The following is a 57,671-nucleotide window of genomic DNA, read 5'->3' on the forward strand; positions in this document are numbered from 1 at the left end:
GTTAACGCCTGTGTTTACATAGATGTCATAACTACTTACATCGGAGAAGATCAATTCTTCTATAGCATTTCTCATAGTCATCACCTCAATAATTTACTCTTTCCTTACACTTCATATACTACATCATTTTAAGTAAATTAAAAGTATTTTGTGATAGATTTCACAAAAGTATCACTAATTTACTTTTAATCAAAAATCTATCCTTTGGGTTTAAAAATTATATAATATTTTCCTTTACTCAATCCAGAACCTCTTGAAATAGAATAATCAGTAAATAAATCATTAGTTAATTGGCCATTTTTAAAAATATAGTGCGCAGGATAGGGTTCTTCATATAAACTTATTCCATTAAAAATCGCTTTCTTAATATCCAAATTATTATCCACAATATTTCTAATAATATTTGTCAGACTTTTTTTAACACTCTTAATTTGGTCGTAATCTTTCAAATTTAATTTATTATCTATTATTTTATAGTCGTTTAAAATACTTTCTATTTGATCAACTGATAAATTCATACCTTTAATAATAGCACTATTTTTGTCTAAATCTTTTACAGATAAAAATACACCTAATGACAAAATTCTCACATTATCAAAGTCTTTTAAAAGGTTTTCAAAAGTATTTAAAGTGAACTTTGCAATTGTATATTTTTTAGAATCTGCCCTTTTAACAGATATACCTGTATTTTTAATTATATTATGATCTATAGTATTTAAATTATCTTCAGTAAGGTTGTACTCTCTTTGTAATAAATAATCCTTTGATAATTTGGTTTCAACAACATATGCATCAGCTTTTGGTAATACCTTTTTATTGCTCAATCTAGATTTCACTTTTTTCGAGACTTTTACAACATATAGATTTTCATTACATTCTTTTAAGTTCATAATACTCCAAAATTTGTGCTTCTTATTTTTATTAAATGTTTGAGAAATATTAAATTCTTCTTTATCACCTGCATATGTACCTTTATTTAAAGTATTAGCTATATGAATTTCATCAAAGTCTTTTTCCATTTTAGTGTATTTAACTTGAAGCTGCCCTCTTCTTCCTTCAAGCTTTGGATTTCCATTTAAAGCTGAATTCCATGGTTGAATACTCATTCTACCAATTGGTAAAGCAGGAGTTTTTTTATTATTCTTAATTGCATTTTTCATATTATATTCAATAAGTTGTTCAACTGAAATCCAAGCCCCATTTTCAATAGTACCATGATAAACATAGTCTACCTGACTATTATGTCTACCAGTTACAATAAAATGACTAATTAATTGCTTTTCATGTTGACTTAAAAAGTTGCGAATCAAATCGACTTCTTGAGGATATTTATTCTTTAATTGAGATATACTAAATCTATCTTTTGGATTTCCTTTACCGTCTAGTGAACCATCTACCCATATAGCTAATCTAAATGCATTTTTTAATTCGTTATTTACTACAAAATTTTCATCTAAAAAATTTATGAAATCATCTATTTTTTCTTGATGCACACTATTACCTTTTCCCATTTTTATACTTATAAAAAATTTGCGCTCACTAAATTCTATTATTATATCTTGTTTAACTTTACCATCTTTTACATAATAAGCTTTGATTTTTGAATTATTCGTGAGTTCCGTTTTACTATCTTCAGAAATAAACTTAATAAAATTTTTCATATTTATATTTAAATCTTTATAGTTTTTTTCATCTAAATATTTAACTATTAATTCCTCATTCTTATTACCATGTAAATTTGATCCTTTTATTCTTTCTTCCATAAAAAAACACCTCCTATGCAAATATAACATAGGAAGCAATTAGTTTTATTATTTAATATTATTTAAACGTTCAATTAAATTATTAGAAATTTTTTCAACAATTGGAACAACTATACTATTACCTATTTGTTTATAGCTTTGACTATAATTTTCTTTTATTATGAAATCATCGGGAAATCCCATTAATTTTAAACATTCTTTTTCAGTCAGCTTTCTCTTCCATTTCACTATTACTGGAACATTATTACCTCCTGTTCCCATTTTAGCTGTTAAACATGGACTAATTCCATTAGCGCTAAAACTAACTTTGGACGGTCTTATATTATTAGCTATTATAATGTGTTCATTATTTTTATTTTTTTTCTTAAAGGTATCTATATGTTTTTTTACATTTTTAATTGCAACTTCACTTATTTGGTAATGGTTACTTTTAATAGGTGATATGACCTCATCTAAATAATAGGATAATTTAGAACTTTTAGGAAAAACTTCCTCAATATCAATAATATTAAATTTTTTCAAAACGCCAACACAATACCACCTATTCCTATTTTGTGGTACACCATAATGCTTGGAATTAAGCACCTTCCAACTAATTTTATATCCGGCATCTTTCAATGAATTTACAATGACTTCTAAAGTTTTACCATTATCATGATTAACAATGCCTGACACATTCTCTAAAATAAAAGCCTTAGGCTGTTTATATTTTAAAATTTTTAAAACCTCAAAAAATAGTGTCCCCCGAGCATCATTGAATCCTAATCGCTTACCTGCTTGACTAAAAGGTTGACATGGAAATCCAGCACAGAGTATATCATGGTCAGGTATGTCATCATGATGTATTTTAGTTATATCACCATATGGGTAATCGTTAAAATTTAACTTATAGGTTTCTCTGGCATACTTATCAATTTCACTTGAAAATACACATTCACATTTATTTTTTTCAAGAGCTAATCGAAATCCTCCTATACCAGAAAACAAATCTATGAATTTCATTTTTATTCTCCTAATATTTTATATACTTCATTAGCTATTGAAGTAATAACATTTATAGTAACAGCATTCCCAGCTTGCTTATATAATTGACTATCACTTAAGCCAGCTTTTTTTAAATTATAAAAAAATGAGTCTTGAAATCCCTGTAATCTAAAGCACTCTAGAGGAGTTAATTTTCTTATTAAATAATGACTATTTTTTTCAACCAGTATTTTAGCAGAATCTGTTCTAGCTAAAACGGTAGGAGCTAAACCATTTATAGAATAAACTCTTCTTTGTCTTTCATTATCATTATGCATGGATTTTGGGATATCAAAAAGTTTTATAATACCTTTATCTTTAACAGCTTCTTTTGTATATATTTTTTTAATATCTGATGTAGAAATATTATTTAAATAATATTTTGAATCAACAGAGTTTTCATTTTCTTTTATATCTTTAATAACATGAGACAAATTTTCTTGAGTATTTATATCAAAATTAAATTTTTTTATATTATTACAACTATTCACCTCATTTTTTAATGCATTTAATTTTCTATTACATTGATGATCCAAAATATATTTCTCTTTTTTGTAATTTAAAATACCTATTATATATATTCTTTCTCTGCTTTGTGCTGTACCAAAATATTTAGAATTTAATATTTTAAAGTCAATAGAATAATTCATTTCTGAGAGAATTGTTAAAATACGCTTTATCGTTTTTCCTTTATCATGAGATATTAGATTCTTTACATTTTCTAAAATTATAAATTTAGGACGTTTCCAATCCAAAATACGTGCAATATCAAAAAAAAGAGTACCTCTTGTGTCTTCAAATCCTAATCTTTTTCCAGCTATACTAAAAGATTGACACGGAAATCCAGCTGTTAATAGCTGATGATCTGGTATCAAAAATTCATGAACTTTTTTTATATCACCTTCTGGATAAAGACCAAAATTAGTTTTGTAAGAAAGTTTAGCAAATTTATCAATTTCTGAAGCAAAAACTACATTAGTATCTAATTTAGAAGATTTGAACCCTTCTTCAAATCCTCCAATTCCTGAGAATAAAGAAACTACATCCATGAGTACACCTCCAACAACATGAAAAAATAAGAAAAGTAAAAGTGAAAGAAGAATAATGTAAGCGAGGACTAAAAAGAATAACATTAATATAATACAATATAAACGTGTAATTTGTACAGTATACAAAATTTCTAATAGACATATTAAGATTATCCTAATAAATTTTGGAATTAATCATTTTTATCAACTCAAAGTATTTTTGCCATGTGATTTTATAAATCTATAGATTAAAACACACTGATAATTTTATTAATCTGTACATGTTTTTCATTCATTTAATTATTTCTAATGTCAGGAACTCTTATTATTTATAATTTCATACTATAAATGTTTCTTTGTTTGAATGGGTTTTTTATTATTTTATCCATATGGACTGCGAATACTTCAATGTTATCTGGCTCAACAAGATAACCATTTTCACCGTGCTCTATGATTTCATCAGGACCGTATCTTACATCATAAGCAATGACTGGGCAACCTACTTCAATACTTTCCATAACGGTTAAACCAAAACCTTCGTATTCACTGGTTAATAGTGAGGTCTTAGATTTTTTGAATTCTTCAAATCGAATTTATTAGACAAATAATATCATTTTTAGTTGTTCCAAACATACTATTCCTTCTCTATTATTAGTGAATATATGAGAAAAGATTAGATAAATTATTAAATTAATTTATCTTAATAATCTAAAAATACACGCTGTTTTTGATTATTAACAGCGTGTAGTTCAAAATAAATTGTAATTTAGTCTTATTGTTATTAATATTTTCTTATCCTATGAACCTTATTTAAATTACTTTACTCTCTCAAACAACTTCTGATAGTTATTCTTTGCTTGTTCATACTTGAGTGCATTTTTTGTTTCAACTTTTGTTAGTGGATTTTTAATTATTTTATCCATATAGGCTGCGAATGCTTCAATGTTATCTGGCTCAACAAGATAACCATTTTCACCGTGCTCTATGATTTCATCAGGACCGTATCTTACATCATAAGCAATGACTGGGCAACCTACTTCAATACTTTCCATAACGGTTAAACCAAAACCTTCATATTCACTGGTTAATAGTGAGGCTTTAGATTTTTTGAATTCTTCAAGTGGATGCTTGGTAAAATCATTTAAATCAACTTTATCTTCAATTTGATATTCTTTAACTAAATCTAGTATGACTTGTTTTTGATTTTGTTCATCTGCACCATAAATCGCTAATTTCGTTTGATGTCCATATTTTAAGAATTGATTATAAGATTTGATTAAATGGTCCACTTGTTTTTGTTTGCCTAGTCTACCAATAAATACAAATCTATCCTCTTTGTCTTGAGTATCTTGTTGTCCATAGCTTTTAATAAAGTGAGGTACAATCGATATTTTTTCATCGCTGATACCATATGCATGTTGAATATCGTCTTTTTGCATATGTGTGAGCAAGAGGTATTGAGCTACTTTATCAGAATTTTCCAGTGCAATTTTGTATGAAGATTTAATATGATCTCCATCGATGTGGCTATTATGAAATACAAGCACATTTTTTGTGTTCATACAGTTATTTAAAAGTGGTTTATCTAGAAGTCTAGCATCATTAAAAACAATATCATTTTGCTTAAAGCGATGTTCGAAATAATATTTAAAGAGATCTTTTTCGTTTTTAAAAGCCTTCATGATACGTTGATTTTTAAAAATTTGAATGAAATCTAATTCATTTGCCTTTTGAGAATTGAAAAATTTTTTACAGTAAATACTTCCCTCTGTGTCAAAATATTCTTCCAAAATTTTGTGATATGTGCGACTTGAGAAGTAAATCTTTCTATGCAATTGACCGAAGTGATTATATTCTCTACGTTCAATTTTTTTCTTAGAAATTGGTGACATCACGTCTTCAAATTCTATGATATTTGTATCTTCATAAAATTTTCGATATAAAACATAAGTTTCTTGATCATAATATCTCTTCACATTGCCATCATTGAATACTTTAGAAGTTAAACCTTCTATGTCTCTATCTTTTTCAGAGTAAAGAGTTTTTTTCTTAAATCTTGTTTTAGGTATTGAAAGTAATTTGAAATCAGATAACCAATCATATATATTTTCGATTTGCGTATTTTTCGTTATGAGTTGATTCTCTTCGAACTTTTGATAAACTTCATTATAATTAGCGTTATAATTCGTTGTTAATATTTTATTGTGAATGCCCATTTCTTTATCAAGAAATCGAATTCTTGTTAATAATGATTTAGTTCTTCCTCCGTGCACTAGGGGTAATGTGCTTGTTACCGTATATATCATTGTTTTAATCCTCACCTTTTAAGATGTATGCTATTTTATAGTTAATTATAAAAATATTGATGCATTTTGAAGCTAGAAATTTTATAATGTGATTTAAGAAGTATTTTATATGTTGTTTTAAAATAAGTTAAGAACTTTTTATGTTTTCGAAAATAAACGTAAACTAAAAATATAGTATAATGTATATTTTAATTTTAATAAAGAGGAATTTGTAAATATGAAAAATAATTGGATAGATGTATTAGACGAAAGTTTAGTCAAAGATTTTTATAATAATCAAACTTCCGAAGAGCAACAAGAAGGACTTAATACTACACTGTCTTTTGGTACGGCTGGTATTAGAGGGAAATTCGGTTTAGGTGAAGGCCGATTAAATAAGTTCACAGTATCTAAAGTAGCGTTAGGCTTTGCCCATTATTTAACATCAAGTATCGCGCATCCTGTCGTCGTCATACATTATGACACAAGACACTTATCACCTGAATTTGCTCAAATTATCGCTAATATTCTAACAAGTCATGATATTAAAGTTTATCTTGCTGATACATACAGAACAACACCTGATTTATCATTTGCAGTCAGATACTTACAAGCTGATGCGGGTGTTATGATTACTGCTAGCCATAATCCTAAAGATTACAATGGAATCAAAGTATATGGAGAAGATGGTGCTCAATTATCAACCGACGCTTCCGCACAATTAAGCACATATATCGATAAATTAGGTCATCCACTTCATATTAATGTACCTAGTTTAACTACTGAACAACAATCATTAATTCATTCAGTCCCGAGTGAAGTCAGAGAAGATTATTTCAAAAACGTACAAGACTTAGTTGGAACGATTCCACAGTCCGATTTAAAAGTTGTCTTTACAAGCTTGCATGGTACGAGTGTGCCAATTGTACCTGACATTTTATCTTCTCTTAACTTTAATCAATTTGAGTTAGTTGCATCACAATGTGAACCTGATTCAGATTTCAGCTCTGTAGCCAGTGCAAATCCAGAGGATCATAAAGCGTTTGATCAATCGATAGAACTTGCTAATCATATTGATGCTGATTTACTTATTGGCACAGATCCCGATGCAGACCGCTTAGGAATAGTTGAACGTGATGCTGAAGGTAACATCTACTATTACAACGGAAATCAGATTGGTGCACTTTTGTTAAATTATCGCATCAAACAAACAGAAGGATTGCCTAACAGAATCATGTTCCAATCAATTGTAAGTGGTGGCTTAGCTAAATCTCTTGCTCAATATCATAATGTTAATTTCAAAGAAGTTTTGACAGGTTTTAAATATATCGCAGCTGAAATAAGACATCTGTCTCCTGAACAAAACTTTCTTTTTGGCTACGAGGAAAGCTATGGCTTCTTAGCTCGTCCTTTTGTAAGAGATAAAGATGCGATTCAAATCGTGCCATTAATGATTAAGTATGCAGCTGAATTAAAAAATGAAGGACGCATGCTTAAAGATGAATTAGAAGACATTACTCGAAATGTCGGTAACTTTAATGACAAGCTCTTCTCACATACATTTGAAGGTACTCAAGGCAAGGCAAAAATCGAAAATATTATGACTCAATTCAGAAGTGAAACACCTACGGAAATGTGCGGTCTTAAAGTCATTGCAATCGAAGATTTTGAAACAGGTAAAAAGACTGACTTACAAAATGATGAAGTCAGTGATATAACTTTACCTAAAGCGAATGTAATAAAGATATACTTTAATGAAGGATTTATTGCTTTGCGTCCTTCTGGTACAGAGCCTAAAATTAAACTTTATGTATCACTTTCTTGTGACCATTTTGACGTAGTTGCACAAAAAATGAACGATGCTATATTTAACTCTTAAGTAGAAAAAGGTAGAAATGTATTCTCTTTGAAATCTTAATATCGAAATAGAGTTAACATGGTTAGTAGAATCTCTAGGTTGAACTCTCGATATTGGGTACTATTCTTTCTAATAATCAAAATTTGATGACAGTGAATACTCAATCCAATCATCCACTATAAATACGTAAAATGCCTGGGACAACTATTTTGTCTCAGGCATTTTTGATTGAATTTAAATATCTAATTGCTTAATGAATGCTTTTAAGTCTTGACTCATTTCTGGATCTTTTAAAGCATATTCAATCGTTGTTTTAACAAATCCTAATTTTTCTCCAACATCATAACGATTACCCTCAAAATCATATGCATACACTTGTTGTTTGCTATTCATTCGTTCAATCGCATCAGTTAATTGAATTTCATTTCCAGCACCTTTTTCTTGTGTTTCAAGATAATCAAAAATTTCTGGTGTTAATACATAACGACCCATGATTGCTAAATTAGACGGGGCAGTACCTTGTTTCGGCTTTTCTACAAATTGACGTACTTCATATCGACTTCCCTCTTTAGCAGAAGGATCAATCACACCATAACGATGTGTATCAGATTCTGGCACTTCTTGAACACCTATCACTGAATGGCCTGTTTCTTCATAAACGTCCATTAATTGTTTAATAGCTGGTGTATCAGATTCTACAATGTCATCTCCTAATAACACTGCAAATGGTTCGTTACCGATAAACTGTTTTGCAGTATGAATTGCATGTCCTAGCCCTTTTTGTTCTTTTTGTCGTACGTAAAAAATATTAGCTAAATCTGTTGAATATTGTACTTTTTCAAGCAGGTCTGCTTTTCCTTTATTTTCAAGAACCATTTCTAATTCTTTTTGATTATCAAAGTGATCTTCAATTGCACGTTTATGCTTGCCAGTCACTATAATAATATCTTCAATCCCTGCTTTAGAGGCTTCTTCTACAATATATTGGATTGTTGGTTTATCTAATATTGGTAACATTTCTTTTGGCATCGCCTTAGTTGCTGGTAAAAAACGAGTACCTAAACCAGCGGCAGGAATTATTGCTTTTTTTATCTTTTTCAATCTATAAACTCCTTTACCTATTTACGTAATTAAACTCTTAATAAAGTGTATCACTATTTAAAATGCTTTCATAGTAGTGTTTTTTCACCACAATCTTTTTCAATATTAACATTAACTTAATCAAGAATTGAGTTAGAAATTAAAAATACTCGAAAAGAAATTAACTTTATTTTAAATATATCGGTGACAGACATCCACTGAAAAACACTCGCTATATTTTTAAAATGAGAGCGGCAGGAAATTTTTCTCTATACAAATAAACTGATAAATAAAATAAATAAAATACCTGATACTGAAATAATTGTCTCTAATAACGACCATGTTAAAAATGTTTCTTTAACTGTCAGCCCAAAATATTCTTTAAACATCCAGAATCCTGCATCATTGACGTGAGAGAGAATTACGCTACCTGCACCTATTGCAAGAACGACCAAAGCTACATTAACATCTGAATGTTCTAAAAGTGGTAACACAATGCCTGTTGTTGATACGGCAGCAACTGTAGCTGATCCTAATGAAACCCTTAAGACTGCAGCTACAATCCATGCTAATAAAATGGGTGACATGCTTGTTCCTTCAAACATCTTAGCGATTGTATCACCTACGCCACCATCGATGAATACTTGTTTAAATGTACCACCACCACCGATGATGAGTAACATCATGCCGATTGGATAAATAGCTTGCGTAACTGATTTCATAATGTCTTCCATTTTTCGTTGTTGCTTCGTTCCCATCGTAAAGATTGCAAATATCACTGCGATAAGCATTGCAGTACCAGCAGTTCCTATGAAATAAACAATTTGTTCGAATACATTTGTTGCTTCTTCGTGTCCTGTAATCAGTTGCACAATTGTAGAAATCAACATAAGAATAATAGGTAACATAGCAGTTAATAAACTTATTCCGAAACCTGGCATCTCTTCTTCTTTAAATTCCTTTTGAGTACCTAAAGAAGAAATATCCCCTTCTCTCGTATACGCTGTTGGAACCATCTTTTGCGCAAATCGATTAAAGAGTGGACCTGAAATAAGTGTTATAGGAATAGCAATAATCATACCATATAACAAAACTTCACCAATATTCGCTTTAAGCTCTTTAGCGATGACAACGGGTCCAGGATGCGGTGGTAAGAATCCGTGTGTAACGGATAACGCTGTGACCATTGGTAGTCCCAACTTTAATATTGATACATTTGCGCGTTTAGCTACTGTAAATACGAGTGGGATTAATAGTACAAGACCTACTTCAAAAAATAGCGCAATACCAACGATAAATGCTGCTATCAAGCCCATTGAACATGTTTCTGACCAAACTTTGCAATAAGTGTATCAGCAATACGTGTTGCGCCACCGCCATCGGCTAATAATTTACCTAATATCGCACCTAAGCCAAAGATTAAAGCAATGTGACCTAGCGTACTACCCATACCATTTTCAATGGTTTCCATAATTTTGTTAAGTGGCATACCTAATAATAACGCAGTTATCATTGAAGTAATGATTAATGAAATAAATGTATTAAGTTTCAATCCAATAATTAATGTTAATAAGATAATAATTCCTAATACAACACTGATGAGTGGCCAAATCTCTCCAAACATCGCATTCCCCTTCTTTCTCTTGTTTATTATTCATATAATATATAATCAATTAATCATTTAAATGTTCTCGTTGGAAATTCGCAATATCATTGTAGTTCTCAGTCATAGAACGACTAATGTTAATAAAAATGGTGACAAGTTGTTGGTAGATGGCAACTGTTTCTTGGTTAGGTTCATGGGCATGTGTTGTACCAACCATATCTTTAATGACTGAAAAATCATCTATTTCTCCTAGAGCTTTCATTCCAAGTACACATGCACCTAGACATGAACTTTCGTAGCTTTCAGGTACGATTAAGTCTGTATCAAAAATATCTGCCATCATTTGTCGCCAAATTTCACTTTTAGCAAAACCACCCGTCGCTTTAATTGTTGTCGGTGTTTCATTCATCACTTCAATTAATGCAAGATAAACCGTATATAAGTTATACAGTACACCTTCCAATGCTGCACGGATCATATGCTCTTTCTTGTGAGATAATGTCAATCCGAAGAATGAACCCCTTGCGTCAGCATTCCACAATGGTGCGCGCTCTCCAGCTAAATAGGGATGAAAAATCAATCCTTCTGCACCTGGTTTTACTCTGCTGGCAATCTGAGTTAACACATCATAAGGATCGACCCCCAACCTTTTAGCCGTTTCAACTTCACTCGCTAAAATTTCATCTCGTAACCATCTCAAAACGACACCACCATTATTGACGGGACCGCCAATCACATATTGATCTTTATCGAGAATATAACAGAAAATACGCCCCTTCTCGTCTGTTTTTGGCTGATTAATTACCGTACGAATTGCGCCCGATGTGCCAATAGTTACAGCAACTTCACCTTTTTGATAGCTATTTACACCTAAGTTAGATAATACGCCATCGCTCGCTCCGACAATCACAGGCGTTTGCTCATCAACACCCATCAACGTTGCGTAGCGTTTTTTCATTCCAGTTAAAATATGTGTGGTTGGAACAAGTTGTGGTAATTGATTTTTTTCAATACCTAACAATTCTAAAGCTTTATGATCCCAATCTAATTGTTCTAAGTTCATCATACCTGTAGCTGATCCTAAAGAATAATCAATGACGAATCGCTCATATAATTGAAACAGTACGTATGTTTTTAAATCTGCAAACATAGCTGTTTGTTTAAATATTTCCGGTTCCTCATGTCTCATCCAAAAGATTTTAGATAATGGTGACATAGGATGAATCGGTGTACCCGTTCGTTGATACAATTCAAAACCGCCATATGATTTTTCTATTAAATCAGCATAATCATTCGCTCGATTGTCAGCCCAAGTGATATTTTCAGTTAAACGTTGATTATCCGCGTTCATAGCAATCAAACTATGCATTTGCGTACTCAAGGAAATAAATTTAATATCTTCTTTTGCGATGCCAGATTCTCTTACAATATATTTAACCGTCATAAGCACAGCATCAAATATTTCATCAGGATTTTCTTCCGACACATCTACGTTTGGTGTATGTAAGTCATAGCCAATATTATGTTTCATTATAAACTTGCCTTTTTCATCATATAGCACAGCCTTCGTACTCGTTGTCCCCATATCTACACCAATCATATATTTCATATTCATCCCTCTTTTCTATAAATTAACGTAACCAGAAAGCTTCAATATTTTCTCCTACATCATCAAAATTTAAATGGAATGCTTTTCTCAATATGGAGGCATCATCGTTCTCAACAGCATCTATAAAAACTTGATGATTACTATGAATTCTATCGAAATCTTTAGGGTCATTTGCCATTCTTTGTCTCATTGAAATGAGTATGAGTGATTCCATAACAGGTTTAAGGTGATTCCAAAACACTTTAAGATACTGATGATTTGTTGCTTGAATCATCACCTCGTGAAACTCAAAATCATGTTGTGTAAATGCTTCAGCATCCTCAAATTGGACTGCAACCTTCATCATTTCTAATTGCTTTTTCATTTCCTTAACAATATATTGTGTATCTGTTCCACTTAATTTTGAAAAGGCGAATGATTCGAGCATCAAGCGCAAATCATACATTTCCTTTTTCTCTTGATCACCAAAAGGAAGAACCTGTGCGCCCATACGTTCTAATTGAATCAGTTGATCTGTTTGAAGTAACTTAAATGCATCTCTGACTGGTGAACGACTCACATTAAATTGTTGTGCAACTTGATTTTCACTTAGTTGTATATGGGATTCAATTTCGCCATTCACTATTCCTAAACGTAACTCAGCAGCTATTACTTGTCCTGAAGTCATGTTTTCCTTCCACTTTTTCGGATAACCATACGTCACGTTCTATCCACCTCAATTCAATGTCCCTCTACTTGTATACAAGTATGTTAATATTCAAATTTTTGTTTTGCAAGCGCTTTCTTTTAGGTGTTTTGACATTTTAAACACAATTCAACAAAATATTTCTTAGAATTATTTACATCCATCTTTGATTCGTTCACTTTCCTTCCTCTCAATACAATTTATAAAATAATGTAAAATACACTTAAACCATACTTACTTATTGCTTGTTTCTTATTATTCAATTATATATTTTATATTTCATAAAAAAATATAATTATATTGACAACGCTTACTTGGATACTTAAAATTTACTCGTAATTATTTTTCAGTTTTATACATCATCATACGATTAGGAGGTTATAACATGTTTAATTTCTTAAAACCAGCTAGACATATCAAATCATTGCCATCAGAAAAAATAGATGATACGTATAAAAGACTACGCTTTCAAGTCTTTTTAGGAATATTTATCGGTTATGCTGGTTACTATTTATTAAGAAAGAACTTCTCTTTAGCAATGCCTTCATTAATTGAGCAAGGCTTTAGTAAAGGGGAATTAGGTATTGCATTATCTGCAGTATCTATCGCATATGGCTTTAGTAAATTTGTAATGGGAACTGTCAGCGATCGAAGTAATGCTCGAATGTTCTTAACTTTAGGTTTAGTATTGACAGCAATTATTAACTTATTATTAGGATTTATTCCATTCTTTACTTCAAGCATAACTATAATGTTTATCATGCTGTTTTTAGTTGGTTGGTTCCAAGGAATGGGTTGGCCACCATCTTGACGTGTGTTAGTTCATTGGTTTAGTGTCAGCGAACGCGGAAGCAAAACGTCAATATGGAATGTAGCACATAATGTAGGCGGAGGTTTAATGGCACCTATTGCTACGTGGGGTATTTCCATGACTGCATTATACAACTTCGGTTATTTAAAAGGGTTTGAAGGCGTCTTTATATACCCTGCACTATTGGCTATCGTTATTGCCATCTTTTCTTACATACTTATTAGAGATACACCACAATCTCAGGGGTTACCACCAATTGAGCAGTATAAAAATGATTATGCCACTTCAACTAAACAAACAATTGAAACAGAATTAACTACGAAAGAAATATTGTTTAAATATGTACTTAATAACAAATGGGTATGGGCGATTGCTTTTACAAACATTTTCGTTTATTTTGTGCGTTATGGTGTTTTGGACTGGGCACCGACATACTTAAGTGAGGAAAAGCATTTTGATTTAAGTGCTTCTGGTTGGGCTTACTTCTTATACGAATGGGCAGGAATTCCTGGCACACTACTTTGTGGTTATCTATCTGACAAACTATTTAAAGGTCGTCGTGGTCCAGCAGGCTTCTTCTTTATGTTAGGCGTAACAATCTTTATCCTTATATATTGGTTAAATCCACCAGGTCACGCATGGTTAGATAATCTTTCATTAATTGGTATTGGTTTCCTAATTTATGGTCCAGTCATGTTAATTGGTTTACAAGCGTTAGATTATGTTCCTAAAAAAGCAGCTGGCACTGCGGCTGGTCTAACTGGTCTATTTGGATACTTGTTCGGTGCAGTTATGGCTAATATTGTATTAGGGTTTGTAGTTCAACATTTTGGATGGCATATTGGCTTTGTGTTATTAACAGTCATCAGCATACTCGCTATGTTATGTTTCATTTTAACTTGGAATAAACGTGGTCAAGAACAAATCGACTAATATCCTAAGTGTGCTCAATCATTGATTACGATGCGCATATGTCCTATTCAGTCGTGTGCTATATATAAAAATAGCCTAAGACTATTCGTCTCAGGCTATTTTTATGCTTTGCGTCATGTAGCATAAATGAATTTTTATTAATATATCCAAATTGCATTCATTGCTTAGCAATTTCTACACAATAATGTATTTCGTGACAATCAGGACATTGAAGCTTTCTAGTTTAAGGTGTATGTGATGCTGTTACAAATTTAATGACACTAGGATTAAACACATGGTGGCAATTAGGACAGACATATGAAACATTCTTTTTATACTTTTTTGTTAACCAAAGTGAATACATAGCTACAACAGGCATCATCGACAAAAAAGGCTTTTTCCTTTTAGTTACAATTGAAGTGATCAAACCACCATATTGTAATGAACCAATCAGAGCTATACTTAACCATAATTTCTTTCTAACATATTTGCGTCTATGAGATTCTTCCATATAAGTAGCTATATCTTGTAAATAATAAATTGGAGATATTGAATTTTGATGAACATAGCGCTGAATTTGCTCTATTTTACGTACCTTGTTTTCTTTAACTGTTATTGACTGTTGTATCTCATGCTTTTTGATTTGAAGAAGAGTGTAAAGCGTCTTCATTGATGAGTCTTCTTGTAATAACACTTTAATTTCTTTAATTGTGCAACCTATTTCCTTAAGAAATAAAATCAGTTCAAGTTTCTCCACTTCCTTATCAGTGTAAAAGCGTCTGTTAGTTTCAGAAGTATAATTTGGCGATAAGATTTCTTGTTTATCGTAGTACTGAATAGTGCGTGTTGACACATGGCATTTATGAGCTATATCTCCTGAAGTATAAATCGACATAGACATCTCACCTCCTAGTCAAAGCATACTCGATAACGTTACGTCATTATCAATAACTTTATTCATTTCTAGACGTCCGGACGTCTTATTTTTTGGAAATCCACGCTTTAATTTCATCTACCACGCCAGTTTGTCCATCCGATTGGGTTTCTAAAACACTCGGGAAATCTATATGACCAATTCCTGGATAAATAACTTCTTTAGTTTCTCCACCTAACGCCTTAAATTTTTCTAACGTAGCTTGAGAATCCGTATAAGGAATAATTTGATCTTCTTTTCCAGACATAAATAATATTTTCGGAAATTGTTTAATCTCATCGATATCTGGTAAATAATCTGTATTAATCGTGTAAATCATATCCGTAATTATAGTTTTAATAGGTGCAATAAATTGTACCAAATCAAGTGCGTTTTCCTTTTGTGCATAAATCGTTTTATCAAGTATATATTGAGGAAGATTTTTTACTGCCTTAATTTCATCTTTTAACACTGCTCGCTTACTCTCACTAGTGAATAATCGTGCTAACATACTCGCATCTGGAGTAATTTTCGCTGCGCTATGTAAATAAATAAGATGAGATACTGGTAATGTATTATACTTAAGTAATCGTGTCGCAATCATTCCTCCCATTGAATAACCAACAATACTCAGTTCTTTTATCTGTTGCTCCTTAACAATTTGCGTTAATACATCATATATACGTGCAGCGTAATCATCTAATGTATGTGTGTCACGATCTAAATCTGTACTTTTACCACGACTTGGACTATTAATAAATATTAATTTGTAATCTCTGAAGTAAGGCTCGAACATCGTCATAATTTTATATGTTAAGAGTGCACCATGAATAAATACAATCACATCATCAGCTTGGCTATCTCCTGCGTAGGCAACTTCACTATATTCTCCCTCAAATTGTTTAAGTGGATAAACTTTAGTTGTAAAATTTTGCTTAATCATATACATCCTCTTATTCTTAATACATTAATTAATATAATAATATCATATAATTTAATTTTTTATAATTATACTAATCATATGTCTGTCCTCTTTATGTTACTACATATTTAAAACTGATCTTTCTATTTAAATAAGTTTAAACAATTTGAATCACACCAAAACGCTTAATAAAAAATTAATATTATACTCATACTTAATTAACATTTTCTTACTATTCTTAATACTAGGAAACGAACGTTGCTGATAAATAATTAATACGTTTTACACAACATCATTTACATTTTCATCATCTAGGGAGGCATTTCATGGTTATTTCAAAAAAATTATCACTTATTACTATAGGTATCTTAATAAGCATTCTTTTAATTTCTCTACTTATTGATCAACCTATCTCACATTATTTCATGAATCAGAATTCAATTTTCGGTACTTTATTTCAAAACTACGGTTTATTTCCACCTACGCTCATATTAATTATTTCAACTGTAATTTTAAATTATTATATTTTTAAGACTTTTAAAAATAAATTAGCAAAAACGTTAACTTTGATTTTATCTTTTATCTTTACGTTGATAAAAACCAATGAATTCGTGTCAGAAACTGCTCAATATATGTTATCTACATCAGAAAACATCAAAAATCATAAGCCAATGGGTATGGCAAATAATGAAGGAAACGCCGGAAATGCTTTATCTTTAGGAATGAGTTTCTTTATTTCTTTGATTATCATTATAATTATCACTTTTATTTGTTATCAGTTTTGGTTAAAACATACAAATAACCAAGAACTTGATCATTTATTCAAAGTTTCACTTATTAGCTTTATGATTTTATTTATTGGATTAGAACTTGTTGATAGCTTGAAACATTTGTGGGGACGTTTTAGACCATATGAAATCACTGACAAAGCTGGACATTTCACTCACTGGCTCACAATTAATGGAAACACTGGACATAGTTCCTTCCCTTCAGGACATACTGGAAATGGTGCATTTCTAATGTTTATCGCATTTTACTTTAAAAAATTACGCACTCAAAAAATAGTGTTTAGTATCGGATTATGTTATAGCATTTTAATGGCATTGAGCAGAATTCGTATTGGTGCACATTTCACTAGTGATGTAACAATGAGCTTACTCATTATGATTTCACTAATGATAATTGCAGATTTTATCATTAATCAATTCATATATAGACATAAAAACAAGCTAAATAAAGATTAGAATTAAAATATTAATCATAATTTAAATGAAATAATATAGTAAACGGTAATTTTCTTTGTATTAACAAGAAAATTACCGTTTTTTAATTTCTCCTATATGATTTAAAACAAAAACTCACGCTACTTCTCTCGATTTGAAATTTCTGAATGTATTTGTTGCATTTTACTTTCTACATTTGTAATTTCTGATGCACATTGCTCTAATAATCCTTTATATTTTTCAGTGTCTGTATCATTTTTATAACGAATTTTGTGTTCTAAACTTGCCCACATATCCATGCCGATTGTACGAATTTGTATTTCTACTGGTGTTACTTCTACTGAATCTGCTAAAAATACTGGAATAGATACGACGATATGTAAACTTCGATAGCCGTTTTCTTTAGGATGTGTGATATAATCTTTACGTTTTAATAATTTAACATCTTCTTGTCTTAATAACATTTTTTCAATGACATAAACATCATCTAAATAGTTACATACGACACGTATACCAGCAATATCCATAATGTTATCTTTAGCACTTTGTGCACTTACTTCAAATCCTTTACGATTCAACTTTTTAACTAAACTGTGCATCTCTTTTACTCGTCGTTCCATATGATGAATTGGATTGTGTTTATATTGATAGTTAAAGTTATCATCTAAAATACTTAATTTTGTACTTATTTCTTTAAGTGCTGAAGAATATAGGTGGTCCAGTTCCACAAATCCAACTAATGTATTAAATGCTTCATCATCATCTTTAAAATGTTTTAAGCTATTTTTGAATTCGTCTCGTAAATCTTCGATATAAAGTGCAGGCTTTCTCTCTACATACATCTTTCTCAACCTCCGATTTCTTTTCAAACCCATTATAGCGAATTAAAATTTAATATAGAAATTTTATGTCATATTACAGTTGTATCATATATCATTTATAGATAAAAAAACTGAGACAACAATAATTGTCTCAGGTAACATTCATTCATGCTTTTAATCATCGATAAGTCAATTTCATATATTTATTAGCTTTTATATTACAATACCAAATGTTTATATGAAGTTATCACTTCAACATAAATTCATCGCCATTACTTTGTTTAAAATCACTCATCTTTTCGATGCTCAATCACTTTGGTACCTTTATTCTCTGCGATATGTTGTGCACGGTTAACTGCTTCAGATTTTGTATCAAATGTATCTGAAGCTCGTTTAGCCTCTGTAGATTTTACTTTCCATAACTGATCTTCATAATATACATGAACATTTTCTTCGTTAAGTTTAGGATTAGCTGATTCATCTTCTTGATGTTGCGTGATATGTTTGTTTTTTAACGTCTCTAATTCTTCTTTTGAAGCATGTTGATACCATTTTTCAGCTTGATTTGTAGCAATGGGTATCACATCAGATTCTTTATAGCCATCTTTGAGCATCGCATTACCAATATCAATCGCTTTTTTCCGTTCGAGTTCTTCAAAGTTTTTCCAACTTTGAGGATAATCTTGCATCGTCCAAGGCATCGTCTTACCTCCTCAATAATTTACTACACCTTACCACTAAATTTGTTTAATTAAACAATACGAGACATCTGTACTAATTAATCTTTTGTGATGGCCTGACGTTGTTCAGCACAATTACGTTGTATATTCATAAGGGAAGCACGGATGTAATTGTATTGAGGTAATGCTTGCATGTCTCTAAGATTTAAATCTGCTTGAAATTGGAAATGCTTAGCTATATTTTCAAATACAACTAAATATTCACCCATTAAATCATCATTTATTGTTTGTCGGTGTTTATTATTCATGGCACGCTCTAGCATAAAACTTATTTCCTCTAGAGCAAATATACTTGGATAGTAATACCTTACCGCTTCTTTATTACTAAACAATTCACCATTCGCTGAATTGTAAATCTGTGTCACATTACTGATTTTGACGTTTAAATTTAAACTTTCTACCCTATCACGTTCATTCGTTTCCTGTTTATTTTTTGAAAATAAATAATGAAATAAAATACCTTCTTTACGTACCAATTCGGCAATAGCATCAGATAACATTGAGGATGCAGTTTTACGCGCGAGTATGAATATACCAATAACTGCAATAGCTATACCTATTAGAACGTCAATAATTCGAGTGTATGCTATCTCAATATTTAAATTTTGAGAGGCTAGACCATTGAGCATAATGACCTGTGTCGTAATAAAAATAACTGCAAATGCATAGTTAGATGCCACAAACGCTTCCGTCATCATGGCTGAAAATCCCATAATGATAATAGCGAAAATAGGATCGATATGAAATGCCAAGATTCCCGACAAAACAATAGTCCCTATTATTGTTCCAATACCTCTAGCAATTGACCTGTCTAACGTACGAATCGTTGTCACATTACCTAACATGATGGTATGCGCTGACAATGGCACCCAATACGCTTTTTGAATGTTAAATGCTAGAGCAATAAATATAGCCACTGCCATAATAACTGTATATTGCAAAGCATTTCTAAATACAATTGAGTCGAAAGTTAGATTTTGATATATTCGCTTGCTATATAAAGGCTTGCGAATATCTGCTTCATATTTAATTTGATTATCGTTTGCGTGAATCATTTCATCTATTTTCAAAATATGATCCATTAAATTTTGAAATTCTGGTGCCACATCAACAACTTTTGACCACGGTCGATATTGTTTAGGTTGTTGAACACTTTTAATAATATGATCCATCATTTCAACTAAGTCATTTGGTAATGGACGAATATGATTTTCATTGAGTTCTAGTAATTCTGAATATATCCCTTGTGCTGATGTGTGTAATAAAATTAATTTCTGAAACCTTTTACTTAATTTTCCATTACCACCTGATGTTGAAGTAATTAAAAGTTTTTCAGAATTTCTAAATTCTGTAACAGCATTTCGAGCATATGCTTTGAAATCCTCTGGCTCATCAAAATGATGTAGCAAGTTATGTAATGTTTTAAAATCCGCATGAATTGCTCTGTCTTCTGCTTTCTCTTTAGCAAATATGATTGTTAAAATTACTGTTATGGTTGCCAACATACCACCAATGAGAATTGCAGATCCACGTAAAAGCGCTTCTTCTGGGGCTATCGGTAAGTTTATAGATAAGCAAAACGTTACTAAAAAGAATGTCGATGATGGACCAGCGATTTTTAGCGCATTAAACGTATAATATGGGATTGTAACAACAATCAGTAATAGTAATCCAAATAAAATAGGCTGAGACACTGTTAAGGTGCCAAGAATCATGCAAATAGTAAATGATAGTGAACATGTGATGACTGTTTTTAACATAGATTGCGGTGATCCACTAAAAACGTAGACATGTGCTAGCGTACCTGTTGATATTAAAATACCAAACATAGGGAATCCTAATAAGTAACCTATCAATGCTGGTAGTATCATTAAAAATCCTTGTCGTATTCCTTTAGCTATATCAATTTTTGAACGGTCGAAGTGTATCAAAGAGTTAATGATTTGTTGCATCCCAATCTTCCTTTCTCTAACATCCCACAAATTCAATTAAAAAAGGACAGAACATATACTTCATACATTTATTGTTCTGTCCTTCATCAACATTGTTGAGAATTATGATATTTAGTTATTATTTTATCACATTGTCACTTTAGAGTAAGTACAGATTGTGATTATAATTGAATAGGTTGACTTACATCAATTTGAGGTTCTTCAATTAAATATTGACTAATATTATCACTAAAAACTTTAAAGTGATCTGATTGATTGTGTGCTTGAACCGCTTGTTCGTCTTTATAGTTTTCAACTACGACAAAGACATTTTCCTCAGTTACATCTTCGTAATGATGATAGAATAAATTACCTTCTTCTTTTCTAGAATTTATGACTAATTCATTCATAAGTTTTAAATAATCTTCGCGTTTATTACCATCGATTTTTAATTTTGCGTTAATAATAATCATTTTAGTCAACTCCTATACATATTAATTATAAGTTTAGCAGTTTATAACTGATTAAAAAAACAATTCGCTTATCGCTTCCATGTTCTATACCACATAATAAAAGAATAAACACACGCAATGATATGAATGTCATTGCATGTGTTTCAAAAAATATTATTTATTAACGTGTTCTTCACTAACAACAAGAGGTTTATCTGGTTTAACGAAGAACCATAGAATTGCTGCTATAATAGCCGGAACAATTAAGAGTTGTAATGTCATTGACCATCCTAAATGATCTACAACAATTCCTGCAAGTAAAGGACTAATAAGTGCGCCAACATTTCCCCATAAGTTCATCCAACCTGACACAGTTCCAGAGAAATTACGACCTAAGTCAGTGGCTGCAGCCCAACTCATTCCCATAGAAATACCTACGCCACCTAAACAAAGTGATAACCAGAAAATGGTTACATATAAGTTGTCTGTATGTACTGCTAAGAAAATTGAAATTGAGAATACCACAAATCCCGCAATGGCAATTACGCCACGTGCAACAAAACGTGATTGACCTGTATTCAAAATCTTGTCTGAAATAGCTCCAGCAAATAAAATTAAGAAGAACATAAATAACCAAGGTAATGCACTGATAGTCATTTCTTTGAAATTCACATGATATTGTTCAGTTAAATATGTTGGTAACCATATTAGGAACAACGCGATAACAAACTGAACTACAAAGTATTGCAATGCGATTGCGTAAAAACTGAAATGACTTAAAAAACGTTTCCACGGTGGTAAAGATTTCTCAGTCGCGACAATATCACGATTTTGAGTAATAAATCTTTTCTCGGCATCGTTTACCATTTTATGTTGTTCTGGTAAGTCTTTAGCAATAATTGCCCAAAGAACTGCCATTAAAATTCCTACAACCCCGAAAATGTAGAAAACGGCTTGCCAGTTAAAAGCGTTGACAATGGCTATCGTGATGATAGGTGCTAAAACTGGACCAAAATAAGAACCTGCTAACAACGCACTAGATGCACGACCTTTTTCATTTTTAGCGAACCAAAAAGAGTTAAAAACCGCATTGGATGGATACATTGGCGCTTCACCAACACCAAATAAGAATCTAATAAAGTAAAGTAAACCATGGTGTTTAATCATCCCTGTTAAGATAGTAAATGCACTCCACCAAACTAAAGCGACAGTAATCATTTTACGTGGTCCAAACTTCTCTGCTAACATTCCCGAAGGTACTTGCATTAATGCATATCCTAGGGAGAAAAATGATGCTAATAAACCAAATTGTGTCTTAGTTAACCCCAAATCTTTCATCATCGGTACTGCAATATAAGATATGTTAGATCGATCCATGTAAGCAATAACCCCAATAAAGAAGAACCCTATTGCAAAATACCAACGAACATTACTACGTTTTTCTTTCATATTTGTTTCCTACTTCCATTTGTATTCTGTTGTTTCTTATTATGATGTCGTTATGTTTCAGAAATCCCCTCTGGTGACTGTTTTAACTTCAATTTTTAAAACAACTATTAAGTTGTAGCGCTACAATTTTTTATTAATATAGCACGTAGTGTAAACGGTTACAATACTTTTTGTGAATTTTTTTTGAACTTTTTAAAATTTTTTGTGTATTTTAGATGCATCTTACACCTTTATATCTTTTACCGCGCCCCTTACACCCTATTCTCACAATATACTAGCAATCATTAGTTATTGATTTTTAAAGATGGTTTCTAAATATGTACTTGGCAAATTAAAGTTTAAAAATGATTCGCAAATGATGATAATAACTTTTAAATGAATACGATATCTACAAATTACTTAATAGAAATTGTAAAGAAATTTGAAGTCTTTTATTAAAGGTAGTAAAATATTGTAAACGAAACATTTAATATCTTGTAAATTAATTTCATATTTAACCACTGGAAGTGCCTTTGTTTAAGGCTGAGAGTAAAGAACTGACTTTATAATTCCTGGAACCTGATCCAGTTCATACTGGCGTAGGGAAGTGGCGACGCTCAATTTTATGAAGTCATACTAAAGCTCAACGCTATTTCCCAATTTAAGGGAAATAGCGTTTTTTTATTGTAGAAATTGGGGGGATATTTATATTTATTGCGATTACACATCATAAACAACTGACTAGGGACGATTTACAGCATTATAAACATATCGAAGAAGCTATTGATGGCTTGTTATTTCGCACTTCCATGAATAACGAAGAAAACAAGGACATGATTCAATCTTTACTTCAATTGGGTTTTAGTAAAGATAAAATAATTATTCACAGTGATACGACACTATTAGAGGAATTAAATCTTAAACGTATTCATTTTAAGAGTAATGATACAACTGCTTTCGCATATAAAGCAGCACATCCTGATATTTATGTAAGTATGTCTACACATGACGTTGAAACAGTAAAACGATGTTATGAAAATAATTTAGATTATGTCTTTTTGGGGCACATTTTTCCGACCGCTTCACATCCAGATACGCCACCACGTTCTAAAAAGACCATTCAACAAGCATTAGATGTTCCTATCCCTATTTATGCTATTGGTGGTATCAATGAACATTCGATTCAAAAGATGCCACCTGGATTTAAAGGTATATGTGCCATATCATATTTTAACAATGCTTCACTAGAAGAAATTAAACAATTAAGAAAGGAGTGGTCTACTCATGCATGATGTACTAATCATTGGTTCAGGAGTTATTGGTATGTCAATTGCAAGACACCTCAGTGCAACACACTTAGATGTTGCAGTCATAGATAGAGATGTACCTGGAAAGCATGCGTCATATAAAGCTGGAGGTATGCTTGGCGCACAAAATGAATTTACAAAGGATAGTGACTTGTTTCAATTAGCCATCGAATCTCGTGCTATGTTTCCACAATTAAGTAAATCATTATTAGATGAAACAGGCATAGACATTCAATTTAAAAATTCAGGACTTATCAAAATTGCTAATGAACACGATGATATCTCATCTATAAGACGACAATATCAATTTCTGAATAGTCAAGACCGTAGTGTCAAACAATTATCAGATGATGACTTGCTACAACTTACACATGGTGAAGTTAAACCTTCATACGCGGCCATTCATATACCGCATGATGGTCAAATTAATGCACATCATTACACACTGGCATTATTAGAATCATTGAAGTTAAGAGAGATTAAGCGTTATGCGTCTACAGAGGTCACTTCAATAGAACGGCATAATGGCTATTATTCAGTGAAAACCAATCAATCTTCAACAATTGAAGCGCACAAAGTTATCGTTGCAGGTGGCGCATGGTCTTCACAATTATTAACACAATATCATTTACAACGACAAGTGATTGGCGTTAAAGGAGAAGTCATCTTATTAGAAAATAACGATCTTGCACTTACTGAAACATTATTTATGACTAATGGTTGTTACATCGTTCCAAAACAACCCAATCGTTTTTTAATTGGTGCGACGAGTGAATTTAATAATTATTCTGTCGGTACTACAGATGAAGGTATGGATTGGCTTCTTCACCATGCATATCATCGTGTACCTCAACTAAAAGACAGTCATATACTGAAGAAATGGTCAGGAGTAAGACCATACACAGAAAAAGAAATGCCAGTCATGGATCAAATTGATGATGGCTTATACGTGATAAGTGGTCATTATCGAAACGGAATATTATTGTCACCTATTATCGGTCGTGACATTGCCAATTGGCTACTTTCTGGTATTAAACCATCACGTTATTCAAGTTTTACAGTTACAAGGAGGAATAATCATGAAGTGTATCATTAATGGCGACCTCTTCACTTTCGATCAGGATCAATCGATACAAGAGGTTTTACATTCACTTGAGTTAGACCCAAAACGAGTGATTGTTGAACTAAACAAAGAACTTATCAAGCAAGACAAATATGAAGAATATACTGTAAGAGAAGACGACAGATTAGAATTACTAGAAATTGTTGGAGGCGGTTAATATGTTTAAAATAGGAAATTTAGAATTACAATCTCGTTTACTTTTAGGTACTGGAAAATTTGAAAATGAAGAGGTTCAATCAAAAGCAATTGAGGCATCTGAAACAAATGTACTTACATTTGCAGTAAGACGGATGAATTTATATGATCGTAACCTACCTAACCCACTTGCAAACGTTAATTTAAAAGATTTTATCACTTTTCCAAATACTGCAGGTGCCAAAACAGCTCAAGAAGCTATCAGAATTGCTGAAATTGCTAGTCACGCAGGTGTATGTGACATGATTAAAGTCGAAGTCATTGGCGATGACGAAACATTATTACCTGACCCATTCGAAACATACGAGGCATGCAAAGTATTGTTAGAAAAGGGCTACATTGTTTGTCCTTACATCTCTAATGATTTAGTTTTAGCTCAACGTTTGGAAAAATTGGGTGTACACGCAGTCATGCCACTTGCATCTCCTATTGGCACAGGTAGAGGTATTAATAACCCATTAAATTTAAGTTATATTATCGAAAATGCTAGTGTCCCTGTCATCGTAGATGCTGGTATTGGTTCCCCTAAAGATGCGTGTCATGCCATGGAGCTTGGCGCAGATGGTATTTTACTCAACACAGCCATTTCAGCAGCAAAAGATCCTGTGAAAATGGCTGAAGCAATGAAATTAGGTATAAATGCCGGCAGACTTTCATATGAAGCTGGACGCATTCCTGTTAAGTATACTGCACAAGCATCTAGTCCATCAGAAGGTTTAGGGTTCTTGTAAAATGTCGCGTTATGAACGTCAAACACGCTTTGCACCATTTGGAGAAGAGGGACAGCAAAAGCTATCTACCTCTCAAATACTTATTTTTGGTGCTGGTGCTTTAGGAAGCCATATTGTAGATCAACTCGCACGCATGGGGGCTCATCATATTGCAATTGTCGATATGGATATTGTTGAAATTTCAAATTTACATCGACAAACACTCTTCGATGAAGAAGACGCACATACTTTAATATCCAAAGTAGAAGCAATCAAGCATAAGGTTAATCAAATTAATACAAATGTCAATCTAACAACTTATGATTTAGAAGTTACTTCATCAAATATCGAAAATTTGATAAAAAATGTCGAACCAGACATCATCATTGATGGCATGGATAACTTCAAAATACGATACCTGATTAATGAGGTTTGTCACAAGCATCAAATCCCATGGGTTTATGGTGCAGCTGTTGGTAGTAAAGGATCAGTATATGGAATAGATTACCAAGGACCATGTCTAAAATGTTTATTGCAAACAATTCCTGACACAGGGGAAAGTTGCGCTATTAATGGCGTACTTCCCCCTGTTATATCAATGATTGCAAGCTATGAAGTAGCAGAGGCCGTACGTTATCTTTCAGGAAAAGGATTTTCTAAGCAATTAATCACTATCGATGCATTTAATATTAATTATAAGTCAATGAATGTAGATGCACTCAAAAATGAAGATTGCCCAGTGTGTGAAAAACATGAATATACGTTACTAGAAAGCCAACAAGAACGTACCATTGAGGACTTGTGTGGGAATGCTTATTTATTTAGATTCCCACCTAAAGCTTTTAAACACGCTGCCCATTTCCCTGGAAATATGGTGAAATCTACTTCCTTTGCCAAATTAATTCAATATCAAACTTATGAATTCACCTTGTTTAAAGATGGTCGTATGAATGCATATGGTATACACAATGATGAAGAAGCACATCATCTATACAATACGTTGTTAAAATCCATACGCTAATTAAAGTAAGATTGTTACCCTTTCAACCTGTTTCTTGTTAAAATAACTTATACTTAACATCAAGTTTACGACAACTCGATTAATTTAAAAGGAGAAACTAACGTTGTATGGAACAAATTATCACTGATTTTATTAGTAAGTGGGGTTATACAGCGATATTTATTTTAATCTTATTAGAGAACGTATTACCTGTCGTTCCATCTGAGATTATTTTAACTTTTGCAGGCTTATTATCTGTGAAATCACACTTATCTATTTGGACATTATTAATCATAGCAACAATTGCTTCATTCATTGGTTTACTCATTTTGTATTATATTTGTAGACTTATCTCAGAAGAGAAATTATATCGTTTCGTTGATCGACATGGTAAGTGGATGAAGTTAAAAAGTAAAGATTTGAAACGGGCAAATGATTGGTTTAAAAAGTATGGTGCATGGGCTGTATTTTTATGTCGTTTTGTCCCGGTACTTCGAGTATTAATTACAATACCTGCTGGCATTAATCGAATGAACGTTATACAATTTACAACTTTATCTTTAATAGGTACTACAATTTGGAATTTTGCTTTAATACTGCTCGGTCGTTTGCTCAGTGACAGTTTTGACGCTTTGATGAATGGTATTCATACATATTCACGTATTATGTATATCATTATTATTATTGCAGTCATATATTTTGTCATACGTTATTTAATGAAACGTCGTCGCAGTGTTAAATAAATGTTGTGCTAAGTTTTCCGTTTCTTAACGGTTAACTTAGCTTTTTTATTAATTTTAATTTTATGATACGCAATTATTGAAAATTAATTGGTTTTTCAAGATAATCTATGTAAGCGCATTATTATAAATAATCGTATCGTTAGGTCGGAAAATATAATTAGAGGTGACTATGCATGACCCATATTACAGAAAGTGAAATGAAAGAAAAGTATCTAGATTTACTCTCACAAAAATTTGACAGTGCAGAAAAACTTGCTACTGAAATTATTAACTTAGAGTCAATCTTAGAATTACCTAAAGGGACTGAACATTTTGTCAGTGACCTTCATGGTGAATACGAATCTTTCCAACATGTTTTAAGAAACGGATCTGGAAATGTGCGTGCTAAAATTAATGATATCTTCAAAGATAAATTATCCCAGCAAGAAATCAATGACTTAGCAGCATTAGTATACTATCCGGAAGAAAAACTAAAATTAGTTAAAAATAATTTCGATTCTATCGGAACATTAAATATTTGGTATATTACAACCATTGAACAATTAATTGATTTAATTAAATATTGCTCATCAAAATATACTCGTTCAAAATTGCGCAAAGCATTACCTGAACAATACGTTTATATTATTGAAGAGTTACTTTATAAGAGCAATGAATTTCATAATAAAAAGCCTTATTATGAAACACTAGTCAACCAAATTATTGAATTAGAGCAATCAGATGATTTAATCATTGGCCTTTCCTATACTGTACAACGTCTTGTCGTAGACCATCTTCATGTCGTGGGCGATATCTATGACCGTGGTCCTAAACCTGATAAAATTATGGATACATTAATAAATTATCATTCTGTAGATATCCAATGGGGAAATCATGATGTATTATGGATTGGCGCCTATGCTGGTTCCAAAGTATGTCTTGCGAACCTACTACGAATCTGTGCACGTTATGATAATTTAGATATTATCGAAGATGCATATGGCATCAATCTACGTCCTTTACTTACGCTTGCTGAAAAGTATTACGATGCTGAAAACCCAGCGTTTAAACCTAAGAAACGACCAGATAAAGACGTCAGTCTTACAAAGCGCGAAGAAAGTCAAATCACAAAAATTCATCAAGCAATTGCGATGATTCAATTTAAACTTGAAATGCCTATTATTAAGCGTCGTCCTTCTTTTGAGATGGAAGAACGTTTAGTTTTAGAAAAAATAGATTATGATAACAATGAAATCACTATATATGGTAAAACATATCCGCTTAAAGATACTTGTTTCCAAACTGTAGACCCTAATAATCCCGCTGAATTACTAGCAGAGGAAAAAGAAGTCATGGATAAGCTATTACTTTCATTCCAACAATCTGAAAAATTAAGACGTCATATGTCATTCCTTATGCGAAAAGGAAAATTATATCTACCATATAATGGCAACCTTTTAATTCACGGTTGTATTCCCGTCAATGAAAATGGAGAAATGGAATCATTTGAAATTGAAGGTGAACGTTTAAGTGGTCGTGATCTACTCGATGTTTTTGAATACCATGTAAGAAGAGCTTTCGACCATAAAGAATCTACCGAAGACATATCTACAGATTTAGTATGGTATCTTTGGACAGGTAAATATTCATCTTTATTTGGTAAACGTGCCATGACAACGTTTGAACGTTATTTTATAGAAGATAAAGCATCTCATAAAGAGGAGAAAAATCCTTATTATTACTTACGTGAAGATGTTGATATGATACGTAAAATGTTAAAGGATTTTGGTCTTAATCCAGATGAAGGACGTATCATAAATGGTCATACGCCTGTTAAAGAAATTGATGGTGAAGATCCAATTAAAGCTGATGGTAAAATGTTAGTCATAGATGGAGGGTTTTCAAAAGCTTATCAATCAACAACTGGTATTGCCGGATACACACTTTTATATAATTCATTTGGTATGCAATTGGTCGCACATAAAGAGTTTAATAGAAAAGAAAAAGTGTTATCAATGGGGGCAGATGAATTGTCAGTAAAACGCGTTGTAGATGAAGAATTGCAACGTAAAAAAATTAGAGATACCAATATCGGTAAACAACTGCAAGATCAAATTGATATCCTCAAAATTTTAATGCACGACCGATATTTAAAATAATATCTTTAAACATATTTAGTAAGTTGATGTGTAATAACATATCTTATCTCCTAATAACTTAAATTAAAAGCGCCCGTACATACACTCATGTACAGGCGCTTAATTCATGTGCTAAAGTATGCTATGTTTTATTTTCAATTAATTAAAGGTCACATCATTGATTATCTTTTCAAAAAACAAATTAATTTTTTAAGTATGACTTTTTGTAACTTACGCAACACATTAAGTTAAATAAGCATTTTTTAAAATACCATAAATACCAGTTTCATGTTCAGGTATATCTCTATTGCTTCGTTTAAACGTCACTTCTTTATCTTCATTGATATGATAGATTAACATATCATTTTCCGTAATTTTTTCATAATCTTCTGCCGGTACTTCAACAATATTATGTTGTGTAATAAATTGATTAAACCAACGTGGGGTATGATTTTCATCAAATAATATATGATTTCTAATTGGACCATTTAAATTGTTTCGTGCTTGCTCATCATTAAAAGATACTGGCATCATATCTACATTATTCAAGCCAAATTCAGGTACCAATTCATTAAATGCTAAACTGTTAAAGATAAACGATTGTGTCATCAAAATACATTTATTATAGCGTAATAAATCAGAATAAATTCTATCATTGCTAGATAAAAGATTACCTTTAAATACTTCGAACCCAGCTTCGTGGGCTTTTTCTGATGTGTTTTCAAATAAGTTGAACATCATGACGGGTATACCATGATCCCTTAGATTAATACCGAGATGGAATGAAAATTCACTTTCTCCGACGATGATTACGCCAGGTGGCTCCGTACTTGCTACACCGAACAGTTTACTTAAAGGTGTAAAACCGAATCCATAAATGACTACAGTGATAAATACAAGACCAAAGGTTACTGGTGTAATATATTGAGCCATAGGAATTTTATCGTCCATAAATAAACTTGAGAAGAATTGTGCCACTGTTAAAACCACAATACCTCTAGGCGCCATTAGTGCTACTACTGCACGTTCCTTTTTAGTTATTTCAGTACCTAATGTTGAAAGAAGCACTGAAATTGGTCTTACTAATACAATCATAACCAAACTAAAGAGTATGAGCTGCCAAGATAACACATTGAGCAACACATCTTTAGTTAAAGAGGACGTAATTAAAATAAATACAGTACTCACAAGTATAGAAGATGCATTATCTATAAAGTGGTCTGATTCTTTAAAGATGAGATCATGACGTTTTTTACGCGCCATCATTAAGCCGAAAATTGTTACAGCTAGTAAGCCTGATTCTGATAATATCTCATCGCAGATACTAAATGTTAAAAGAATAAATACAAACTGAATGGGTGGCATTAAACTTTGAGGAATTTTATCTTGACCTATAAGCCAATTAAATAGAAAGGCTGCACCAAAACCTATTAAAATTGCAGCTAAGAGTTTCAAGATAAAGAGAATAATAACGACAAAGCCTATCCCTTCCTCAAAAATCTGGAATACATAAAATGCTGTGAGTGCAATAATAGGTCCAATAGGATCCAATATAATACTTTCCCATCTTAATACTGAATCGACATTTCTTTTTACTTTCGCTTGCTTTAATAAAGGTTGAATCACAGTTGGACCAGTGATTAAAAATAGACCCCCAATCACAAACGAAATGGATAAAGGGAAACTCATTGTTATATGTAAAGCAATCGCTCCTAAAATCCACGCAATCCCTGCACCTATAGTTATAATTCTTATAACAGCTTTAGAAATGCCTTTTAATTCTCTAAAATCTAGATTACTACTACCTTCAAATAAAATAATTGCTACAGCAAGAGATACAATTGAACTAAATGCCTCAGGTCCAAGTGCCTCTTTTGGATTTGCTAATCCAAAAATAGGTCCTACAAGTAAACCTACGATGGCCATGACAACAATCGATGGCCATTTTATTCTACTCGCTAACCATTGACTAAAAATGCCTAGTGCTAAGAACAACACAATCGTTAGCATCACGGGCAATTCCAATGACATATTAAACACCTTCTTTATTTCCAATTCGATTTATATACTTAATATTGACCTATACTACCAAAAATGATTTGCAATTGCATTATGATTTGCTTAAAGATAATGTAAACATTTAAATGAAATATATGGATTTAGGTTAGATGGTACTTGACTATACGCACTTATCTACCATCTTATTTAATCATACCACACTTAAACGTACACCCTATTTATACAATAGTACATATGTGGCGAACTTTACTATTTATTTTTTCGGTAAAATCATCTAAAATAGATTAATGTAATTTTTAAAATTTTTGTAAGAAAAATTAATCTAACTTGGATAGCACCTGAAGGGATTTGTTTATTAAATGAGCAATGTTAAAGAATCCATCATTGTTGCCTTCGCCTTTGTAGGCGTTGTAGTTGGAGCGGGATTTGCGACAGGTCAGGAAATTTTTCAATTCTTCACTAGTCATGGTATTTACAGTATTAGCGGTATTTTTATTACTGGACTTATCATAACTCTTGGAGGAATATTCGTATTAAATACTGGCTTTCGTCTTAGATCTCAAAACCACTCCGAATCTATTCGCTATTATCTACATCCAACAATAGCTAAATTATTTGATATTATACTTACAGTATTTTTATTTTCTCTAGCAATTATTATGACAGCCGGCGGAGCATCAACTATAAATGAAAGTTTTGGTTTGCCTTTTTGGTTAAGTTCTCTCATTTTAGTGATACTTATTTTGTTAACATTATTTCTAAAGTTCGATCGCCTCATCGCTGTTTTAGGAGGGGTAACACCATTTCTTGTGGCAGTCGTAGTAATGATTGCAGTGTATTACTTTATTACTGGTGATTTAAATTTTAATGACGCCAGTCAATATTCAAATCAAAATAAGTCGATTTCTCCTGGCTGGTGGTTTGACGCAATTAATTATGCTAGCTTACAAATTGCTGCTGCATTTAGCTTTTTAACTGTAATGGGCGGTAAGCTACGATATCAATCGTCCACAATTTATGGTGGACTTATCGGTGGTATTATTGTGACTTTACTATTACTTTTAATTAATTTTGGTCTTGTTACAGAATTTAATCAAATTAAAGAGGTAGCATTACCATCATTGCTACTTGCTAAGCAGATTTCTCCATCCATTGGTATTATCATGTCTGTCATTATGGTTTTAGTTATATACAATACAGTAGTAGGTTTAATGTACGCCTTTGCATCACGCTTTAGTCGACCGTTTACGAAACGCTATTATATTCTTATAGTTATGATGGCGATAATAACATTTGCTTGTACTTTTGTGGGATTCATTTCTCTCATTGGTAAAGTATTCCCTATCATGGGACTTTTTGGTTTTATCTTATTAATTCCTGTGATATACAAAGGAATTTTACGAAAATAATAATCTTAGCCTAGGACAAATTGTCTTAGGCTTTTATATTGTCAATAAGGTAAAGAGTTAAACACATACTAAACAAATTTTAATTCTATTAGCACTTCCTGTGTAAGTTAACCAATCTATTTAAACACTATTTACCTTCTTAATGGTTGCTCATTTTCTTGAAGTTCAGGAGAATTTTAATATAAATAACGCAATTTAAATTTAAAACTGATTTTTCAGGGAATACTTCTAATGGAGGTGTTTAACATGACAAACCAGTTATTTATTAACAATGAATTTATAGAAAGTCAGTCTAAAGAAACAATGGATGTCATTAATCCAGCTACTGGCGAGGCATTTGATACTATCACTCTTGCAACTGAAGAGGAAGTAAACGACGCAATTGAAAAATCTCAACAAGCACAACTTGAATGGGAGCGCGTGCCTCAACCTACACGTGCAGAACATGTTAAATTACTTATACCTTTATTAGAAAAAAATCGCGATGAAATAGCTCAATTATACGTAAAAGAACAAGGTAAAACTTTATCGCAAGCTTATGGAGAAATTGACAAATCAATCTCATTTATCGATTATATGACAAGTCTGAGTATGTCAGATAAAGGACGTGTTCTACAAAATAGTATTGCAAATGAAACGATTCAAATTATCAACAAACCTATCGGAGTTACTGCTGGTATTGTGCCATGGAACGCACCGATACTTGTCCTTATGCGAAAAGTCATTCCAGCTATTGTAACTGGTTGTTCAGTAGTGATTAAACCTAGTGAAGAGACAACGTTACTCACTCTTCGATTAGCTGAATTATTCAGAGCATCAACTATACCAGCAGGTTTGATTCAAATTGTTCCTGGCACTGGAGAAACAGTAGGTACACAATTAGCTTCGCATAAAGACATTCAACTTATTTCTTTAACTGGAAGTATGAGAGCTGGTAAATCTGTTTACGAAAATGCTGCTCAAACTGTAAAGAAAGTAAATTTAGAATTAGGTGGAAATGCTCCAGTCATTGTCACATCAAATGCCGATTTAGATAAAGCAGTTGACTATATTGTGACAGCCCGTATAAATAATGCAGGTCAAGTTTGTACGTGCCCTGAACGTATCTTTGTGCATGAAGATGTTCACGATGACTTTTTAAATAAAGTAACTTCCAAAATGAAAAGCTTAACTGTTGGAGATCCATTTGATGAAAACACCGATTACGGCGCAATTATTAACCAAAAGCAACTTGATAGTATTCATGACAAGGTCCAAGATGCTATTAAAAATGGTGCAACATTGATGACTGGTGGACATCAATTAAAACGCCATGGTTTCTTCTACGCACCAACGGTATTAGATAACGTTAGAAAAGACGATAGTGTCTTTAAAGATGAAATTTTTGGTCCTGTTCTTGCGATAACAACATACCGTAATTTTGAACAAGTGATTGAAGACGCTAATGATACAAACGCTGGCTTATCTTCTTATATCTTCTCTGAAAATTTAACAGAAGTAATGACAGCAACCGAACGTCTAAAATTTGGTGAAGTATATGCAAATTGTGAGGCTGAAGAAGTCGTTAATGGCTATCACGCAGGTTGGCGTGAATCAGGCTTAGGTGGCGCTGACGGTATTCACGGTTTTGAAGAATACTACAATACCACTGTAAGTTATATCAGATACTAATGTAATCATTATCATATAACTAACGGGATGGGTTTAACGTTTTATTTAGAACGTTAAACCCACCCCGTTTTTAATTATTGAGTGCGTGATTTAATACGTGAATGTTCTTTTTCATTAATGATTGGTATGAAATTGAATCATCATTTTGCTCCTCTTTAGTCAATACAGCTAAATTATGAAAACTTAATGGTTTCGTATCTGTTTCTTTCTGAATAACATCTGTAATTTTGGAGGTAATATTTTGTTCATATAAAACATAAGGCGCGTGCGAATGCTGTATATCTTTAACGATATTCAAAATCTCTTTTTGACTAGGTTCTTCATCATTCATACCTTTAACACCTTGTTGTTTAAAACCATAACGATGCGCTAAATATCCAAGCGAATCGTGTGATATCACAACTTTATCTCTTTTAGAATGCTTCGTTATTGATTGTAGCTGTTGATCAATATGCACAATATCTTTATTTACCATTTTATAATTTTTATTGTAATAAGCTTGATGTTTAGGGTCTTTCTCTATTAATTTCTCTTTAATCATGAAAGCGAATTTTTGATTTAGAACAGGATCTAACCAAACATGAGGATCTTGATTCGATTCTTCATGATGTGAATGATGCTCATGATCTTCATCATGGTCTTTAGAGTGAATAAAATCACTTTGTTTGAGTCCTTCGGCAAGCGCTAATTTCATGCTATTATTGGTCATCGAATTCGTAATCTTTGTAGCGACAGGATCTAATTGATGACTTGAATAGACAAACAGATCACTTTTGGCAATATTAATCATATCTTTTTGTGTTGGTTCATATGAGTGTAAATCAGCACCAGCAGGATAGATTGATTGCGCGTCAACATATTTTCCACCAATCTGTTGTGTCAAACTTTGAAATGCGTATACAGTCGTGTATACTTTCATTTTATTCTTGTCATTAATACTTTCGCGTTTACGATGATCAAAGCTACTGCATCCGCTTAACATTAAAATGATGATTGACACTATAATTAATTTCTTCAATATAAGTGCTCCCTACTATGACCAATTTATACGCTTATCACTATATCCGTTACATTATAAAAAAGCAATAGTTATCAATATAAATGTAAACTGTAAACCAATTATGTTTGAAAACGTCAAAGCGTGATAAATATAACTATATACTATTTTAAAGGAGTGAACGTCGATGGCTGCAGAAATTAAACAAGGCGATCATAAATTCTATGTAGGTGATGACGAAAATAACCCAAAAGCTGTTATTACATTTAAAGAGGTTGATAACAATGAGATAGACATCGATCATACTGGAGTTTCTGATGAACTCGGTGGACAAGGTCTAGGTAAAAAATTAGTTAATCGTGTTGTTGAACATGCACGAGAAAACAATCTAAAAATTATCGCTTCTTGTCCATTCGCAAAAAACGTATTAGAAAAAGATGATCATGCACAAGATGTTTATTTAGGATAGTTTATGTGAATGTACTCATATCAATTTGAGATATACGTCATTCGTTTATTTCACCGAAAATTTATAGCAGTTGACTAAATATGCAATATGTTTATCAAATGGCCACACATATAGTCAACTATGTAAGAGTAGGACTAATTTCAAAATAATTTAGTTCTACTCTTTTATTTAGATTTTATATTAGTTCAATATATTAGCTATTTTAGTATCTTTTAAGTATATTAATTATACTTATTTTAAAATTGAAAGGAACACGAAACGATGACAAATTTTCATTCTATAGATGCTACACAAGTAACAAACGTCACTTTAAATGTTAAAGATTTAAATAAATTAACTGATTTCTATTCTAATGTATTAGGTTTTTCTATTGAAAAACAAACGAATCAACAAACCGTATTCAACATCGGAAATCTTGGTTATACTTTAACTTTAAATGAACTCAACAATGGTCGACAACCGGAATTTAGAGAAGCAGGTTTATTCCATGTTGCTTATCTTTTACCGACTCGTAGCGATTTAGCAGACTTCCTTTATCATGCTAACAATCACAACATCGCAATGGGTGGCGGAGATCACCTTGTCAGTGAAGCGCTATATTTCGCTGATCCTGAAGGTAATGGTATTGAAGTCTATCATGACCGTCCTTCAGAAGACTGGGTATGGCGAGACGGTTTTGTCAAAATGGATACATTGGAAGTTGATGTCAATGATTTAATGGCTCAACGCTCAAACGAAGGTTGGCAAGGTTGGCCGGAAGAAGGAAAAATCGGCCATTTACATCTCAAAACACACAATTTAGAATCAGCTTATGAATTTTATGTTGAAAAGCTAGGGTTCGAACATATATCTAATTTCCCACAAGCACTATTTATGTCTACTCAAAAGTATCATCATCATATAGCTACAAATACTTGGCAGTCAAATAAGATTAGAACTCAAAATGAACAAACTTATGGTTTATGTCACTTTGACATATATCAACCTAATGCAAATACTACTCATGTTACTTCACCTGAAGGCTTTGACATTACAATTCATAGTAACGAAACAAAATAACGATGATAACTTACCTTAGTTGATACACACCTTATTTTGAATAAGTTATCCAAGTTACCGATAACTTGCTTTGCCCTGGGAATTTCTCGGTGAAATTCTCTTTGTTGGGGCCCCGAACCTCAACTTTTCTAATCCATTGAATTCCAACATATACTTCGTCTTTATGGGGTTTGATAAAAGTGTTTGATATAAGGTAGATGTATTTTCTAATGGTTTGTCTATATATTAAGAAAACCTGAGACAAGATTGATGTGTACTATACCTCACAATGTTAGAATTTAGTCTAACTTTGCGTTGCACTCAATGTCTCAGGTTTTTATAATTTTATTTATTTTTCATTAATTTTACTTCGCTTAATGCTTGCTGACGTATTCTTTCTTCATCTTCTCTAACCCAGTTTGGAATTAAAAAAGCATCAATAATAGCCCAAATTAATGTAGGAATTCCAAAAGTAAACCAAACAGTTAATAATGTTAAGACTAATAATCCAACTCCACTTCCTACTTTACCATGATAAAATCTGTGTGCTCCAAATCCTCCTAAAAAGAACCAAAGTACATAAGATACAGCAGTAGATTTTCCACGATTCGTTACTTGTTGTTCAATATAACTTTTTTCTTCTAAATTCATAAAATCCCTCACAACATTATATATTTAAAATTATTGTACCATACAAAATATAAAAACAAATATTAATTTATTATTTTTTACCGGATAAATAAATTTTTGTGTAATATTTAAAATTATTTTTGGCTTTTAATTGAAGTAAAATTCCAACAAAAAACAGGATGCACGCATACGCGCATCCTGTAAAATGCCTCTTTTTATTAATATAAACCTTTAGTTTGGTTGCTTGTATCAATAAAGATATTTTTAACTTGTTGATAGTTTTTGATAGCATCTTTATATACTTCGCGCCCAATACCTGATTTTTTATATCCTCCGAATGGCGCACCTGCAGGAATTTGATTATAAGTGTTAATCCAAATACGACCTGTTCTCATAGCTTTAGCTACATTTAATGCACGATTTATATTTGTAGTAAAGATACCTCCAGCTAAACCATACTCAGAATCATTTGCAATTTCGATAGCTTCTTGCTCATCATCGAATTTTTCAACTACTACAACTGGACCAAAGATTTCTTCTTGAGCAAGTTGATGTTTATTATCGTTAATCTCAATAATTGTAGGCTCAAAGAAGTAACCTTTGTCTAAGCCGTTATCTGTAATTCGATGACCACCAGTTAAGATGTTCGCTTTGTCATCTTCTTCAGCAATTTTTATATAACTTTCAATTTTATCTAATTGTTCTGGTCCAGTTTGCGCACTCATTTTAGTATCTTCATCAAATGGATCGCCAACTTTAATATTTTCAAATGCTTCTTTCAATTTTGGCAATAATTCATCGTAAATAGATGATTGTACTAATAATCTTGAACCTGCACTACATACTTCACCTTGGTTAAATAATATGCCAAGTTGAACACCTTCAATCACTTGCTCTAAATTAGCGTCATCAAAGATAATATTAGCACTTTTACCACCTAATTCTAATGTTGTAGGAACGATACGTTCAGCACCTGCTTGTGCTACACCGTAACCCACGTCAGTAGAACCTGTAAATGATAATTTGTCTACACCTTCATGATGGAAAATAGCGTCTCCTGATTCAGACCCTTTACCAGTTAAGACATTAACTACTCCTTTAGGAAGAACTTCTTGGAAAATTTTAGCAAGTTCAATTAATGATAAAGGCGTAGATGATGATGGTTGAATTACTACTGTATTACCTGCTGCTAAAGCTGGTCCTAATTTCCATGATGCTAATAAAATTGGGAAGTTCCATGCTACTACTGCACCAACAACCCCAACAGGTTCATTAACAACTAAACTCATTGTATTTTGATCAATTTCATTAACTGAACCTTCGTCAGTTGTTAAAACGCTAGCAAAATACTTAAATTGATTGGCTGCTTGTGGTACATCAATTGTTGATGTTTCGCGATAGGGTTTACCATTTTGCAGTGATTCAACTGTTGCTAAATGTTCAGTTTTCTCATGAATACGTCGACTAATTTCTAATAAATAATCTGCACGTTCTTCTTTAGAAATCTTACTCCAACTATCAAATGCATCATGAGCTGCCTGAACAGCTTTATCCACATCTTTTTTACCAGCGCGTGCAACTTTAGCTAAATCTTCACCATTAGCTGGATTAGAAACAGTTAATGTTTCCCCACTATCACTAGCTTGGAATTCATTGTTAATAAACAAGCCGTAACTTTCATCTATATAATTTCTTACGTTAATATTTGTCATTAAAACCCATCCTTTTTTAGTGATATTTGAAGTAATCGCTTATCCCTAATAAAATGTAAGCGTTTACTCAATGTAACACTTATTTTAACCTCTTTTGTAAATAATGCAAAATTATCTGTTTGCATCATCAAAAAAAGTGACTATGTTTGTGTTGTACCCGCTTCGCGTCACATTATTCAACGTATAAAAAAATTTATTATATTCAACAAAACAACCTGAGGCTTCAAGTAGAAGTCTCAGGTTGTTTATATATTTATTATTGATAACTCACTTAATTTTACATTCATATAATCGTACTTGATTAAAGTTCTCACTATCAGGAGTAAACTATAGTATTTAACATAAACCTATGCTATACTTTGTGGTTTCATAAAATTTCTTTATTCAATCCAACTAATGATGTCGTCTTCATTTTGTCTAACTTTGCCGTGTTTAGGCTCTTGTGCTCTGTAACCAAAGCCTACCATAACTGAAATACCAAATTGTTCTGTATCTAAAACACCCTCATCAGAAAGAATTTCAGTCACTTTGTCTAAATCAAATCCTTCAATTGGACATGAGTCGATACCTAGTAATGCAGCACTTGTCATCATGTTTGCTAACGCAATATATGTTTGTTTACTCGCCCAATCATACAATGTTCGTTCATTATCGGCGATATGGAAACTTTCTTGGAAATCATCAAATTTATTTTCAACAGCTGGAATTGTACTTTCTTCATATTTTTTAACACCACGAAGTAAATGTTGCACGTATTCTGTATGAGCCGTCACATTCTTACGGGCAAAAATTAATACAAAGTGACTTGCTGTATCAAGTTGCTTTTGTGCTCCCCAACTATAGGCTTTCAATTTTTCTCTCAATTCTTTATTTTGAACCACTACAAAGTGCCAAGGTTCTAAACCTAGTGAACTTGGAGATAATCTACCTGTTTCTAAAATCGTATTAAAATCTTCATCACTAATTTTTTTCGCAGGGTCAAATTCTTTTGTCGCATGTCTAAAATGGAATGCATCAACAATCGTTTGATTCATTTGATTCACAATCATACCTTCCTCTCTTTACTTCTGTTGATACAAATTATATACGACTTCAAAGTGTAACTAAAGTAATTGATTTCTAATCTCTTCAGCTCACTTATATAGTTAGTATAATTTAGAAATTTAAAAGACCTATGAAATAACTTGTTTAGTGAATTAAATCACATATAATAAAAAAATCATAAGTACTGACTTGTGAATGTTTTTACTATTCATTAATTCTAAATTTTAGAAATGAGGTAATTTTAATGACAAAAATTATGTTTTTCGGTACAAGAGCATATGAAAAGGACATGGCATTACGTTGGGGAAAGGAAAATAATATCGATGTTACTACATCAACAGAACTTTTAAGTGTAGATACAGTCGATCAATTAAAAGATTATGACGGTGTGACAACAATGCAGTTCGGTAAATTAGAACCTGAAGTTTACCCTAAATTAGAGTCTTATGGTATTAAACAAATTGCACAACGTACGGCTGGATTTGATATGTATGACTTAGAACTTGCAAAAAAACATGGAATTATTATCTCGAATATACCTAGTTATTCACCTGAAACAATTGCTGAATATTCGGTATCTATCGCTCTGCAGCTCGTACGAAAATTCCCAACAATTGAAAAACGTGTGCAAGCACATAATTTCACGTGGGCGTCCCCTATTATGTCTCGTCCAGTAAAAAACATGACCGTAGCAATCATCGGTACAGGACGTATTGGTGCTGCAACAGGTAAAATCTATGCTGGTTTTGGTGCGAAAGTAGTTGGTTATGATGCATACCCTAATCATTCTTTATCTTTCTTAGAATATAAAGAAACAATAGAGGATGCAATTAAAGATGCTGATATTATCTCTTTACATGTACCCGCTAATAAAGATAGTTTTCATTTATTTGATAACAATATGTTTAAAAAAGTTAAAAAAGGTGCCGTTTTAGTTAATGCTGCAAGAGGAGCTGTGATTAACACGCCTGATTTAATTGAAGCAGTAAATAATGGTACATTATCAGGTGCTGCCATTGACACATATGAAAATGAAGCTAATTATTTCACCTTTGATTGGTCAAATCAAACGATTGATGACCCAATATTATTAGACCTAATTAGAAATGAAAATATTTTAGTTACACCTCATATTGCCTTTTTCTCTGATGAAGCAGTACAAAATTTAGTCGAGGGTGGTTTGAATGCTGCATTATCAGTAATTAATACTGGCACATGTGATACGCGATTAAACTAATACGAATAAAGTCAGTAATCACTGTAATCAAGATATTATTTATCATTATTTCGATTTACTTACCCTATATCATTACATTATCACTTGGTATTAATGTGAATAAAATAAAAAACATTTTACTTTTCTAATAAAAAAATGGTTAAGCGTCTGTACATGTTAATGTTTCAGACATTTAACCATTTTATTATTTATTAGAATAACCGAGAACAACATTTTCGATTGTTGATAGTACGCCTTGTTCATCATTGGAAGGTGCCACATGACTCGCTATATTAAATAATGATTGATCTTCACTATTAGCCATGACATAACTATGTTCGGCGAGTTCCAACATATCTTTATCGTTATTTGCATCTCCAAATGCCATTAAATGTGAAGCAGACATTTGCCATTCTTTTAATAATCTAGACAAAGCTTGACCCTTAGTCATATTTGGCATAATAACATCTATACTATCTCTTCCACTTGATACTAGTTTAATATCATCTTTAAACTTAAGAGCTAATTTCTCATCTAAGTCTGGATGAGTTTGACGATTAATATTGAAAGCAATTTTTACATAATCATCGTCAGGTAATGTTTGTAAGGAGTCAATCTCTATGAGTTGGTGATAATATGTACGTGCATCTTGCTTAAATGCTTCGCTTGTCTCTTTTAAAATATATGCACTTTTTACGCCACAAATAATCAAATTGTTTATCTTTTGATTCAAATTTAAATAATTTACAACTTTTTGAAAAATATACTGATCAAAACTTCGATAATTATAAAGTTGATTCCCTTTATAGATGACTGCTCCATTTTCAGATATAAAGAACATTTCCCTATCTCCAAAAATTGATTTTAGCTTTGCAAATTGATTCCCACTCGCAGCTATAAATTTGATATTTTTATCTATTAATTCTTTAAAAATAGTTTCAAAACGATTTCTATCAAACTGTTTATTTGAGTCAAGAAATGTTCCATCCATATCTACCGCAATGGCTTTAATCATCGTTAAGCCCCCTATCTATAGATTAAAATTCATAATCATTATATAGCTGTTGGATTTGGGATTGAAGCAATATCAAATATAGTGAAAACATATTCATATATTGAAATTGTTTTCAACATAAAAAATAATTACCTTTGTCATTCACACTATCGCTTAATATATAAGATAAATCTCTTATTTTCATTTATATAACTTGAATCGACATATTAAAAAGAGCCAAGGACAATCACTTTGTCCTTAACTCTCTAATCAATAAGTTATTAAAATTCATTTTAACAAAGCTTCTTCTCGAAGCAGAACATAATTCATACAGTTTATTACGTATCTTTCACTTATAAGAATATTAGTTAATTTGTGTAGCTATGAATATTTTCCTTGTTTCCCAAACACCCGTTTCTTCATTATAGTCATCACAAGTAATTAATGTTAATTGATTTTTCTTATTAGGATGTTCGTCTAATACCTTAACCTCTGTAGGTTTAACATCACGTATTTTAGTTATTTTATACTTTCTAGTTTGATTTCCAGTTTTAAAATACACTTTACTACCGATTTTTGCTGATTTTAAATTTGTAAATTGATAGTGCGGACGATCAGTAAACGTATGACCAGCAATTGAAATGTTCTGTTGATTAAGAGATTCGTCACCTTCTGCAAAACTTACACCTCTATTGAGTTGTTCTGGCGTTGCTGGACCAGGGTATACAGGTTCTTTTATTTGCGCATCTGGAACTTCTATATAACCAGCCATTTTAGATTTATCGGAAGGTATCTTTGGCGTCGATTTAGATGTCTTTGTCTGTTCTTTTTCCTTTTTATCATAATTTTCAATTTTATGATCGTTATCTTTTTCATGAAGATAATTATCGATATATGGCTTTGAGAATAAATAAATAGCTAAAATGATTAACAATACGCCTATTAAGGTGATTAATCTATTCATCCACTGCTTCATTTATGTTACTCCTTTATATTTATTTCGCAAATTATATAATTTTAGTTTAGTATAGCATTAAATTAAAAATTCAACATTACATGATGTGATATCTGAACTAGATGAGAATGCCTGAAGATGATGCATTGTCTATTGAATAAAAATAATAATTTTAAAGATTTGAGGGATTGAGATGATTAGATTTGCACGACTAGAGGATCTTCAAGATATTTTGACAATTTATAATGATGCTATCCTTAATACAACAGCTGTTTATACGTATAAGCCACAACAATTAGATGAACGTCTTCAATGGTATCAATCTAAAGCAAAAATAAACGAACCTATATGGGTTTATGAAAAAGAAGGGAAAGTGGTTGGTTTTGCCACTTATGGTTCCTTTAGACAATGGCCGGCCTATTTATATACTATTGAACATTCAATATATGTTCATCAACAGTACAGAGGACTAGGTATCGCTTCTCAATTATTAGAGAATTTAATTCATTACGCTAAAGAACAAGGTTATCGCACCATTGTTGCCGGGATTGATGCATCGAACATGGACAGTATCGCATTACATAAGAAGTTTGACTTCTCACATGCAGGTACAATTAAAAATGTAGGTTATAAGTTTAATCGATGGCTCGATTTATCATTTTATCAATATGATTTATCCGATTCATAAGAAAGTGTGGAGTTATTATTAAATAAGTTAATCCAAAAAGATACTCTTTATTTTTTATTTCTTCAGTCTTCTTTTTTATCTTCAATAACAAAACGAATGTAATAGAATATAAAAACAATTATCATGCTCAATGATAATGATTTAAATAGCAAGTTGGGCCATGTTCCCTCGATGGTCCATAAATAAGTTATCGTCGTGTTAATGATGAATGCGATGAAGATCAAAAATAATCTCAGCATTTCATCAACCCCTTTTTAGCTATTTTATGTTGTTGTCAGAAAATTTGCAATATATAAAACGCCTATAATCATATGATTAAAGGCGTTCTTAATATAAGAACTTTATCTTTTATAATTTTTTCTTTATTTTTAACATCTTTTACTACTAAAAATGCTCAAGCTTTATAATTTATAAAGCCTGAGCATTTAAATATTAATTATTTATTTTTAACCATGTTGTCTGCTTCGCCGAATATTTTACGTTTGATTTCTTCGCCAGTAGGTGTACCTGCTAAACCACCTAAACCTGTTTCTCTTAATGATGCAGGTAAATTACGACCCACTCTATCCATAGCACCTATGACTTCATCTACTGGAATTTGACTTTCAACTCCAGCTAGTGCAAGGTCTGCAGATATTAATGCATTTCCTGAACCAATAGCATTACGCATTACACATGGAATTTCAACTAAACCAGCAACTGGATCGCAAACTAAGCCTAATAAGTTACTAATTGCCAATGCCATGGCATGTCCTGATTGTTCAGGTGACCCGTTAAAAATTGATACTGCAGCAGCTGCAGCCATTGCAGATGCCGAACCCACTTCGGCTTGACAACCACCAGTTGCACCGGCAACGCTCGCATTGTTTGCAACTACTCGCCCGAATAAAGCTGATGTGAATAGAAAATCTATCATTTGATCTTCAGTGATATTATGAGTTTTTTCTAATTTAAATATTACGCCGGGAATCGTTCCCGAGGAACCAGCTGTCGGAGTAGCACAAATAATACCCATTGCTGCATTAACTTCGTTCGTTGCAACTGCACCTTTGACTGCATCAATCATTTCATGACCTGATAATGCATGATTATTCTCGTTGTAATCTCGAAGTTTAGCAGCGTCATGTCCTGTATAACCTGTCACACTTTCTACACCGTCGCCAGTCGTACCTTTTTCAACCGCCTCACGCATAACGTTTAAGTTTTGTCTCATTAAATCACGCACTTCTTCGCGAGATTTACCTTCTCTTTCCATTTCATCATTAATCATCATATCAGCAAAACTGATGTTATTTTCAACTGAATAATCTATTGTCTCTCTAATTGAATCAAACATGTTAATCCCCCTCTATTTGATATAGGAAACGTTTAAATCACTATGTTTATCTTTAATAATATTTAATGCTGATTCTGAGATTGCTTTATTTAAAGGAAATACAACTAAACCTTCATTATCATTTGTTTTTATTAATTCTTCACCTAGGTCTAAGTTCATATCTGATAAATCATTAATAAGATGATTTATTTTAGCTTTATTCATATTTCCATCTATAACTAACATTGGAAGCCCATGATTCAGTTCCACATCTAAACCATTTACATTGATACCTTTTAGTTTGATTGTACCGCCACCAATAGAAATACCTATCACTTCTATATAACGTCCGTCTTTCGTATTTGCTTTGATATAAGCACAGTTAGGATGTTGACCAATACTTTCTCCTTCATCTTCAATAATATCAATTGTAATATTTTCATCTTTTGCTATGTCTAAGGATGATTTAATTCTACTATCGAAAGTGCTGTAGCCCATAGCACCTCCGACAATAGCAACGTCTGTACCATGCCCTTGATGCGTTTTAGCAAAAGATTCATAATAACGAATTTCTATATGCTTAGGCATATCTCCTAACACAGCTCTCGCTGAATTACCAATTTTTACTGCACCTGCTGTATGAGAACTTGAAGGTCCCATCATTACTGGTCCAATAATATCGAAAGCACTTTGATAATCATAGCTTTTAGCCATCATTAAACACTCTCCTTAACTTGGTTTTTTCTACGTGGTAACTTGAATCCGACATTCATCAAGTTAAATTTATTAATAATAGCACTAATAACGTACGCTAATATCACACTTGCAATTGCTACTGCGATAATTGTAATTGTAGATCTTACAGCATCGTTAAAGCCATAAAGTACAATAGCACCTGCTATAGGTGTTGCCATACCTTTAATATCAATAACTAGTCCACTGTATGTGACAATACAAGCATTTACAACACCAATAATGGCATTCGCACCAAACAGTTGTAGCGGATATTTGGCAATTAAGTCAATTTGAGTTAACGGCTCTACAAATACCGCGAAGGCATTACCTTTATTACCAATTTTTAATTTGCTAAATAAGATTCCATTAACAAAAGATGCTCCTGTACATGTTAACGCACCAATTGCCATTGGAATACCAGTTAAACCTAATAAGCTTGTAAGTACCATTGAGCTTAATGGCGTCATACCAGTTACAGGAATAACAAGTCCTAAAATGACTGCTAATGCATATGGGTTGTTATCACCTACTGAAGTGATTGCACTACCAATTTGTTTAAGTACTGCAATAACCCCTGGAGAAATTAAGTTTGCAAGACCAAATGTAACTGCTGGAGCCAATAAAATAACAACAATTAAATCTAGTCCCTCTGGAACTTTTTTCTCAACAAACTTGATTCCAAATGCAACAACATACGCTGCGATAAACGCAGGTAATAATTTTGAGTCATGTAATATTAAACCTACAATGACTGCAAATACTGGAGACACTTCTAACTTTAGACAAGTTAATATACCAACAGCTATACCACTTAAACTCCCTGCTAAATCACCAATTTCTTGGAAAAATTTAACATGGAATACGCCACCAATTGCGTAACTTAAGAACGCCTGTGGTAAAAACGTGGCACAAGCAGCCCCTGATAAAGCTTGTAAACCTTGTTTACCATATGGCGCAAAATTTAAGAAAAGCGTCATGATAATAAGAACGAGTACTAAAGTCCCTACTCCTAAAATAATATCCATTTCCCCAAAACCTTCTTTCTTTATTTTTAGGCCATAGTTATCGTACACCCTAAAGAAAGCGATTTCAACAATTTATTGAACACAATTAAGTCTATATTGTGAATTAATTCACAAAACTGTTTTAATAGTCTTTCTAAAACATTTATATACACGAATTTTATATTTTAAGATGGTTTCAAATTACTTTTTTTAGTTAATTGGTTTTATTTATCTACTTTAAATACTGTAAAAGTAAAATGTTAATCACAATAATTCAATATTTTGTCAATGCATAACTAAGATGACTCCATGTATTCTAACGCTAAAAGTCATATTTGTAAAAAATTAGTCACAATTAAAAAAGGAGCGGAACTGAATTCATCTAAGAATTTTATGTCCCGCTCTATCGCTCTTATTGACTGAGTTTATAAAAAACTTAATGAACCAAAAATTTCATTTCAATCAATGATTGCGAAAAGATTGAGAATCTACACGTAATTTTATGGTATAGATTCTAAGCAATATGAATGTTTATGTTAAATAATGTGTTTTAATGACTTAATATCAAATAAATGAAACGAATTTTATCATACTTTAACCTTCTTATAACTTACCTTTCGTACCTTTTATGGTGGTGCTCGACATCTCACTATCAAATGTTTTAAGTGTCCATTTAATCTTTTGTATGGCATTGCGAGTAAAAATAATATTGACTCAATGAATATTCTTGTCTCGCGAGATGTTCAGGTAATTGAAATATAAGTAAAAAAAGCTTTTGTATATGGAAAATAAGATCATTCAAAGACGGTATCATGAAGGTATTTGAGATTTCGAGATATTGGAAATCTCTATGCCATGCGTGGATGCTATATTGTAATGGATATAAATGGTCTTGCTGTTCGTGATAGTTTAAATCGACCTTTATGATATAGTTTGGTAGTTTTATTTCGAAAGAATTATTCTTTAGAGAAACAGGAACTTGGCATTTGGTAATTTCGTTGATTAATTTTTGTAATAGACAAATTAAAATATCATTGTCTTTGTCAGAGCTTTGAGGTGGTGTAATTTCTTTACGAATAGAATGCTGATCTAAGGGGAATTTGAGTTTTAAACAATGTAATTGAGGCCGTAACTTTAGACTTTTCATTCTAGAATAAGCACTCAAAATTAAATGTATTTGCTGACGTGAATAAAAATGCAGGAAACTTAATTGTTCATTATTAATTGGGGTCGGAATTTCATCCTTTAAATGAATATAACAATTGTCTACGCGATTCTTAGGCTTCATAATTTTACTTCCTCGCAATGTTTTTCGAAGTTGATGAATCGGTGGAATAGATATTTGATGCTCTTCAATTATCATTAATAAGTTATAATAATCTATTTCATTCAAGTAGGCAAACGTTCTTGGCGTAACATATTGTAACTTTTCATATAATTCTTGTTTTGAAATAAACATAGTATCATCCTCTCGATGCTTATATAGTCTTGAGTGCTCAAATCTTAAAAATGATATCTATATTAAACGTATAATTTAAATCAATGTCAATATTCATTTTAATAATTAAATTTTTACTTATCATTTTTAGTTGACAGTTTTTCAATTTTTGAACTTTTCTACGACGAAATTGTATGTACTGTTGATAAATATAATTATTTTTTCATTTTCTTATAATTGACTATAATAAAAAGACTCATCGCCATTAAAAGTGAGCGATAAGTCTTTAATATTTTAATTCGTTATCGTTAACAAATCAGCAGTAAGCTGTTTCGTTTGTTTATATATAGCTTCATAAACTGAATAGTATTGTTCATAAAGGTCATGATTTTCATTATTCGGCTCAAACACCTCGTCTACTTTAATAAATGCCTCTACACAAGACTCAATTGTTTTAAACCATCCTAGACCGTATGCCGCTAAAATTGCCGCTCCCATGCTTGGTCCTTCTTCATGCTTCAACCTTTTTATTTGTACATTAAAAATATCAGCTTGAAGTTGTAACCAAAATCTACTCTTAGCACCACCACCGATTGAAGTGATAGAGTTCATTTCATGACCAGCTCGTCTCATAATCTTTATAGAATCATATAAAGAATACGTTATGCCTTCGATTACTGATCTCGCAAAGTCAGCTTTAGTATGTTGCCCACTGATACCTATAAAACTTCCACGTATTTGAGCATCACCATGTGGCGTACGTTCTCCAGCTAAGTAAGGTGTAAATAGTAGTCCATTGGCACCTATCTTTGAAGATGCAGCTAAATTTAAAATCTCTTCAAAAGATTCATTTTCAAAAAAAGTTTGTTTTAACCAGTTTAAACTATAGCCTGCTGCCAACGTTACGCCCATTGCGTAATAAGTGTCTGGAACACTATGATTAAATAAGTGTAAATTACTATCATATGAAGTCACACGTTGGTATTCAACATTTAATACAACACCTGAAGTACCTATGCTACATAATGCACTTTTATCATGGATGACACCAGCACCAATTGCACCACATGCATTATCGCCACCCCCAGCATATACAGCAACATCACTAGATAATCCTAATTCATTAGCCAGTGATTCAGTCACATTTCCAACATATGAATGTGATTGTACTAAGGGTGGGTAGATATCACCAATGTTAAATGTATCTCCAACATCTCTTGTCCATTCACAATTCTCAGGATTGAATAATAATGTACTACATGCATCACTATATTCCATATGAATTGTCTGAGTTAAGCAATAACGTAAATAATCTTTAGGCAACATAAAAACATCAACTCGACTCCAAATTTCAGGTTCATGTTGTTGTACCCATAACATTTTGGGAAGTGTAAATCCTTCTAATATCGGATTATAATTCAATCTTTCACCATATATATTTTCAATTTGTCTGCATTGTATTGAATTTCTAGTATCATTCCATAAAATCGCTTTTCTCAAAGGAATGCCGTTATCATCAACTATGACCAACCCATGCATTTGACCAGAAAAAGAAATCCCCTTTACTATCTTATCTGACATTTCTGTTGATTGAATTAATTCTTTTATCCCTTTCTTAGTAGCCTCAAACCATTCATTAGGGTCTTGTTCGCTATAACCAGGATGCTCTTGGTATAATTTTAATGTTTCACTTACTGATTCAATGACATTTCCTAATTGATCAACAGCAATAATTTTTATTGCGCTTGTGCCTAAATCAATTCCTAGAACTACTTCTTTCACCATCGTTCACCCTTTGTTTAAAATGTTAATTAATTATAAATATATTATAAATAGTTAGACTGAGAATTAAAACTTAAAATTAAAAAGTATCCATTACACAAAATAAGGGCGTGGAGAAGAATTCGTGTTAAATTTCGTCCTCGTCGTGCAACTGGCTTAATCTGTTCGATCTTTCTATAATTCCTTTTAATTGAGCCTTTGATATTATTTAAAAAGTTATAAAATTTAAAGATTCCCTCTTTATAAGTGAAGAAAGTCTGCGACATTATTTCATGTCACAGACTCTCATTTCATTAATTATATTCTCCCTCTACTTCTTTCCGTGTTGGTATAGAAGCTTGTGCTCCTTTTCGTTGTACTGTTAGAGACGACGCTTGATTTGCAAGTCGAATAGCCGATTCTAAATTGCTCAAATCTTTATTTAACTCACTTAAAAAAGCACCTATAAATGTATCTCCTGCTGCTGTCGTATCTACTGCTTTTACATTACAAGCAGGAATCATTTTGTATTGTTCTTGATATGCACAATACGTGCCTTGCTCCCCTAAAGTAATTAATACTGCAGATATACCTAAATCGAGAAAATATGTTGCTGTTTCTTTCATATCACTTTCATTATTGATTGAAATACCTGTTAATAATTCTGCTTCTGTTTCGTTTGGAATAATTATATCAGTTAACTCTAAAAGTGACTTAGGCAATTCAATTGCTGGTGCAGGATTTAATACAGTAGTGATATTTTGCTTACGAGCAATTTTAAATGCTTGTTCTATCGCCTCAAATGGAACTTCAAGCTGCGCTACAACAAAGTCTGCACCAATAAACGCTTCTGCACTCATCTCAACATCAGTTGCACTTAATGTCATATTCGCACCACCGTAAACAAGAATCGTATTTTGTCCTGCTTCATCAACAGTGATAAATGCTTGCCCAGTTTCTTCACTTTCTGACGTTAAAATATATTGTGTATGAATACCTGCTTTTTTGAAATCTTCCAATATAAAGTTGGCATTGCCATCTTTACCAATTTTACTGATAAATGTTGTATCTGCTGCTAATCTACTAGCTGCTATGGCTTGATTGGCTCCCTTGCCCCCACCAAACTCCTTTTGAGCTTGATTAATATGTAACGTCTCACCAGGTTTTGGAAACCTTTTAACATTAAGAAATTTATCTACATTTGTTGATCCAATTACAATTACTTTATTTTTATTCATTTCAACTTCACCTACTTTATCTTTTTAAAAGCACAATCACATGACTATTAAACTTAAAAAGTCACATTAGATTCTAGGATAATGTTAGAAAAAGGGGTGATTTCACCAGTTCGTATATTCCCTTTATTTAAAGGGGATTTTAACATTTCTTTCATCTCAGAATGCGCAATAAATTTAATTTCTACGTCATCATTGATTAATTTCTTAATTGCTTTTAATTGCTGTGCATTCGTAGTTTTAATTTCTTCTGCTAAATATACTTTTTGTATTTCCATTTCAGTTAACACTGTCTCCAACACATCAATAAAACGTGGCAATGACTTAGTCACTGCTAAATCTATACGTCTGTCATCATTAGGTATAGGCATACCTGCGTCATTAATCGTTAATAACTCATAGTGACCTAGTGTGGAGATTGCGCTTGAAATGTGACTATTTAATACTGCTGTTTTCTTCATCTTATTCTTCCCTTCTTAATATTATTTAATAAACACTGTGATTGATGCTGCAACTAAAATAAGAACTAATCCCACAATTGTAATCATTAATTCTTTTGATGTTTTTTTCTGATTTAAGAAAAAAATGCCTGTTAGCGTTGCTAATACTACAGATGTTTGAGATAGAACAAATCCTGTTGCTAAACCATTCATATTAGGTTGTGCTGAAATTAAATAAGTTAAAGCAGCAAATGCAAAGAAAAATCCGGATATTATTTGTTGCCAACTTACTTTCTCTTTAAAAGCATTACCTTTAGACATATTCATCAACGCATAGATAACAGCCACAATGACCATCCCTATAGCTTGAGGTAAAAATGCTTTAAAACCACCAATATCCGTTGCTTGAGGTGCAGCAGAATATATCCAATAGCCAATTTCACCTACAAGTAATAAGAGCACTGCACTTCTTAGATTTTTACTATATTCTTGTTGTTTTGTTTCAGTCCATACAGTCATACGTGCACCTATAAGAATTACGAGTAAAGCTAGAAATCCAATGATTTTGTTTGTTATACCTGGCCAGTTGCCAAGCGCAAAAACGCCCCATAATGATGCACCAAGTAATTGAAATGCAGTAGTAATTGGCATCGCTCTTGATGAACCTACTAATTCGAACGCTTTAAAAGTAATAATTTGACCAAATGCCCATCCTGCACCTGATATGAGCGAAAATACTAATGCCATACCTCCTGGTAAACCGATACCTTTAAATAGTGCTAGAACAATTGCGAAAATCAAAGTACCAACAGTAGCGCCAAAGATTTGATTGACTGGACGTCCACCAAACTTAGAAGCAATCGTTGGAAATAATCCCCAACCTAATAGTGGCCCTAATCCGATTAAAATAGCTATAAAGTCCATAAGACACCTCTATATATTTCATTTTTTTATGTAAATCTTCCACTCAATCATCATACTACTTCTTTTATTTATTGTATACGCTTACACTCTTTGTCAAAAAATTGTCTTAAATTATATTCATATTTGAGTTATTTTTGTCGTTAAACTTGAAAGCAAATAAATATATATAGTTTGTAATTTAATACACACAAAAAAGCACCTTAAATGTTTTCGTTACTCATTTAAGGTGCTTTTTAAATTAAATATTTATTTTAACGGTTACCTACATCATGACCGACATCTACAGTATTTTTATCTTTATCATAAACAGCACCTTGGACACTGCCAAAGTTTGGATCATTATGCTTTTCTTCAACACCATAACCAAGACTTTTAAAGATATTTATATCTTCATCAGTCATAGCATTTTCGTAAAATATCGTGCCGCCGTCATTATAAAATCTTGGTTTATTAATAGATTCTTGTAATGAACCATCACTGTTTAAATAATCGACAATCACTTCATTAAGAATTGTTGGAATTTTGTTCCCACCTGGTGTACCAATGCCCATATAGAAATTAGGGCCAACAATTACTGACGGAGAAATAAATGATCTAGGCGCCTTGTGAGGTTCACCGTGGTTTGGGCTTAATTTATCCTTACTAAAGTCGCCTAAAGAGTTATTCATATAGAAGCCCTCTTTCATATAGTCTCCTGTCCCGAAGTAACTAGATAGTGTATTAGTCGTACTTGCTAATTTACCATTCTTATCAATAATTACAAAATGGGTTGTACTTGTATTATCCGTTCTAATTTGATTAAAATCACTGCCATTATCTGTGTTTTCACCAATATTAACTTTGTTAAGTTCACCAAGTAAATAATCATCAGTCAGATGTTGTTCATTACTAGGCTCATTGCCATTAACTATGTCCCTATTCTTATACATGACATCACGTGATTTAATCATTGCTGTGATAAAATTATTGCGATCCATATTGTCTACGTTTTCTTTTTCATCAATTTTCAATCCTTGAAGCATTAATGTGCCACCTAAAGGATTAGGCGCTGAATACACTTGATTATTCTTATAATCAGTACTTACCGCTTCTTTTTCTTCTGTTTTAAATTCTTTGAAATCTCTTTCAGTTAATTTATTATCTAATTGTTTTGAGACACTTTTACCAATATCTTCATAGAAGTAATCAGGACCTTTATCTTTGATTTTAGTTAATGTATTAGCGAGTTTATCTTGTTTTACAATATCTCCTTCGCGAACACTTTTATTTCCTTTATAGAATGGTGAGTTGTGATCAATATCACGACCATATAATTTTAAACTTCTTTCAAGTTCTGAATCTACCTCAAAACCATCTTTAGCGAGCGGAATGACGTAATCTAAAATCTTTTTCTCATCCATTTTACCTTCTTTCTCGTGCATATCATGTAATCCTCTTACTAAGCCAGGAACTCCAATTTTGTCGCCTTCTTTATATTCATATGAGGACATCGTTTTATATTCATAAGCTTTAGGTGTTTCATTCTCTTTACCATTATATGTAAGTGTCGCACCGCCACCTCCTAGTCCTGATGAATGAGGTTCTGTCACTGCAAGTGCATAAGAGACACCTATTGCCGCATCAACTGCATTTCCACCATCTTCAATAATCTTATTTCCGACTTTCGTAGCTATTTTATTATTAGATGCGACACCATAATTCTTAGGTTTACCTGCTTGTTTATGATTTGTAATTTTGTTTTCATACAATTTATCTTTGTCCACTTTTTTCTCTGTTGTATAAAAATAAAAGATGAACGAAATGATAATTGTTATAACTAAAATGACAGATAATGTCACTTTATTATATATATTCATAATTAGCTTGCCCCTTTTGAAAGATATTGCTGTTCACCATTATTTAATTCATGTTGCTCATAATTATCTAAACCTTCATTTGCTCTAGCGAAAGTAACTAATAAAAAGATAACAACGACAAGAATGACTACAACAATTGGTAACCAATGCTTTTTAATATTCAAAAGTATATCCTCCATTTTGATCAGACTTTAAATCAATTGATTTATCTTTAATGTTATTTTTGAATCGAATATGATCCATTTTGTTCATATTATCTTTAGAGATTTTTCCATCTTTTGATTGTATTGGTGTGATATGGAACTGATTATGCGAACCTTTCCAGTCTTGTTGTACAATCATTCCTTTCTGATTTTTTGATAAGAAGTTATCAGACGTTGTGTTACCTAAACTATAAAAAATAGGCGTTCGCTTATAATTTTCAACTTTTTGAATTACTGTATTATGACCAATAATGACATCTGCACCAGCATTCGCTAACGCATGCGCATATTCTTTTTGACGTGTAGTCACATTTCGTTCATTAGGTATCCCCCAATCTACATTGACTACGACGTAATCATTATTTTCCTTTAATTTTTTTATTAAAGGATAAAATATATCTGGATCTAAACTGATTGACGTTGTGTTTTTTAAAGAGTTAGTATAGTTAGATTCGATATCGGTAAATGAAACATTAGCTATTTTTTTACCTTTAATGTCTTGTTGTACAGTTTTACTATTAATTGGATTTGAACCATTACCTGTTAAAAAATTATAACCTGCTTGGGAATCTATTTTTCTCATCATTGCTGTCGCTTGAATATTATCCATAGATTCATTGATTAAGTTAACACTTTTTACATTATGCTTGCGTAGAAACATGATATTTTCAATATTTTTATTTATGTTATCTTTTTGCTTTTTTGAAAAATCATTTACTATTAATGAACCTGTTGAAAAATCACTATGATCTAGAGTATCTTGAATACCTTTAAAAACATCATTCAAGTTAGTTTGTCGAATATGTTTATTTAAAGTGACGTTACCTAAATATGTGAGACGAATGCTATCCTTGTCTCTAGCATCACTTTTTACAGGTTCTACTTTTATTGAATTAACAGCAAATATGAGTAGAACTAACGCTACTAAAAGTACAATTGCCGTGTAAAGTGTATTTTTCCTTTTATGTCTTTTAGATTGTTTAAGCAACCACTCACTAGGCGATAAACGTTTTTTCTTTGTCATTAATACGCGCTCCTTGTTCGTGATTAATTAATAAAACTATATAAAAATAAGATGATATATGTAATACATGTTAATAACATTGTTGTTGAAAGTGTAATGACTACACCTTGTTTTTGAATTGTATTCGCAATAATACCAGGAATGACAACGCCTATACCTGAAACTTCAACCATTTCAAATGGGGTCAATGGGTACAAGAGATCAAGTATAAATTTAATCACCATTCCTGTCAGTATCATGGCAGCGAATTTTCTTCTACCATATAAAATAACCCACTTACTAATACCGTTACTTACGATAAAATAAGTTAAGCAACTAATGATTAATACTGATAACAACATAATCGGTTGATCAAAAATCAAAGCTAAATAACCTGGAACGACTAACCCTGCTGGATTAATCCCAAATTTCTCAGCAAATATCAAACTGAGTACGACACCTACGAATAAGGAGAAATATAATTCTGAACCTATCATTTTATTCTATCCCTTCTATGAATTCCGCTATTCTACCACCCGGGCCGTGGATGTTTCCTACACAAAATACAAGTGCATTCTCAGCTTCATGTAGAATACCTTTTTCAATCTCTACAAAGTCTCGTCCTTCATA

General features: G+C 32.0%; 50 protein-coding genes, 4 pseudogenes and 1 riboswitch (2 of these 55 cut by a window edge). Of the genes and pseudogenes, 16 read left to right on the forward strand and 38 right to left on the reverse strand.

Annotated features, from left to right (window positions below; translation table 11 throughout):
- The 6 genes and pseudogenes from HMPREF2897_RS09930 to HMPREF2897_RS09955 form a co-directional block, all read right to left on the reverse strand.
- A protein-coding gene (locus HMPREF2897_RS09930) for a hypothetical protein (protein ID WP_001831457.1) crosses the window boundary here: on the reverse strand, positions 1-75 show its 5' end (the start). It extends 117 nt beyond the left edge of the window; 75 of the gene's 192 nt are visible here — the first part of the coding sequence; its start codon is at positions 73-75; its stop codon lies beyond the left edge, outside the window.
- Positions 76-197: 122 nt separating this feature from the next.
- On the reverse strand, positions 198-1,763 hold the full coding sequence (locus HMPREF2897_RS09935) for a hypothetical protein (RefSeq protein WP_070593097.1): 1,566 nt from the start codon (positions 1,761-1,763) through the stop codon (positions 198-200).
- A 48-nt stretch (positions 1,764-1,811) separates the two neighbouring features.
- A complete protein-coding gene (locus tag HMPREF2897_RS09940; RefSeq protein ID WP_070593099.1) occupies positions 1,812-2,765 on the reverse strand; it encodes a DNA cytosine methyltransferase in 954 nt (317 codons plus the stop codon).
- A gap of 2 nt (positions 2,766-2,767) precedes the next feature.
- On the reverse strand, positions 2,768-3,835 hold the full coding sequence (gene dcm / locus HMPREF2897_RS09945; RefSeq protein WP_070593100.1) for a DNA (cytosine-5-)-methyltransferase: 1,068 nt from the start codon (positions 3,833-3,835) through the stop codon (positions 2,768-2,770).
- Positions 3,836-4,173: 338 nt separating this feature from the next.
- Positions 4,174-4,398: pseudogene (locus tag HMPREF2897_RS09950) on the reverse strand (glycosyltransferase); the annotation flags it as partial.
- A 231-nt stretch (positions 4,399-4,629) separates the two neighbouring features.
- Positions 4,630-6,120, reverse strand: coding sequence for a glycosyltransferase (locus tag HMPREF2897_RS09955; protein WP_070593102.1), 1,491 nt, complete (start codon positions 6,118-6,120; stop codon positions 4,630-4,632).
- A gap of 217 nt (positions 6,121-6,337) precedes the next feature.
- Between HMPREF2897_RS09955 and HMPREF2897_RS09960 the strand changes: the two genes are divergently transcribed.
- A complete protein-coding gene (locus tag HMPREF2897_RS09960; RefSeq protein ID WP_070593104.1) occupies positions 6,338-7,978 on the forward strand; it encodes a phospho-sugar mutase in 1,641 nt (546 codons plus the stop codon).
- A gap of 213 nt (positions 7,979-8,191) precedes the next feature.
- Here the strand turns inward: HMPREF2897_RS09960 and galU are convergent, their stop codons facing one another.
- The 4 genes and pseudogenes from galU to HMPREF2897_RS09980 all read right to left on the reverse strand — a co-directional run bounded on the left by galU (position 8,192) and on the right by HMPREF2897_RS09980 (position 12,955).
- Positions 8,192-9,058 carry a UTP--glucose-1-phosphate uridylyltransferase GalU gene (galU, locus tag HMPREF2897_RS09965; RefSeq protein ID WP_002490646.1) on the reverse strand — a complete coding sequence of 289 codons (867 nt, stop codon included), beginning with the start codon at positions 9,056-9,058 and terminating at the stop codon, positions 8,192-8,194.
- A 248-nt stretch (positions 9,059-9,306) separates the two neighbouring features.
- Positions 9,307-10,661: pseudogene (locus HMPREF2897_RS09970) on the reverse strand (gluconate:H+ symporter).
- Positions 10,662-10,710: 49 nt separating this feature from the next.
- On the reverse strand, positions 10,711-12,252 hold the full coding sequence (gntK, locus tag HMPREF2897_RS09975; RefSeq protein ID WP_070593106.1) for a gluconokinase: 1,542 nt from the start codon (positions 12,250-12,252) through the stop codon (positions 10,711-10,713).
- Between the two features lie 22 nt (positions 12,253-12,274).
- Entirely contained in the window at positions 12,275-12,955 is a 681-nt protein-coding gene (locus HMPREF2897_RS09980) for a GntR family transcriptional regulator (RefSeq protein WP_070593108.1), read from the reverse strand.
- Positions 12,956-13,322: 367 nt separating this feature from the next.
- On the opposite strand from HMPREF2897_RS09980, the pseudogene glpT reads away from it, so the two are divergent.
- Positions 13,323-14,681 (forward strand): annotated as a pseudogene (glpT, locus tag HMPREF2897_RS09985) (glycerol-3-phosphate transporter).
- A gap of 157 nt (positions 14,682-14,838) precedes the next feature.
- Here the strand turns inward: glpT and HMPREF2897_RS09990 are convergent.
- A pseudogene (locus tag HMPREF2897_RS09990) lies at positions 14,839-15,555 on the reverse strand (MerR family transcriptional regulator).
- Between the two features lie 85 nt (positions 15,556-15,640).
- Complete coding sequence (locus tag HMPREF2897_RS09995) at positions 15,641-16,516, reverse strand: alpha/beta fold hydrolase (RefSeq protein ID WP_002495957.1); 876 nt, start codon at positions 16,514-16,516, stop codon at positions 15,641-15,643.
- 305 nt (positions 16,517-16,821) lie between these two features.
- On the opposite strand from HMPREF2897_RS09995, the gene HMPREF2897_RS10000 reads away from it, so the two are divergent.
- Positions 16,822-17,739, forward strand: coding sequence for a phosphatase PAP2 family protein (locus HMPREF2897_RS10000; protein ID WP_070593110.1), 918 nt, complete (start codon positions 16,822-16,824; stop codon positions 17,737-17,739).
- 119 nt (positions 17,740-17,858) lie between these two features.
- Here HMPREF2897_RS10000 and HMPREF2897_RS10005 read toward each other — a convergent pair whose 3' ends face one another.
- The 5 genes from HMPREF2897_RS10005 to HMPREF2897_RS10025 form a co-directional block, all read right to left on the reverse strand.
- Positions 17,859-18,560 (reverse strand): GTP pyrophosphokinase, encoded by a 702-nt coding sequence (locus HMPREF2897_RS10005; protein ID WP_002438184.1) that lies wholly within the window; start codon positions 18,558-18,560, stop codon positions 17,859-17,861.
- A 266-nt stretch (positions 18,561-18,826) separates the two neighbouring features.
- A complete protein-coding gene (locus HMPREF2897_RS10010) occupies positions 18,827-19,240 on the reverse strand; it encodes a DUF2188 domain-containing protein (RefSeq protein WP_002458190.1) in 414 nt (137 codons plus the stop codon).
- A gap of 77 nt (positions 19,241-19,317) precedes the next feature.
- Positions 19,318-21,231, reverse strand: coding sequence for an FUSC family protein (locus tag HMPREF2897_RS10015; protein ID WP_002490644.1), 1,914 nt, complete (start codon positions 21,229-21,231; stop codon positions 19,318-19,320).
- A gap of 161 nt (positions 21,232-21,392) precedes the next feature.
- Positions 21,393-21,683 (reverse strand): putative quinol monooxygenase, encoded by a 291-nt coding sequence (locus HMPREF2897_RS10020; protein ID WP_049387055.1) that lies wholly within the window; start codon positions 21,681-21,683, stop codon positions 21,393-21,395.
- 153 nt (positions 21,684-21,836) lie between these two features.
- Positions 21,837-23,111: a pyruvate MFS transporter gene (locus HMPREF2897_RS10025; RefSeq protein ID WP_002458193.1), complete on the reverse strand. Its 1,275-nt coding sequence runs from the start codon at positions 23,109-23,111 to the stop codon at positions 21,837-21,839.
- Between the two features lie 492 nt (positions 23,112-23,603).
- Positions 23,604-23,713, forward strand: a riboswitch (TPP riboswitch).
- A 69-nt stretch (positions 23,714-23,782) separates the two neighbouring features.
- On the opposite strand from HMPREF2897_RS10025, the gene HMPREF2897_RS10030 reads away from it, so the two are divergent.
- From HMPREF2897_RS10030 to HMPREF2897_RS10060, 7 genes are all read left to right on the forward strand, one after another.
- A complete protein-coding gene (locus tag HMPREF2897_RS10030) occupies positions 23,783-24,382 on the forward strand; it encodes a thiamine phosphate synthase (protein ID WP_077756056.1) in 600 nt (199 codons plus the stop codon).
- Positions 24,375-25,493, forward strand: a complete 1,119-nt coding sequence (gene thiO / locus HMPREF2897_RS10035) for a glycine oxidase ThiO (RefSeq protein WP_002447126.1) — start codon at positions 24,375-24,377, stop codon at positions 25,491-25,493. Before HMPREF2897_RS10030 ends, thiO begins: the two co-directional genes overlap by 8 nt.
- A complete protein-coding gene (thiS, locus tag HMPREF2897_RS10040) occupies positions 25,477-25,677 on the forward strand; it encodes a sulfur carrier protein ThiS (RefSeq protein ID WP_002447125.1) in 201 nt (66 codons plus the stop codon). The genes thiO and thiS overlap by 17 nt, the downstream gene beginning before the upstream one ends.
- A gap of 1 nt (position 25,678) precedes the next feature.
- Positions 25,679-26,446, forward strand: a complete 768-nt coding sequence (locus HMPREF2897_RS10045) for a thiazole synthase (RefSeq protein ID WP_002447124.1) — start codon at positions 25,679-25,681, stop codon at positions 26,444-26,446.
- A 1-nt stretch (position 26,447) separates the two neighbouring features.
- Entirely contained in the window at positions 26,448-27,446 is a 999-nt protein-coding gene (thiF, locus tag HMPREF2897_RS10050) for a thiazole biosynthesis adenylyltransferase ThiF (RefSeq protein WP_002491070.1), read from the forward strand.
- A gap of 107 nt (positions 27,447-27,553) precedes the next feature.
- Positions 27,554-28,168: an undecaprenyl phosphate transporter UptA gene (locus HMPREF2897_RS10055; protein WP_002447122.1), complete on the forward strand. Its 615-nt coding sequence runs from the start codon at positions 27,554-27,556 to the stop codon at positions 28,166-28,168.
- Positions 28,169-28,341: 173 nt separating this feature from the next.
- Complete coding sequence (locus HMPREF2897_RS10060) at positions 28,342-30,306, forward strand: fructose-bisphosphatase class III (protein ID WP_070593112.1); 1,965 nt, start codon at positions 28,342-28,344, stop codon at positions 30,304-30,306.
- 222 nt (positions 30,307-30,528) lie between these two features.
- Here the strand turns inward: HMPREF2897_RS10060 and HMPREF2897_RS10065 are convergent, their stop codons facing one another.
- The gene (locus HMPREF2897_RS10065; protein WP_070593115.1) at positions 30,529-32,316 is read right to left on the reverse strand and encodes a cation:proton antiporter; all 1,788 of its coding nucleotides are present in this window, start codon (positions 32,314-32,316) and stop codon (positions 30,529-30,531) included.
- A gap of 347 nt (positions 32,317-32,663) precedes the next feature.
- Between HMPREF2897_RS10065 and HMPREF2897_RS10070 the strand changes: the two genes are divergently transcribed.
- On the forward strand, positions 32,664-33,713 hold the full coding sequence (locus HMPREF2897_RS10070) for a YkvI family membrane protein (protein ID WP_070593117.1): 1,050 nt from the start codon (positions 32,664-32,666) through the stop codon (positions 33,711-33,713).
- Between the two features lie 246 nt (positions 33,714-33,959).
- The gene (gene aldA / locus HMPREF2897_RS10075; RefSeq protein WP_070593119.1) at positions 33,960-35,384 is read left to right on the forward strand and encodes an aldehyde dehydrogenase; all 1,425 of its coding nucleotides are present in this window, start codon (positions 33,960-33,962) and stop codon (positions 35,382-35,384) included.
- Between the two features lie 70 nt (positions 35,385-35,454).
- Here aldA and HMPREF2897_RS10080 read toward each other — a convergent pair whose 3' ends face one another.
- Entirely contained in the window at positions 35,455-36,402 is a 948-nt protein-coding gene (locus HMPREF2897_RS10080; protein WP_070593121.1) for a metal ABC transporter solute-binding protein, Zn/Mn family, read from the reverse strand.
- Positions 36,403-36,568: 166 nt separating this feature from the next.
- Between HMPREF2897_RS10080 and HMPREF2897_RS10085 the strand changes: the two genes are divergently transcribed.
- Positions 36,569-36,850 (forward strand): GNAT family N-acetyltransferase, encoded by a 282-nt coding sequence (locus HMPREF2897_RS10085; RefSeq protein ID WP_002484947.1) that lies wholly within the window; start codon positions 36,569-36,571, stop codon positions 36,848-36,850.
- A gap of 261 nt (positions 36,851-37,111) precedes the next feature.
- Positions 37,112-37,909 (forward strand): VOC family protein, encoded by a 798-nt coding sequence (locus HMPREF2897_RS10090; protein ID WP_070593123.1) that lies wholly within the window; start codon positions 37,112-37,114, stop codon positions 37,907-37,909.
- 324 nt (positions 37,910-38,233) lie between these two features.
- Here the strand turns inward: HMPREF2897_RS10090 and HMPREF2897_RS10095 are convergent, their stop codons facing one another.
- From HMPREF2897_RS10095 to HMPREF2897_RS10105, 3 genes are all read right to left on the reverse strand, one after another.
- Entirely contained in the window at positions 38,234-38,539 is a 306-nt protein-coding gene (locus HMPREF2897_RS10095; RefSeq protein WP_002458205.1) for a TM2 domain-containing protein, read from the reverse strand.
- 197 nt (positions 38,540-38,736) lie between these two features.
- A complete protein-coding gene (locus HMPREF2897_RS10100; protein WP_002501529.1) occupies positions 38,737-40,230 on the reverse strand; it encodes an aldehyde dehydrogenase family protein in 1,494 nt (497 codons plus the stop codon).
- A 380-nt stretch (positions 40,231-40,610) separates the two neighbouring features.
- Complete coding sequence (locus HMPREF2897_RS10105; RefSeq protein ID WP_002447111.1) at positions 40,611-41,273, reverse strand: NAD(P)H-dependent oxidoreductase; 663 nt, start codon at positions 41,271-41,273, stop codon at positions 40,611-40,613.
- A gap of 245 nt (positions 41,274-41,518) precedes the next feature.
- Here HMPREF2897_RS10105 and HMPREF2897_RS10110 point away from each other — a divergent pair, with 245 nt between their 5' ends.
- Positions 41,519-42,511: a D-lactate dehydrogenase gene (locus tag HMPREF2897_RS10110; protein ID WP_002447110.1), complete on the forward strand. Its 993-nt coding sequence runs from the start codon at positions 41,519-41,521 to the stop codon at positions 42,509-42,511.
- 184 nt (positions 42,512-42,695) lie between these two features.
- On the opposite strand, the gene HMPREF2897_RS10115 is transcribed toward HMPREF2897_RS10110, so the two are convergent.
- Together HMPREF2897_RS10115 and srtA are read right to left on the reverse strand one after the other, a co-directional pair.
- Positions 42,696-43,505 (reverse strand): Cof-type HAD-IIB family hydrolase, encoded by an 810-nt coding sequence (locus HMPREF2897_RS10115; RefSeq protein WP_002447109.1) that lies wholly within the window; start codon positions 43,503-43,505, stop codon positions 42,696-42,698.
- A gap of 343 nt (positions 43,506-43,848) precedes the next feature.
- Positions 43,849-44,460 (reverse strand): class A sortase SrtA, encoded by a 612-nt coding sequence (srtA, locus tag HMPREF2897_RS10120; protein ID WP_002447108.1) that lies wholly within the window; start codon positions 44,458-44,460, stop codon positions 43,849-43,851.
- Positions 44,461-44,632: 172 nt separating this feature from the next.
- Here srtA and HMPREF2897_RS10125 point away from each other — a divergent pair, with 172 nt between their 5' ends.
- Positions 44,633-45,127 carry a GNAT family N-acetyltransferase gene (locus HMPREF2897_RS10125; RefSeq protein WP_002475106.1) on the forward strand — a complete coding sequence of 165 codons (495 nt, stop codon included), beginning with the start codon at positions 44,633-44,635 and terminating at the stop codon, positions 45,125-45,127.
- 62 nt (positions 45,128-45,189) lie between these two features.
- Here the strand turns inward: HMPREF2897_RS10125 and HMPREF2897_RS12875 are convergent, their stop codons facing one another.
- The 14 genes from HMPREF2897_RS12875 to pgsB form a co-directional block, all read right to left on the reverse strand.
- The gene (locus HMPREF2897_RS12875) at positions 45,190-45,366 is read right to left on the reverse strand and encodes a hypothetical protein (protein ID WP_002447106.1); all 177 of its coding nucleotides are present in this window, start codon (positions 45,364-45,366) and stop codon (positions 45,190-45,192) included.
- Positions 45,367-45,563: 197 nt separating this feature from the next.
- Positions 45,564-46,463: an L-serine ammonia-lyase, iron-sulfur-dependent, subunit alpha gene (gene sdaAA / locus HMPREF2897_RS10130; RefSeq protein WP_001832363.1), complete on the reverse strand. Its 900-nt coding sequence runs from the start codon at positions 46,461-46,463 to the stop codon at positions 45,564-45,566.
- 12 nt (positions 46,464-46,475) lie between these two features.
- Positions 46,476-47,156, reverse strand: coding sequence for an L-serine ammonia-lyase, iron-sulfur-dependent subunit beta (sdaAB, locus tag HMPREF2897_RS10135; RefSeq protein ID WP_002458212.1), 681 nt, complete (start codon positions 47,154-47,156; stop codon positions 46,476-46,478).
- A 2-nt stretch (positions 47,157-47,158) separates the two neighbouring features.
- Complete coding sequence (locus HMPREF2897_RS10140; protein WP_002490645.1) at positions 47,159-48,202, reverse strand: PTS sugar transporter subunit IIC; 1,044 nt, start codon at positions 48,200-48,202, stop codon at positions 47,159-47,161.
- A 652-nt stretch (positions 48,203-48,854) separates the two neighbouring features.
- On the reverse strand, positions 48,855-49,640 hold the full coding sequence (locus tag HMPREF2897_RS10145; protein WP_002490593.1) for a hypothetical protein: 786 nt from the start codon (positions 49,638-49,640) through the stop codon (positions 48,855-48,857).
- Between the two features lie 273 nt (positions 49,641-49,913).
- On the reverse strand, positions 49,914-51,404 hold the full coding sequence (gene xylB, locus HMPREF2897_RS10150) for a xylulokinase (RefSeq protein ID WP_002490657.1): 1,491 nt from the start codon (positions 51,402-51,404) through the stop codon (positions 49,914-49,916).
- Positions 51,405-51,694: 290 nt separating this feature from the next.
- Positions 51,695-52,618, reverse strand: a complete 924-nt coding sequence (gene rbsK / locus HMPREF2897_RS10155; protein WP_070593125.1) for a ribokinase — start codon at positions 52,616-52,618, stop codon at positions 51,695-51,697.
- A 53-nt stretch (positions 52,619-52,671) separates the two neighbouring features.
- The gene (gene rbsD / locus HMPREF2897_RS10160) at positions 52,672-53,076 is read right to left on the reverse strand and encodes a D-ribose pyranase (protein ID WP_002447103.1); all 405 of its coding nucleotides are present in this window, start codon (positions 53,074-53,076) and stop codon (positions 52,672-52,674) included.
- A 21-nt stretch (positions 53,077-53,097) separates the two neighbouring features.
- A complete protein-coding gene (rbsU, locus tag HMPREF2897_RS10165; protein WP_002447102.1) occupies positions 53,098-53,979 on the reverse strand; it encodes a ribose/proton symporter RbsU in 882 nt (293 codons plus the stop codon).
- Between the two features lie 251 nt (positions 53,980-54,230).
- Entirely contained in the window at positions 54,231-55,835 is a 1,605-nt protein-coding gene (locus HMPREF2897_RS10170) for a gamma-glutamyltransferase (protein WP_070593127.1), read from the reverse strand.
- A gap of 2 nt (positions 55,836-55,837) precedes the next feature.
- Positions 55,838-55,999, reverse strand: coding sequence for a hypothetical protein (locus HMPREF2897_RS10175; RefSeq protein WP_001832373.1), 162 nt, complete (start codon positions 55,997-55,999; stop codon positions 55,838-55,840).
- On the reverse strand, positions 55,989-57,062 hold the full coding sequence (locus HMPREF2897_RS10180; protein ID WP_002490689.1) for a CapA family protein: 1,074 nt from the start codon (positions 57,060-57,062) through the stop codon (positions 55,989-55,991). The genes HMPREF2897_RS10175 and HMPREF2897_RS10180 overlap by 11 nt, the downstream gene beginning before the upstream one ends.
- A 23-nt stretch (positions 57,063-57,085) precedes the next feature.
- Positions 57,086-57,538 (reverse strand): poly-gamma-glutamate biosynthesis protein PgsC, encoded by a 453-nt coding sequence (pgsC, locus tag HMPREF2897_RS10185; protein WP_070593130.1) that lies wholly within the window; start codon positions 57,536-57,538, stop codon positions 57,086-57,088.
- A gap of 1 nt (position 57,539) precedes the next feature.
- Positions 57,540-57,671, reverse strand: partial view of a poly-gamma-glutamate synthase PgsB gene (gene pgsB / locus HMPREF2897_RS10190; RefSeq protein ID WP_070593132.1) — the 3' portion only. 1,026 nt of this gene lie beyond the right edge of the window; only the last 132 of its 1,158 coding nucleotides appear in the window; its start codon lies beyond the right edge, outside the window; the stop codon is at positions 57,540-57,542.

The organism is Staphylococcus sp. HMSC065D05, from assembly GCF_001813195.1.
Lineage (GTDB): Bacteria > Bacillota > Bacilli > Staphylococcales > Staphylococcaceae > Staphylococcus > Staphylococcus epidermidis.

Bases quoted from the DNA above. Each gene is read 5' to 3' on its own strand.
- HMPREF2897_RS10115 (WP_002447109.1), bottom strand. From the start codon at position 43,505: ATGATTAAAGCCATTGCGGTAGATATGGATGGAACATTTCTTGACTCA.
- HMPREF2897_RS10015 (WP_002490644.1), bottom strand. From the start codon at position 21,231: ATGCAACAAATCATTAACTCTTTGATACACTTCGACCGTTCAAAAATT.
- HMPREF2897_RS10090 (WP_070593123.1), top strand. From the start codon at position 37,112: ATGACAAATTTTCATTCTATAGATGCTACACAAGTAACAAACGTCACT.
- HMPREF2897_RS10005 (WP_002438184.1), bottom strand. From the start codon at position 18,560: ATGTATGTAGAGAGAAAGCCTGCACTTTATATCGAAGATTTACGAGAC.
- HMPREF2897_RS10065 (WP_070593115.1), bottom strand. From the start codon at position 32,316: ATGTCATTGGAATTGCCCGTGATGCTAACGATTGTGTTGTTCTTAGCA.
- HMPREF2897_RS10140 (WP_002490645.1), bottom strand. From the start codon at position 48,202: ATGGATATTATTTTAGGAGTAGGGACTTTAGTACTCGTTCTTATTATC.
- gntK (WP_070593106.1), bottom strand. From the start codon at position 12,252: ATGAAATATATGATTGGTGTAGATATGGGGACAACGAGTACGAAGGCT.
- HMPREF2897_RS10060 (WP_070593112.1), top strand. From the start codon at position 28,342: ATGACCCATATTACAGAAAGTGAAATGAAAGAAAAGTATCTAGATTTA.
- sdaAB (WP_002458212.1), bottom strand. From the start codon at position 47,156: ATGGCTAAAAGCTATGATTATCAAAGTGCTTTCGATATTATTGGACCA.
- sdaAA (WP_001832363.1), bottom strand. From the start codon at position 46,463: ATGTTTGATTCAATTAGAGAGACAATAGATTATTCAGTTGAAAATAAC.
- HMPREF2897_RS10180 (WP_002490689.1), bottom strand. From the start codon at position 57,062: ATGACAAAGAAAAAACGTTTATCGCCTAGTGAGTGGTTGCTTAAACAA.
- pgsC (WP_070593130.1), bottom strand. From the start codon at position 57,538: ATGATAGGTTCAGAATTATATTTCTCCTTATTCGTAGGTGTCGTACTC.
- HMPREF2897_RS09940 (WP_070593099.1), bottom strand. From the start codon at position 2,765: ATGAAATTCATAGATTTGTTTTCTGGTATAGGAGGATTTCGATTAGCT.
- aldA (WP_070593119.1), top strand. From the start codon at position 33,960: ATGACAAACCAGTTATTTATTAACAATGAATTTATAGAAAGTCAGTCT.
- HMPREF2897_RS09955 (WP_070593102.1), bottom strand. From the start codon at position 6,120: ATGATATATACGGTAACAAGCACATTACCCCTAGTGCACGGAGGAAGA.
- thiS (WP_002447125.1), top strand. From the start codon at position 25,477: ATGAAGTGTATCATTAATGGCGACCTCTTCACTTTCGATCAGGATCAA.
- HMPREF2897_RS09960 (WP_070593104.1), top strand. From the start codon at position 6,338: ATGAAAAATAATTGGATAGATGTATTAGACGAAAGTTTAGTCAAAGAT.
- HMPREF2897_RS10085 (WP_002484947.1), top strand. From the start codon at position 36,569: ATGGCTGCAGAAATTAAACAAGGCGATCATAAATTCTATGTAGGTGAT.
- thiF (WP_002491070.1), top strand. From the start codon at position 26,448: ATGTCGCGTTATGAACGTCAAACACGCTTTGCACCATTTGGAGAAGAG.
- HMPREF2897_RS12875 (WP_002447106.1), bottom strand. From the start codon at position 45,366: ATGCTGAGATTATTTTTGATCTTCATCGCATTCATCATTAACACGACG.
- rbsD (WP_002447103.1), bottom strand. From the start codon at position 53,076: ATGAAGAAAACAGCAGTATTAAATAGTCACATTTCAAGCGCAATCTCC.
- HMPREF2897_RS10095 (WP_002458205.1), bottom strand. From the start codon at position 38,539: ATGAATTTAGAAGAAAAAAGTTATATTGAACAACAAGTAACGAATCGT.
- HMPREF2897_RS09995 (WP_002495957.1), bottom strand. From the start codon at position 16,516: ATGATTAAGCAAAATTTTACAACTAAAGTTTATCCACTTAAACAATTT.
- HMPREF2897_RS10125 (WP_002475106.1), top strand. From the start codon at position 44,633: ATGATTAGATTTGCACGACTAGAGGATCTTCAAGATATTTTGACAATT.
- srtA (WP_002447108.1), bottom strand. From the start codon at position 44,460: ATGAAGCAGTGGATGAATAGATTAATCACCTTAATAGGCGTATTGTTA.
- HMPREF2897_RS10100 (WP_002501529.1), bottom strand. From the start codon at position 40,230: ATGACAAATATTAACGTAAGAAATTATATAGATGAAAGTTACGGCTTG.
- HMPREF2897_RS10020 (WP_049387055.1), bottom strand. From the start codon at position 21,683: ATGATTATTATTAACGCAAAATTAAAAATCGATGGTAATAAACGCGAA.
- xylB (WP_002490657.1), bottom strand. From the start codon at position 51,404: ATGGTGAAAGAAGTAGTTCTAGGAATTGATTTAGGCACAAGCGCAATA.
- HMPREF2897_RS10170 (WP_070593127.1), bottom strand. From the start codon at position 55,835: ATGAATATATATAATAAAGTGACATTATCTGTCATTTTAGTTATAACA.
- HMPREF2897_RS10070 (WP_070593117.1), top strand. From the start codon at position 32,664: ATGAGCAATGTTAAAGAATCCATCATTGTTGCCTTCGCCTTTGTAGGC.
- HMPREF2897_RS10045 (WP_002447124.1), top strand. From the start codon at position 25,679: ATGTTTAAAATAGGAAATTTAGAATTACAATCTCGTTTACTTTTAGGT.
- dcm (WP_070593100.1), bottom strand. From the start codon at position 3,835: ATGGATGTAGTTTCTTTATTCTCAGGAATTGGAGGATTTGAAGAAGGG.
- HMPREF2897_RS10110 (WP_002447110.1), top strand. From the start codon at position 41,519: ATGACAAAAATTATGTTTTTCGGTACAAGAGCATATGAAAAGGACATG.
- rbsU (WP_002447102.1), bottom strand. From the start codon at position 53,979: ATGGACTTTATAGCTATTTTAATCGGATTAGGGCCACTATTAGGTTGG.
- HMPREF2897_RS10010 (WP_002458190.1), bottom strand. From the start codon at position 19,240: ATGCCTTGGACGATGCAAGATTATCCTCAAAGTTGGAAAAACTTTGAA.
- thiO (WP_002447126.1), top strand. From the start codon at position 24,375: ATGCATGATGTACTAATCATTGGTTCAGGAGTTATTGGTATGTCAATT.
- HMPREF2897_RS10025 (WP_002458193.1), bottom strand. From the start codon at position 23,111: ATGAAAGAAAAACGTAGTAATGTTCGTTGGTATTTTGCAATAGGGTTC.
- HMPREF2897_RS10000 (WP_070593110.1), top strand. From the start codon at position 16,822: ATGGTTATTTCAAAAAAATTATCACTTATTACTATAGGTATCTTAATA.
- HMPREF2897_RS10145 (WP_002490593.1), bottom strand. From the start codon at position 49,640: ATGTTTATTTCAAAACAAGAATTATATGAAAAGTTACAATATGTTACG.
- HMPREF2897_RS09935 (WP_070593097.1), bottom strand. From the start codon at position 1,763: ATGGAAGAAAGAATAAAAGGATCAAATTTACATGGTAATAAGAATGAG.
- rbsK (WP_070593125.1), bottom strand. From the start codon at position 52,618: ATGAATAAAAATAAAGTAATTGTAATTGGATCAACAAATGTAGATAAA.
- HMPREF2897_RS10055 (WP_002447122.1), top strand. From the start codon at position 27,554: ATGGAACAAATTATCACTGATTTTATTAGTAAGTGGGGTTATACAGCG.